This window comes from Novosphingobium acidiphilum DSM 19966 (genome assembly GCF_000429005.1).
GTDB classification, from domain to species: domain Bacteria; phylum Pseudomonadota; class Alphaproteobacteria; order Sphingomonadales; family Sphingomonadaceae; genus Novosphingobium; species Novosphingobium acidiphilum.
In genome coordinates this window covers 1-57,671 of the sequence record NZ_AUBA01000003.1, presented here as the reverse complement: position 1 = coordinate 57,671, position 57,671 = coordinate 1, and the positions used below count along the sequence as shown (strand labels likewise).

Annotated in this window: 50 protein-coding genes and 1 tRNA gene (1 of these 51 running past the window's edge); 20 read left to right on the top strand and 31 right to left on the bottom strand. The window is 65.8% G+C overall.

What is annotated here, in order from left to right; all coding sequences use genetic code 11:
* Together G404_RS0103020 and G404_RS0103015 are read right to left on the bottom strand one after the other, a co-directional pair.
* Window positions 1–166: the beginning of an SAM-dependent methyltransferase gene (locus tag G404_RS0103020; RefSeq protein WP_036520189.1), read on the bottom strand. 872 nt of this gene lie to the left of the window's left edge; the window shows 166 of its 1,038 coding nt (coding positions 1–166); it begins with the start codon at window positions 164–166; the stop codon falls past the left edge of the window.
* Window positions 163–972, bottom strand: a complete 810-nt coding sequence (locus G404_RS0103015; protein WP_028639777.1) for a DUF1295 domain-containing protein — start codon at window positions 970–972, stop codon at window positions 163–165. Before G404_RS0103015 ends, G404_RS0103020 begins: the two co-directional genes overlap by 4 nt.
* Window positions 973–1,087: 115 nt before the next feature.
* Between G404_RS0103015 and G404_RS0103010 the strand changes: the two genes are divergently transcribed.
* Genes G404_RS0103010 through G404_RS0102995 form a run of 4 tightly spaced genes read left to right on the top strand, consistent with a single transcriptional unit; the run spans window position 1,088 to window position 5,116 of the window.
* Window positions 1,088–2,440 (top strand): NAD(P)/FAD-dependent oxidoreductase, encoded by a 1,353-nt coding sequence (locus G404_RS0103010; protein WP_028639776.1) that lies wholly within the window; start codon window positions 1,088–1,090, stop codon window positions 2,438–2,440.
* The gene (locus tag G404_RS0103005; protein WP_028639775.1) at window positions 2,440–3,231 is read left to right on the top strand and encodes a DUF1365 domain-containing protein; all 792 of its coding nucleotides are present in this window, start codon (window positions 2,440–2,442) and stop codon (window positions 3,229–3,231) included. The genes G404_RS0103010 and G404_RS0103005 overlap by 1 nt, the downstream gene beginning before the upstream one ends.
* Window positions 3,228–4,454, top strand: a complete 1,227-nt coding sequence (locus G404_RS0103000) for an SAM-dependent methyltransferase (RefSeq protein WP_211230723.1) — start codon at window positions 3,228–3,230, stop codon at window positions 4,452–4,454. The genes G404_RS0103005 and G404_RS0103000 overlap by 4 nt, the downstream gene beginning before the upstream one ends.
* Window positions 4,451–5,116: a DUF6134 family protein gene (locus tag G404_RS0102995; RefSeq protein WP_028639773.1), complete on the top strand. Its 666-nt coding sequence runs from the start codon at window positions 4,451–4,453 to the stop codon at window positions 5,114–5,116. The genes G404_RS0103000 and G404_RS0102995 overlap by 4 nt, the downstream gene beginning before the upstream one ends.
* 7 nt (window positions 5,117–5,123) lie before the next feature.
* Here G404_RS0102995 and G404_RS0102990 read toward each other — a convergent pair whose 3' ends face one another.
* The 5 genes from G404_RS0102990 to G404_RS0102970 form a co-directional block, all read right to left on the bottom strand.
* A complete protein-coding gene (locus G404_RS0102990; protein WP_211230722.1) occupies window positions 5,124–5,678 on the bottom strand; it encodes a peroxiredoxin in 555 nt (184 codons plus the stop codon).
* A 72-nt stretch (window positions 5,679–5,750) separates the two neighbouring features.
* The gene (locus G404_RS0102985; protein ID WP_051280148.1) at window positions 5,751–7,244 is read right to left on the bottom strand and encodes an oligosaccharide flippase family protein; all 1,494 of its coding nucleotides are present in this window, start codon (window positions 7,242–7,244) and stop codon (window positions 5,751–5,753) included.
* Complete coding sequence (locus G404_RS17865; protein WP_051280080.1) at window positions 7,241–8,317, bottom strand: glycosyltransferase family 2 protein; 1,077 nt, start codon at window positions 8,315–8,317, stop codon at window positions 7,241–7,243. Before G404_RS17865 ends, G404_RS0102985 begins: the two co-directional genes overlap by 4 nt.
* Complete coding sequence (locus G404_RS17860; RefSeq protein ID WP_036520186.1) at window positions 8,314–10,848, bottom strand: DegT/DnrJ/EryC1/StrS family aminotransferase; 2,535 nt, start codon at window positions 10,846–10,848, stop codon at window positions 8,314–8,316. Before G404_RS17860 ends, G404_RS17865 begins: the two co-directional genes overlap by 4 nt.
* 332 nt (window positions 10,849–11,180) lie before the next feature.
* Entirely contained in the window at window positions 11,181–11,756 is a 576-nt protein-coding gene (locus G404_RS0102970) for a PEP-CTERM sorting domain-containing protein (RefSeq protein WP_028639770.1), read from the bottom strand.
* A gap of 334 nt (window positions 11,757–12,090) precedes the next feature.
* On the opposite strand from G404_RS0102970, the gene G404_RS0102965 reads away from it, so the two are divergent.
* Window positions 12,091–13,677, top strand: coding sequence for a tetratricopeptide repeat protein (locus tag G404_RS0102965; RefSeq protein ID WP_028639769.1), 1,587 nt, complete (start codon window positions 12,091–12,093; stop codon window positions 13,675–13,677).
* 7 nt (window positions 13,678–13,684) lie between these two features.
* Here G404_RS0102965 and G404_RS0102960 read toward each other — a convergent pair whose 3' ends face one another.
* The 7 genes from G404_RS0102960 to G404_RS0102930 form a co-directional block, all read right to left on the bottom strand.
* The gene (locus G404_RS0102960) at window positions 13,685–14,980 is read right to left on the bottom strand and encodes a hypothetical protein (protein ID WP_028639768.1); all 1,296 of its coding nucleotides are present in this window, start codon (window positions 14,978–14,980) and stop codon (window positions 13,685–13,687) included.
* 4 nt (window positions 14,981–14,984) lie between these two features.
* A complete protein-coding gene (locus G404_RS0102955) occupies window positions 14,985–16,355 on the bottom strand; it encodes a vanadium-dependent haloperoxidase (RefSeq protein WP_156906170.1) in 1,371 nt (456 codons plus the stop codon).
* A gap of 111 nt (window positions 16,356–16,466) precedes the next feature.
* Complete coding sequence (locus tag G404_RS0102950; RefSeq protein ID WP_028639766.1) at window positions 16,467–17,093, bottom strand: SOS response-associated peptidase; 627 nt, start codon at window positions 17,091–17,093, stop codon at window positions 16,467–16,469.
* Window positions 17,094–17,106: 13 nt separating this feature from the next.
* Entirely contained in the window at window positions 17,107–19,038 is a 1,932-nt protein-coding gene (locus G404_RS0102945; RefSeq protein ID WP_084600978.1) for an NAD(P)/FAD-dependent oxidoreductase, read from the bottom strand.
* Window positions 19,039–19,211: 173 nt separating this feature from the next.
* On the bottom strand, window positions 19,212–20,327 hold the full coding sequence (aguA, locus tag G404_RS0102940) for an agmatine deiminase (protein WP_036520184.1): 1,116 nt from the start codon (window positions 20,325–20,327) through the stop codon (window positions 19,212–19,214).
* 2 nt (window positions 20,328–20,329) lie between these two features.
* On the bottom strand, window positions 20,330–21,220 hold the full coding sequence (gene aguB / locus G404_RS0102935) for an N-carbamoylputrescine amidase (protein ID WP_028639763.1): 891 nt from the start codon (window positions 21,218–21,220) through the stop codon (window positions 20,330–20,332).
* Complete coding sequence (locus G404_RS0102930; protein ID WP_028639762.1) at window positions 21,208–22,647, bottom strand: purine-cytosine permease family protein; 1,440 nt, start codon at window positions 22,645–22,647, stop codon at window positions 21,208–21,210. The genes aguB and G404_RS0102930 overlap by 13 nt, the downstream gene beginning before the upstream one ends.
* A gap of 108 nt (window positions 22,648–22,755) precedes the next feature.
* Between G404_RS0102930 and G404_RS20280 the strand changes: the two genes are divergently transcribed.
* Together G404_RS20280 and G404_RS0102920 are read left to right on the top strand one after the other, a co-directional pair.
* Window positions 22,756–23,370 (top strand): TetR/AcrR family transcriptional regulator, encoded by a 615-nt coding sequence (locus G404_RS20280; protein ID WP_051280078.1) that lies wholly within the window; start codon window positions 22,756–22,758, stop codon window positions 23,368–23,370.
* Between the two features lie 8 nt (window positions 23,371–23,378).
* Complete coding sequence (locus tag G404_RS0102920) at window positions 23,379–23,723, top strand: hypothetical protein (RefSeq protein ID WP_028639761.1); 345 nt, start codon at window positions 23,379–23,381, stop codon at window positions 23,721–23,723.
* Here G404_RS0102920 and G404_RS0102915 read toward each other — a convergent pair.
* The 5 genes from G404_RS0102915 to gabT form a co-directional block, all read right to left on the bottom strand.
* Window positions 23,718–24,284: a hypothetical protein gene (locus tag G404_RS0102915; protein ID WP_028639760.1), complete on the bottom strand. Its 567-nt coding sequence runs from the start codon at window positions 24,282–24,284 to the stop codon at window positions 23,718–23,720. The genes G404_RS0102920 and G404_RS0102915 overlap by 6 nt on opposite strands.
* Complete coding sequence (locus G404_RS19730; RefSeq protein ID WP_051280076.1) at window positions 24,281–24,886, bottom strand: TetR/AcrR family transcriptional regulator; 606 nt, start codon at window positions 24,884–24,886, stop codon at window positions 24,281–24,283. Before G404_RS19730 ends, G404_RS0102915 begins: the two co-directional genes overlap by 4 nt.
* 4 nt (window positions 24,887–24,890) lie before the next feature.
* Window positions 24,891–25,325, bottom strand: a complete 435-nt coding sequence (locus G404_RS0102905; RefSeq protein ID WP_028639759.1) for a hypothetical protein — start codon at window positions 25,323–25,325, stop codon at window positions 24,891–24,893.
* 139 nt (window positions 25,326–25,464) lie between these two features.
* Window positions 25,465–26,940, bottom strand: a complete 1,476-nt coding sequence (locus tag G404_RS0102900) for an NAD-dependent succinate-semialdehyde dehydrogenase (protein ID WP_036520181.1) — start codon at window positions 26,938–26,940, stop codon at window positions 25,465–25,467.
* A complete protein-coding gene (gene gabT, locus G404_RS0102895; protein WP_028639757.1) occupies window positions 26,937–28,223 on the bottom strand; it encodes a 4-aminobutyrate--2-oxoglutarate transaminase in 1,287 nt (428 codons plus the stop codon). Before gabT ends, G404_RS0102900 begins: the two co-directional genes overlap by 4 nt.
* Before the next feature lie 98 nt (window positions 28,224–28,321).
* Here gabT and G404_RS17845 point away from each other — a divergent pair, with 98 nt between their 5' ends.
* The 3 genes from G404_RS17845 to G404_RS0102880 all read left to right on the top strand — a co-directional run bounded on the left by G404_RS17845 (window position 28,322) and on the right by G404_RS0102880 (window position 32,253).
* Window positions 28,322–29,266, top strand: a complete 945-nt coding sequence (locus tag G404_RS17845; RefSeq protein WP_051280074.1) for a LysR substrate-binding domain-containing protein — start codon at window positions 28,322–28,324, stop codon at window positions 29,264–29,266.
* 102 nt (window positions 29,267–29,368) lie between these two features.
* Entirely contained in the window at window positions 29,369–30,730 is a 1,362-nt protein-coding gene (aptA, locus tag G404_RS0102885) for an omega-aminotransferase AptA (protein WP_051280072.1), read from the top strand.
* An 11-nt stretch (window positions 30,731–30,741) separates the two neighbouring features.
* Window positions 30,742–32,253, top strand: a complete 1,512-nt coding sequence (locus G404_RS0102880; protein WP_028639755.1) for a CoA-acylating methylmalonate-semialdehyde dehydrogenase — start codon at window positions 30,742–30,744, stop codon at window positions 32,251–32,253.
* A 43-nt stretch (window positions 32,254–32,296) separates the two neighbouring features.
* On the opposite strand, the gene G404_RS0102875 is transcribed toward G404_RS0102880, so the two are convergent.
* From G404_RS0102875 to G404_RS0102845, 6 genes are all read right to left on the bottom strand, one after another.
* Window positions 32,297–33,322: an aspartate-semialdehyde dehydrogenase gene (locus tag G404_RS0102875; RefSeq protein WP_028639754.1), complete on the bottom strand. Its 1,026-nt coding sequence runs from the start codon at window positions 33,320–33,322 to the stop codon at window positions 32,297–32,299.
* 224 nt (window positions 33,323–33,546) lie between these two features.
* Window positions 33,547–34,473: a LysR substrate-binding domain-containing protein gene (locus tag G404_RS0102865; RefSeq protein ID WP_028639753.1), complete on the bottom strand. Its 927-nt coding sequence runs from the start codon at window positions 34,471–34,473 to the stop codon at window positions 33,547–33,549.
* A gap of 15 nt (window positions 34,474–34,488) precedes the next feature.
* Window positions 34,489–34,845, bottom strand: coding sequence for a c-type cytochrome (locus tag G404_RS0102860; protein WP_028639752.1), 357 nt, complete (start codon window positions 34,843–34,845; stop codon window positions 34,489–34,491).
* A 26-nt stretch (window positions 34,846–34,871) separates the two neighbouring features.
* Window positions 34,872–36,242 carry a glutamine synthetase family protein gene (locus tag G404_RS0102855; RefSeq protein WP_028639751.1) on the bottom strand — a complete coding sequence of 457 codons (1,371 nt, stop codon included), beginning with the start codon at window positions 36,240–36,242 and terminating at the stop codon, window positions 34,872–34,874.
* Window positions 36,243–36,295: 53 nt separating this feature from the next.
* Complete coding sequence (locus G404_RS0102850) at window positions 36,296–37,177, bottom strand: alpha/beta hydrolase family protein (RefSeq protein ID WP_028639750.1); 882 nt, start codon at window positions 37,175–37,177, stop codon at window positions 36,296–36,298.
* Between the two features lie 34 nt (window positions 37,178–37,211).
* Window positions 37,212–38,225, bottom strand: coding sequence for a YncE family protein (locus tag G404_RS0102845; protein WP_028639749.1), 1,014 nt, complete (start codon window positions 38,223–38,225; stop codon window positions 37,212–37,214).
* Window positions 38,226–38,363: 138 nt separating this feature from the next.
* Between G404_RS0102845 and G404_RS0102840 the strand changes: the two genes are divergently transcribed.
* Entirely contained in the window at window positions 38,364–38,918 is a 555-nt protein-coding gene (locus G404_RS0102840; RefSeq protein WP_028639748.1) for an HD domain-containing protein, read from the top strand.
* Here G404_RS0102840 and G404_RS17840 read toward each other — a convergent pair.
* Window positions 38,906–40,165 (bottom strand): MFS transporter, encoded by a 1,260-nt coding sequence (locus tag G404_RS17840; protein WP_036520179.1) that lies wholly within the window; start codon window positions 40,163–40,165, stop codon window positions 38,906–38,908. The two genes, G404_RS0102840 and G404_RS17840, sit on opposite strands and share 13 nt — an antisense overlap.
* A gap of 189 nt (window positions 40,166–40,354) precedes the next feature.
* On the opposite strand from G404_RS17840, the gene G404_RS0102830 reads away from it, so the two are divergent.
* The 8 genes from G404_RS0102830 (at window position 40,355) to G404_RS17835 (ending at window position 48,611) form a co-directional block, all read left to right on the top strand.
* Complete coding sequence (locus G404_RS0102830) at window positions 40,355–42,001, top strand: hypothetical protein (RefSeq protein ID WP_028639747.1); 1,647 nt, start codon at window positions 40,355–40,357, stop codon at window positions 41,999–42,001.
* A gap of 74 nt (window positions 42,002–42,075) precedes the next feature.
* Entirely contained in the window at window positions 42,076–43,713 is a 1,638-nt protein-coding gene (locus G404_RS0102825) for a hypothetical protein (RefSeq protein ID WP_156906167.1), read from the top strand.
* Window positions 43,689–44,276, top strand: a complete 588-nt coding sequence (locus G404_RS0102820) for a GtrA family protein (protein ID WP_169719677.1) — start codon at window positions 43,689–43,691, stop codon at window positions 44,274–44,276. The genes G404_RS0102825 and G404_RS0102820 overlap by 25 nt, the downstream gene beginning before the upstream one ends.
* Window positions 44,164–45,015, top strand: coding sequence for a glycosyltransferase (locus G404_RS0102815; RefSeq protein WP_051280071.1), 852 nt, complete (start codon window positions 44,164–44,166; stop codon window positions 45,013–45,015). The genes G404_RS0102820 and G404_RS0102815 overlap by 113 nt, the downstream gene beginning before the upstream one ends.
* A complete protein-coding gene (locus G404_RS0102810) occupies window positions 45,012–45,971 on the top strand; it encodes a hypothetical protein (protein WP_028639743.1) in 960 nt (319 codons plus the stop codon). Before G404_RS0102815 ends, G404_RS0102810 begins: the two co-directional genes overlap by 4 nt.
* Window positions 45,968–47,434, top strand: coding sequence for a hypothetical protein (locus tag G404_RS0102805; RefSeq protein ID WP_028639742.1), 1,467 nt, complete (start codon window positions 45,968–45,970; stop codon window positions 47,432–47,434). The genes G404_RS0102810 and G404_RS0102805 overlap by 4 nt, the downstream gene beginning before the upstream one ends.
* Entirely contained in the window at window positions 47,431–47,826 is a 396-nt protein-coding gene (locus G404_RS0102800; RefSeq protein WP_051280069.1) for an HAD family hydrolase, read from the top strand. The genes G404_RS0102805 and G404_RS0102800 overlap by 4 nt, the downstream gene beginning before the upstream one ends.
* Complete coding sequence (locus G404_RS17835) at window positions 47,823–48,611, top strand: glycosyltransferase family protein (protein ID WP_211230720.1); 789 nt, start codon at window positions 47,823–47,825, stop codon at window positions 48,609–48,611. Before G404_RS0102800 ends, G404_RS17835 begins: the two co-directional genes overlap by 4 nt.
* On the opposite strand, the gene G404_RS17830 is transcribed toward G404_RS17835, so the two are convergent.
* The 4 genes from G404_RS17830 to G404_RS0102775 form a co-directional block, all read right to left on the bottom strand.
* Window positions 48,595–50,934 (bottom strand): TonB-dependent receptor, encoded by a 2,340-nt coding sequence (locus G404_RS17830; RefSeq protein ID WP_051280065.1) that lies wholly within the window; start codon window positions 50,932–50,934, stop codon window positions 48,595–48,597. The two genes, G404_RS17835 and G404_RS17830, sit on opposite strands and share 17 nt — an antisense overlap.
* A 77-nt stretch (window positions 50,935–51,011) precedes the next feature.
* Window positions 51,012–52,697 (bottom strand): amidase, encoded by a 1,686-nt coding sequence (locus G404_RS0102785; RefSeq protein WP_211230719.1) that lies wholly within the window; start codon window positions 52,695–52,697, stop codon window positions 51,012–51,014.
* A gap of 259 nt (window positions 52,698–52,956) precedes the next feature.
* Window positions 52,957–53,032, bottom strand: a tRNA-Thr gene (locus G404_RS0102780).
* A 139-nt stretch (window positions 53,033–53,171) separates the two neighbouring features.
* Window positions 53,172–54,920, bottom strand: coding sequence for an MFS transporter (locus tag G404_RS0102775; protein ID WP_028639739.1), 1,749 nt, complete (start codon window positions 54,918–54,920; stop codon window positions 53,172–53,174).
* Window positions 54,921–55,230: 310 nt separating this feature from the next.
* Here G404_RS0102775 and acs point away from each other — a divergent pair, with 310 nt between their 5' ends.
* Window positions 55,231–57,180, top strand: a complete 1,950-nt coding sequence (acs, locus tag G404_RS0102770; protein ID WP_028639738.1) for an acetate--CoA ligase — start codon at window positions 55,231–55,233, stop codon at window positions 57,178–57,180.
* 328 nt (window positions 57,181–57,508) lie between these two features.
* Here acs and G404_RS0102765 read toward each other — a convergent pair.
* The coding region (locus G404_RS0102765; RefSeq protein ID WP_028639737.1) for an integrase core domain-containing protein at window positions 57,509–57,671 on the bottom strand (163 nt) is incomplete at its 5' end.

Sequence of the window (57,671 nt, the reverse complement as noted above, 5' to 3'; positions counted from 1 at the left end):
CATCCATGTCGCGCGCAAACCGTGCCGATGTGTCGGGCCCCCGCGCCAGGCTGCGCCGCCGTGTGCCAACCAGATAACGGATGCCGGCGCGGGTTACCCGATCGGGCAGGGGGGTGGCTTCGACCGCGCGGATCGCAGCAGGAACAAGTGCCTCGACAAGTGTCATGGTTCGGATTTTCCCAGGATCGGAATGGGCCAGAAGGCGCGAATGCGCCGCTGGGTATCGGCAAAGGCGGCGCCCCGGCTGCGCAGCATATGCGCCTCGAGCGGGGGAATGCCCGATCCGTGGACCAGCAGCACATACATCAGCACCGGACCTGCCAGCGTGATCCACATCGCCGGATCGGACGCACCCGCGCCGATCGCAATCACCGGCCAGGCCAGCCAGGCCAGCCATTCGAAGAAATAATTGGGATGGCGCGACAGGCTCCACAGCCCACGATCGCACACCCCGCCACGGTTTTCCGGACGCGCGCGATAGGCCGCCAGTTGTGCATCGGCGATGCCTTCGCCCGCCACCGCCACGATCAGCAGCCCGATCCCGGCCCAGTCGGTCCATTGCCCGAAGGGTGCCGGCGCGCGCCCGGCCGCCACGATCACCAGCGCCAGCGCCAGCGCCGCCGCCGCCTGGATCTGGGCAAACTGGAACAGGCGCCGATCGGCGTGTTGGCCCCACGACCGGCGCAACGCGGCATAGCGCGGATCATCGTGCCCGCCGCGCCCGCGCCACCAGATGTGCGTGCCAAGGCGAACCCCCCAGGCCAGCGCCAGCAGCGCAACCAGCACCTGCCGCGCTGGAACGGCACCCGCCACCGGGGCCATGGCGCCTGCCGCGCCCGCCGCCGCCGTGGCATAGGACCACACGACATCCATCATGCCCGATGATCCGGGTCGTCGCGCCAGCCACCAGGCAAACGACATTGCGACAAAAAGCCCAAAGGACAGGTACAAGGTCAGCAAGGGCAGTGTCATGGCATACCTTACGTATGTGGGGGAAAAGTGGATGCAGGACGGTGTCATTGCATCCGGCACGACTTGCGCTGCGTATCGATTGTGCGGTTATGAACAATTTTGCGGAGCGTGACAGATGCCTCTCGGTGATAACCCGGCGCCAGGACCCGCGCAAATCCCGGCGCAAAAGGTTGCGGTTATCGGCAGCGGCATTTCCGGCCTGTCGGCGGCCTGGCTGTTAAGCCGTCATCATGATGTGCAGGTGTTCGAAGCCAGCGACCGTATTGGCGGGCACAGCAACACGGTCGAGGTGCAGGGCCGGCCGGTCGACACCGGGTTCATCGTCTACAACACGGCGACCTATCCCAACCTGACCGCGCTGTTTGACCATCTGGGCGTGGCGACACGGGCCACCGACATGGGTTTTGCGGTTTCGCTGGACCAGGGCCGGCTGGAATATGCCGGGGGTAATCTGGGCGGGCTGTTTGCGCAAAAGCGCAATCTGGCCTCGCCCCGGTTCTGGCGGATGCTGTCCGACCTGGTGCGGTTCTATCGCCAGGCGCCGCGTGATCTGCCCGATCTGCACGATGTGTCGCTGGGCGATTATCTGGACCGGCTGGGGATGAGCACCGCGTTTCGCGACGATCACCTTTATCCGATGGCGGCGGCGATCTGGTCGACCCCGGTGGCGATGATCCCCGATCAACCGGCGGCCGCGTTCATCCGTTTTTGCGAAAACCATGGCCTGCTCAATCTGGGCACGCGCCCGGCGTGGCGCACCGTCGAAGGCGGCAGCCGCGCCTATGTCGAACGTCTGTCGGCCCCCTTTGCCGACGCGATCCACACCGCGACCCCGGTGCGGTCGATCCGCCGCCTGCCCCATGGCGTGGAATTGCAGACCGATGCGGGCCCGGCGCGGTTCGATGCGGTGGTCGTGGCCACCCACGCCGACCGCGCGCTGGCGCTGCTGGCCGATGCCGATGCCGATGAACGCCGCGTGCTGGGGGCCTTTGGCTATCGCCCCAATCTGGCCGTGCTGCATTCAGACACCGCGCTGATGCCGCTGCGCAGGCGCGTATGGTCGGCGTGGAACTATGCCAGCATCGGCGATACGTCCGATCCGTCGCTGTCGGTAACCTACTGGATGAACCGGCTGCAAACCTGGCTGCCCGACGATCTGCCGCTGTTTGTCACGTTGAACCCGCTGCACATGCCCGATCCGGCCAAAGTGCACGCCACGATCGCCTATGATCACCCGGTGTTCGACATGCCAGCAGGCCGCGCCCAGGGCCAGTTGTGGGATTTGCAGGGCCGCCGCCGCACGTGGTTTTGCGGCGCGCATTTCGGCGCAGGGTTTCACGAGGACGGATTGCAAGCGGGGCTGGCCGTGGCCGAAGATATCGGCGGTGTGCGCCGCCCCTGGCAGGTCGCCGACGAATCCGGGCGGATCCAGATCACGCGGCCCGCGATCCCGGCGAAGGCGGCCTGATGGCGGCGTCGGCGCTGTATGTGGGGCACGTCATGCACCATCGGCTGCGCCCGCGCGTGCACCGGCTGCGCTATCGCCTGTTTTCGCTGCTGCTTGATCTGGATGAAATCGACGATCTGGCCGGACGCCTGCGGCTGTTTTCGCGCGGGCGGTTCAACCTGATGGCATTTTATGACCGCGACCATGGCGATGGCAGCACCCGGCCCTTGCGCGCGCAGATCGATGCGCTGATGGCCGAGGCGGGCCTGCCGCATGGCGGGGCAATCCGGTTGCTGACCATGCCGCGGCTGTTCGGATTTGCCTTCAATCCGCTGTCGATGTGGTTTTGCCACGATCGTGCCGGGGCGCTGTCGGCGATCATCTACGAGGTCAACAACACCTTTGGCGAACGCCACAGCTATCTGCTGCCGGCGTCTGCCGCCGCAGGCGAGGATGTGCAGCAGGACGTGACCAAGCGGTTCCACGTTTCGCCGTTCCTGCCGATGGCGATGACCTATGCGTTTCGGGTAAAGCCGCCCGCAGACCGGTTGGCCGTGGCGATCACCGCATCTGATGCGCAAGGCCCGGTGCTGTTTGCCGTGCACAAGGCCGACCGTACCGAACTGACCGACGCAGCGCTGCTGCGTGCCGCGGTGACCCACCCGTTGCTGACGATCAAGGTCGTCATCGGCATCGGTTGGGAAGCGCTGCGCCTGTGGCTGAAACGGGTGCCGGTGCACCATCATCCCGGCACCGCGCCGCCTGAGCCGGTAACCTTTTCCCCGTCGCTTTCGAAAGGCACGATCTCTTGAGTTCTTCTGCATCGCTGACGCGCGAGACGGGCGCATCCTATCCGCTGCGCGGTGGCCCGATCATGCGCGGCGTGCGCCGCTGGCTGGCGCAACTGGACAAAGGCAGCCTGTCGCTGGTCCTGCCCGACGGGCGCGAAATCCATCACCACGGCACCCAGCCCGGACCGCATGGCCAGCTTAGCCTGCACACCTGGCGCGGCTTGCGCCGCCTGTTGTGGCGCGGCGATCTGGGCTTTGCCGAAGGCTATATCGCAGGCGACTGGACCAGCACCGATCTGGTGCGGCTGATCGCGCTGGGCGCGGTCAACCTGTCGGGGCTGGACTCGGTGATGGACGGCGGTCTGCCGGTCCGCGTGTTGCGCCGGATGGTCCATGCCCTGCGCAGCAACAGCATGCGCGGCAGCAAACGCAACATCGCCTTTCACTATGATCTGGGCAACGATTTCTACCGGCCCTGGCTGGACCAAAGCATGACCTATTCCTCTGCGCTGGCCTTTGCGAATGGCCAGACGCTGGAGGCGGCGCAGGCGCACAAGCTGGATCGCATCGCGCAACTGGTGGGCGCAGCGCCCGGGGCAAAGGTGCTGGAAATAGGCTGTGGCTGGGGCGCGTTGGCGGCGCATCTGGCGCGTGGTGGCGCGCATGTGACCGGCCTGACGCTGTCGCAGGAACAGCTGGCCTTTGCGCAAGAACGGATGGCGCATGCAGGCCTGACCGGACAGGTCGATCTGCAATTGCGCGATTATCGCGAAGAGGCCGGCACTTACGACGCGATCGTGTCGATCGAGATGCTCGAAGCGGTGGGCGAGGCGTGGTGGCCGACCTATTTCCGCCAGATCCACGATCGGCTGGCGCCCGGCGGTCGCGCGGTGTTGCAGGTGATCACCATCGCCGAAGACAGGTTTGCACATTACCGGCAGGCGCCCGATTTTATCCAGCACTATGTGTTTCCCGGCGGCATGCTGCCCACGCGCAGCATCATGGCCAGCCAGGCGCGCGGCGCGGGCCTGGCGCTGACCCACGAGGAACAGTTTGCCCCGGCCTATGCCGCCACGCTGGCCGAATGGCGGCGCCGGTTCGATGCCGCGCGCGACGGCATGGCCGCGCACGGGTTTGACGACCAGTTCTGCCGGATGTGGACGTACTACTTGTGCTATTGCGAGGCAGGCTTTGCCACCGGGCAAATCGATGTCGGGCTCTACGTGCTGGAAAAACCGGCATGATCGCGCGGCGCGCCGTGCTGGGCGGGGGGCTGGGCGGTGCCCTGGCGCTGATGCTGCCCGACGTGGCGCGCGCCGCAGTGCAGACGATGCCCGCTTTGCGCCAGCTGCGGTTTGACGTGTGGCGCGGATCGCGTCAGCTGGGCACGCACGAACTGGTGTTTCAACCCCGCCCCGATGGCTTTGTGGTCGACGTGGCCGTCGACATCGCGTTCCGCGTCGGGCCGATCACGCTGTATCGCTACAACCACCATGCGCAGGAACGCTGGGCCAATGGCCAGGTTGCCGAGCTTTCCACGCGGACCGACGACAACGGCACCGCCCACCACGTAACCGGCAGGCGCGAAAACACCGGTCTGGTGATCCAGGCCGATCGTGCCGCGCCCTATACCGCGCCGGCCGATGCCCTGCCCGCAACCCACTGGAACCACCGCGAACTCGACGGACCCTGGATCAACACGCAGTCAGGCGAACTGATCCACCCGCGCGTCACGCCCGAAGCGCCGGCCCTGGTCGAAACCGCCAATGCCGGCCGCCTGCGGGTGCATCGCTATGCGCTGTCCGGCCCGGTCACGCTGGACTTGTGGTATGACGACGCGCTGAACTGGGCGGGTCTGAGTTTCGTCAAGGGCGGCGCCGAAGTCCGCTACGCGCGCCGCGCCTGACCCGCGCTCAACGCGCGGGGTGCGCCTTGCGCCAGGCCCTGACCGCGTCCAGCGTCCTGGTCACGTGGCCATTGGGGCTGAGCGCGCTATAGGCCAGGATGATCTTGCCGTCGGGCGCGATGACAAAGCTGGTGCGGTCCGACATCGAAAACAGCGGCATCTTGACGCGATAGGCATCGATGATCGCGGTGCTGGCCACACCCACCGCAAACTTGTTGCGGCATTCGGTCACCGAAAACTTGCCCAGCTTGTCGATCGGATCGTGCGCCAGGCCGATCACGGTCGCGCCCGCGGCGGCAAATTGCGCGGTGGCGTCGGAAAAGTCGTGCGCCTCGATCGTGCAGCCGCTGGTGAACGCGGCAGGGAAGAAATAGAGCACGACCGGCCCCTTTTTCAGCGCGTCCTGCAGGCGGAACTCAAAAGGTTTGCCCGCGATCACGGCCTGCGTGATGACCGGCGGCGCGCTGGCCCCGATCGGCAGCGCGGCAAAGACCGGGGTGGTCGCAACGGTTACCGAAGCCAGCGCGATCAGCGGCGCGAAATGGCGAAAGGTCAGGGCCATGGACATATCTCCTTTGATAGGGACAATACGCCCATACCTTGCCAGTGGATGCAAGCTGTCCGCAGGGGTCGATCACGCCATGATGCGCCGCAGGGGGCGCGCGCAGACATGCTGCACCAGCCCCGCGATGTCGACGAACGCCGGGTGCGCGGTCATCCGCAGCACGATCAGCCACAGCATCCCGCCCAGCACCGCAGCACCCGCCAGCGCGCCCGCACCCACCGCATCGGGCCCCAGCCACAGGCCATAGACCAACCCCAGCGGCGCCAGCGCAGCCAGGCTGGCCAGCGCGCTTTTGCCATAGATCATGGCCAACGCACGGCGATCAAACCCGACAACCTGGTCCATCAACCGCGCATAGAGCAGCACCCAGACCACGCCATAGACCAGGCGCGAGGCACCGGCCCCGTTCAGACCCCAGTGACACCCCGCCCACAACAGCACGACCGATGCCAGTGTATCGATCACATTGCGCACGATCAGTTGCCCGCTGCGCCCCATCAGCACCGGCAGATCGCAATGCAGCGGCATCGCGCACAGCACGATTTCCAGCAGGGCCACCATCCCCAGCACCGGCGCAACCCCCGCCCAGGCCGGACCATACAGCAGCCGCACGATCGGCCGCGCTGCCAGCGCAAGGCCCGCCATGCCCGGCCAAAGCACCGCGGTATAACCCGCGACCACACGCAGATAGGCCGGCCCCAAAGGCTCACCCCGGTCGCGAATGCGGGCAAAGGCGGGAAAGAACACCTGCCCGATGGCGCCGGCGATCAGCATGCGAAACTGGTCCGACAGCCCGACCGCGCGGCTGAACAGCCCGACCGCACCCAGCGACAGAAACCGCCCCACCACCATATCGGGCATCCGGCTGCCAAGCGCCCCTGTCACCGTAATCAGGCTGAGCCGCGATCCCGAACCCAGTATCGGCGCGATCCCGTCAAAGCGCAGCGGCCACAGTGCCGTCGGCCGCATGATCTGCGCGATGATCGCGCGTACCACCGCGCTTGCCAGCGTGGCCCAGGCCAGCGACGCGGCGCCCCAGCCCCACGCAGCCAGCGCGATTGCCACCCCACCCTGCGTTACCGCGCCACCAAGACTGACCACGAAATGGCCGTGAAACCCCATCGTGCGGCTGAGCACCGCCAGCGGCATCACCGTCAACGGCATGCACAGGTAGCTGCCCGCGATGATCAGCAGGATCGGGACGAGGCCCGGCTGATGATAGACATGCGCCGCCGGCACCGCGACCAGCGCGATCACGCTGGCCAGCGCCAGCGCGAACACCACGGCAACCGTGCTGCTGCGCGACAGGTCATCGCGCGTCAGTTGCGGCAGGGCGGCCACATGGCGCGCCATGCCGAAATCCTGGATCACCGCGATCACCAGCGCCAGCGCCATCGCGATCGAGAACAGCCCCAGATCCGCCGGGCCCAGAAACCACCGCGATATCACCACCGAACTGACAAACTGGATGGCAAAACCCAGGTATTGCCCGGCCATGGCCCAGACCGCGGCACCGCGCACGCCCATGCTGGCGGACCGGGATGACGCCTGGCCGGCGGTCATCGCACGCGGCCCGTTGTCCATCGCGCCAGGGTCGCGCGCGCACGACCGATTGCCACCGATCCCAGCGCACGGCGGGCCGACGGATGGCGTGCCGGCACGCCTGCGGGCCGCGCACGCACGGCATCGTCAAGCGACACCATGCCCGCGCGCACGCTGGCGTCGGCCATGCGCCACCACATCCGGCCAAATTCGGTGGTGATCAGCGCGCTGTCATCGGGCGTCAGCGCGCGGGCGGCGCGGAATGCGTGATCGACCTGTTCCAGAATGCGGCCAAGGCGGTCAAGCGTCGGCACATCCGGCACCGCCGCTCCACCGGTAAAATGGACAAGCATCAGCCGCGCCACCGCGTCCGCATCGGCGCCGAAGTGCTGCCCGTGCATGGCGGCCAGAACCGCCCCGGCGCTTTGATCCATGCGCCGGGTGAACCGCTGCGATGCCCCGCCCGGATGAATGCGATAGGTCAGCAGCGGCTGATCGATCCGCGCCAGCATGCCCAGCTTTGCCAGGCGATGGTAGAAATCGAAATCTTCGGCATAAAGCCGACAGGTGCGTTCGAACACATCGAGCCTGCGCGCTGCATCGGCGCGAAACATCACCGATGACCAGACCAGCGGATTGCCGAACTGCATCCGCCAGGCAATCAGCGCAGGCGTGGTGCGCACCGGCGCGCGCGGCGGCCGGATTTTGTCCGATTCCAGCAGATCGACCGCGCTTGCTACCAGCACCGCATCGGGATGGGCATCCAGCCAGGCGGCCTGGATGGAAAAACGCTGCGGGTGGCACAGATCGTCCTGATCAAGCCCGACGATATAGCGGCCGCGCGCGGCGGCAAAGGCGATGTTGCGGGCGACCACCGGCCCGCCGTTGACAGGCGCGGCAATCACGCGGATGCGCGGATCAGCCAACGCCTGCAGCCGCGCCAGCGTGTCGTCGGTCGATGCGTCATCGACCACCACCAGTTCGAAATCGGGGCAATCCTGTGCCAGCACGCTGGCAATGGTGTCCTCGATCAGCCCCGCGCCATTGTACGCGGCCATGACCACGCTGATCAGGGGCACAGGCGTCGCCGTCATGCCGCAGCCCGGCGCAACTTGCGTGGCGCGGCCAAATCGATCGCCCGGTCATCCATTACCTGGTCATCCAGCACCTGGTCGACGATCATCTGGCCGACATCGTTCTGCCACAGCCACAGCCCGTTGGCCTTGCCGCGAAAGCTGGGCTCCCCCCCCAGCCGCCCCCACGGCACGAACCCGGCGGCCAGACCGATGCCGAACGCGCCCGGCACCACCGCACCATCGGCGGCCATGATCCGGCAATGGCGATCGACCATCGGCCCCGGCACATCGCCATCGCTGGCCAGCACGATCGGCGCGCCCCGGGCGTCGAACAGCGGCAAGGCGCGCGGGCGGTATCCGGTGGCCCCGATCACCAGATCGGCGCGGGCGATCTGCGCGCGCGCGGCCGCATCATCGTGCAGATCGAGCCGGAACAGCGCCAGACGCGGATCGGGCACCCGCCCGCCGATAGCCAGCGCGCGCAACAGCAATTCGCGCGATTCCAGCCGGAACCCGGCCAGGCGATAGACAAACCCGCTGACCGGGCAGATGTCGGCATCGGTGAAATCGGTAAACCCGTCGTCGCGGGCCGCCTGGGCCGAATGATAGAACGGTCGCAACGGGCGACGGTGCATGACCGTAATCGCATCCGCGCCCAGCGGCAATTCGGCCCCGGCCTTCAACAGCCGCACCACGGTCGCCAGCGCAGTGGTCGATCCGCCGATGATGGCAATGCGCGGCGCACGCACCCCGTTCAGCCGCTGCACCATCGCCTCCAGCCCGCCGCTGCGCATGACATCGTCGGCAATCACCAGGCGATCACCGGCCAGATCGCCCAGCGTGCTGCCCGCAATCGGCGCCTGCGCCACATCGGGCGCGCGCATCTGCCCGCCGGTTGCCAGCACGATGTGGCGCGACACCACGTCATAGGCATCGCCATGATGCGGCTTCACCGTTGTCGCCCACAGCCCCTCGGGCGTCTGGCGCGCGGCAATCGCATCGTGGCCGGTCAGCACCGCACCGCCGTGGTCGGTCACGATATCGGCCAGGCGCTGCCCCGTTACCGCCAGCAGATCGCCCGCCACTGTCAACGGCGCGCCCAATGCGCCGACATGCTGCGCCATTGCCGTTGCCGCCGGATGGTCGGCCAGCGCCGCCAGGCGCGCCTCGGGATTGTCCTTGATTGCGCTCAGAAAGGTTTCCGCGGTGGTGTCCGAACGGATCGCATAGTCGCCCAATCGGCCCGCCCCCAGCGTGGCCGCGCGTTCGACCACGGCCAGACCGCCGGCGGCGAGTGCGCCCAGCCGCCCCTGCTTGGCCGCCGCCGTCAGCAGCGCGGTACCCGCAGGCCCCCCACCGATCACCAGTGTCGAATGAACCGGCCGGCGCGGCCGCGCAACCGCATCCGCCGTGCCTGCCAGCGCAGCAATCACATGGCGCAAGGCTGCGGCCACCAACCGCACATCGGCCGCAGTCATCGCATCGGTGATCGGCAGCGACACGATCCGCCGCGCGACATCATCGGCAACCGGCGTCGCCTCGATCTGCGCGGTGCGCCGGAAAAACGGCTGTTGTCCCAGATGCGGGCTGAAATAGGTACCCGCGCCCACGCCCAGTTCGGCCAGCATCGCGATGATCCGCGCGCGCTGCGAGGCGAGATGTTCGGGCAGCAGCAGCGACCAGAACTGGAAACATTGCCGGCCGCCGTCTGCCGCCTGGATCGCGAATTCGGGCAGTTGCGCACGATAGCATGCACCCAGCGCCGCACGGTGTGCGGCAACCGTGTCGATTTCGTTCAGCTTGGCCCCCGCGAGCAGCCCCGACACTTCGGACAATTTCGCATTCAGGCCGGGCATGTCGGCGCTGCGCGCATCGCCGAATCCGAAATTGGCCATCCGCCGCAACGTGTCGATCAGCGCGGTATCGCCGCTATGCACCAGCCCGCCTTCGGCGGTGGCAAAGGTCTTGGTGGCGTGCATCGAATAGACCACCGCCAGCGACGCGCCCGCGCCGAAATTCATGCCCCTGCCATCGATCGAACCCAGCGAGGCGGCAGCATCGATGACCACGGTCACATCGTGACGGCGCGCCAGCCATTGATAGCGTTCGAGATCGAGGCTGCGCCCGAATGTGGCATAAGGTACAAGCGCGGCGATGCGCCCGGCATGGCGGCGCAGCAGCGCCTCTTCGATGGCGGGGTCGCTGGCCCAGGTCTGGGCATCGATATCGTGGATCAGCGGGATCAGCCCGGCCCACACCGCCGCCTGCGCCGTGGCGGCAAAGGTCAGCGCCGGCACACAGGCAAAATAGCCGCGGTTGGCACGATCGCCGATGCCGTGGCGCAGCGCCAGCATCAGGCCAGCGGTGGCGTTCGACACCGCCAGGCATGCGCCGCGTCCGCCAAACAGCCGATCGGTCACATCGCGTTCGAACTGGCGCACGACCGGGCCGCCGTTGCTGTAGATCTGGCGCGTCTCGATTGCGCGCAGGGCATTGCCCATCGTGCTCAGACGCGCTGGATTGGGTTGGATCAGGGGTAGATGGACCATCGTGGCAAGGACCTGCAGATCGGGGTTGGCACGCTGCCAAACTAACACCGGTCTGTCAGGTTAACCGTCGTGATGTTGCGGTTTTGATCCTTACGATGGTTAAATTCGGTTTGATTTCAAAGATTCCAGACCGGACTGTCCGGATAAAGTACACCCCTTGCGGGAAAGATTGCCAAACGCGGCGTCGCCGCGCGGCTCAGCAGGCGGCAATGCCAGCCTTGGCCGATTGCGAATCACGCGCCGGTCATACCGAAACGCCCGGCCACCGCTGATCGGTGGCCGGGCGCATGGCGATGGCGGATGCCATCGGCAATCGCGAAGGCGATCTGTGGTCAGGCGGTCGCGGTGGCAATGCGGCGACGGAACACCAGGCCGATCACGCCCAGACCCATCAACCCGATCATGCCGGGTTCGGGCACGGCAGTACCGCCCGAGCTGGAAGAACTGGAGATATTGCCGACAACGTCACCCAGCATCTGACACGAAGGACACGATGGGGCCAGCCATTCACCCCAAAGATTGATCGATGTGCCCATGAACGTCACCATGTCCTGGTGGCCGGTCTGATCGAGCGTATAGGTATTGCCCTGATAGCTGATCGTGCTGCCCGGCAGGATCGTGACGTTGTACATGTCCATCGGCATCGCGCCGCCGGTAAAGCTCGAAAAATTGCCATTGAAACTGACATTGACATCGTTGCCAACCAGCGAGCCGTTGCCCGTTGCCGTATCCACCGTCAACGTGGCGCTGAACGGTGCCTGACCGGGGGCCGGGCCGACATTGGCAATGGTCAGACCCGGGCTGCCGCTTTCGGTGTAGCTATACACATCGGCATAGGCGTTCGAACCGGCGGCAAATGCACAGGCAGCAGCAGCGCCGACCCACAGCATGCGATAAAGATTGCTCATTGAACGGGCTCCGAACCTGGTGATTTGCTGAATCCTTTGTTAGCCATCGGATAGCCTGAATCGGGAAACAACTGCAATGGCGTTAACCTTGCCATGCTGTCTCAAATTCGCACATTGGCGTGCGGTCGACGCCGCCGGCCAGGCAGAACCCGGGTCATGTGATCGGAAAAACGATGCCAGGCCAAATTCGATTCTGTTTCATTTCTGTGAAAATACTTAAAAAGGTTGCACAGAACTGTGCCGTGGCAATCGCGGCATCTGCGGATCGGCCCGGCAACGGGTGTGGTGTTGCAGATTTGCACTTCTGTAACGAATGGCAGTTATGTCGCAATCCATGACCGGCCATCTTCATCACCGCCATCATGCCCGCAACAGGTTCCGATCGGCATGCGCAACCGTGGTGCTGGGGCTGACTGCGGCCTGTTCGACACAACACGCACCGCAGGCCGGATATCAGGCGGCGGCCGATGCCGTCGCGCGCAACGATTATCGCACCGCCGATACGATCCTGGCACAGACGCTGCAGACCGAGCAGCAGGACAACCGCGTGCTGTTCCTGGCGGGTAAAGTCGCTCTTGAACAAGGGGATGCGCAACGCGCGGCGGGCCTGTTGGAAAAACTGGCACAGCGCGACGCGATGGCCAGGCCGCCGGTCTATACCGACCAGGTGCGGCCCCTGCTGGCAAAGGCGCAGCTGGCGCTCAACAACCTGCCCGGCGCATTGCATACGCTGGGCAACGCCTATTTGTCCGACCCCGTTTCGTGCGCGGTCGAAGTGCGCGTGCTGTCGGCGGCGGGCGAATATCGCCATGCCATCGAAGTGCTCGATGCAGGGCTCAAGGCGTTTCCCCAGGCGGTCGATCTGCAAGTGCTCGACGGCATCCGTGCGCAAACGCTGGGCCAGACCGATCGGGCAGATGCGATTGCCGCGCGCTTGCTGAAAAGCGATCCCGACACCATCGAAGTGCTGATCTTTGCCGGGCGCCTGGCCATGGCAGAGCGCCGGATGGCCGATGCCAAGCGGATTTTCAGCCATGTCCACGATCTGCGTCCCGATCACCACGGTGCGCTGCTTGCGCTCGCCAGCATTGCGCGCGATGCCGGCGATATGGCGGCCGAACAGCACTGGGTCGATCTGGCGCGTCGCACAGGCAGCAGCGATCCGGCAACGGCGTCGTTTGCGGCGGAACTGGCGCTGGCAGCCGGTCACGCCGACGAAGCCGACCGGATTCTTGCGCACGTCGACGACGTGGGCGCGGCCAATGCGCCCTTGCGCATGCTCAAGGGCCTGATCAATGCCCAGCTCGACCGGCGTGATATCGCGATCGAGCAGTTGACGAATTACCTGGCACACGGCGGGCAGGACAGCCGCGCCCGGCTGGCGCTGGCCGTCATGCTGACCAGGCAGGGCGACAAGGTGCGCGCCTGGCAGGCGCTCAAACCGCTCGCCGACGAAGCCAATGCCGCACAGGCACCCTTGCAACTGGCGGCCGCCCTGGCCGCTGCCAACCACGATCCTGCCGCGCCCACATATGCCGCGCGTGCCAATGCGCTCGCCCACGATGACCATCGCGACCTGGCCGCCGCCAATGACGCGATCAACGCGGCCGACTGGCACCGTGCCGATGCGATCTACACCCGGCTGCTCGGCACGATGCAGGGCAATCGCGTCGTGCTGCTGAACAATGACGCCTATGTCAAAATCAATCTGGGCGATGCCAATGGCGCGGTCGCGCTGGCCCGGCAGGCCGCAGCCCTGGCGCCCAACGACCCCACCGTGCTCGATACGCTGGGCTGGGCGCTGTTCAAGGCCGGCGGCGCCAATGCCGAAGCGGCGTCGGTGCTGGCCCGGGCCGCCACCATGCAGCCCGGCAACCCGACGATCCGCGCGCATCTGCTGGCTGTGCGATCGCCCGGCTGACAGACCTTCAGAAGCTGTATCTGACCGAACCGGTCACGCTCTTGGTGTTGGGCACCAGCACGGTGATGCCGTTGCGCACGACATTGGCATCGCTGTAATTCAGCCCCAGATTGGCCGAGAGCCCTCGCGCCATGGCATAGAGCACGCCGACCGATCCCGCCACTTCGGGTGAACCGTCGATCTGCCCGTAATGCCCCTCGGCTGACAGGCCAAGCGTGCCGATCTTGGTCCGCGCACCGCTCGACACGAACCAGCGGTGCAGATCAAGCCCGCGCCCGGTCATCGTCTCGTAACCAAGCCCCAGATCGTAGATCGAGCTGCCATAGGTCAGATCGCCGACCACACCGGCTGCATCGGAGTGCAAGGTGCCCAGTCGGTCGGCAAGCTGGACTTCACTCTCGCGAAACCGCGCCGAAAAGCGCCAGTCATGATCGAATATCGGGCGATGATAGACCCCGCCAAGTTCGAAATCGCCATTCTGATCAACCACTGCCGAGGTGTTGACCGGGCCGAACCGCACCTGATAGCCGCCGCCCCAGCGCGACAGCTGACCCAGGAAATCATCATACCCCAGCACCGTTTCGCCATAGCCGGGGCGACGCCGCGTATCGTTGCGCACCAGATTGCCGACCTGGCCCACAAACAGCGTGCCCCAGCTCGACCGCACATAGCCGGTCACCGCATCGTTGAAATACGGGTGCCCGCCCGAATAGGTGTTGCAATAGGCGGCGCAGACCGAATTGTAGAGGCCGGGCCCGCTGGTGAACTGCGCAAAATAGACCGCGCCCAGCGTCCAGCGATTGGCCAGCCGCTGCGAAATATCGACCTGGCCATTGGCGGCAAATCCGGGATCATCGCCCGACACGACATAGGCGCGTTGAAAATTGTGCTGCCAGGCCAGGTCCGCGACCCCGCTGACCACCACAGTCGCCTGGCCCACCGCGAACGCCAGCGGTTCATCAAGCGTATCGAGATTGCCATAGCCGAGCAGCGGCCTGGCACCGTGGGCGGCGGGCGGCGGCACACTGTCGCTGCTCGCCAGGGCGGTTTCGGCGAAATTGGCAGCATTGGCGTTGGCCGCCACGGCGATCGGGTTGCCGGCAGGCATCCTGCCGTTATCGATGATGGCACGCACGACCGCGCCGCGCACCGGCGGCGCCGTGTCCGACCCCGCAGTCACGGTGGTATCGGCGGCATCGAGATCGCCATAGGGCAGGATCAACGCGGCCGCATGGACAGGGCCGGTCCAGGCGATGGCCCATGCACCGAACACGATCGGAAAAAGGGCGCGGTGTCTGGCCATGGCGTTACCCCCGCGCCTTGAAATATGTGGCCGTGATATGATCGGCCAGCGCATAGCCCAGCTTGGTCGATGCCTGATGGTCGCGCAGCCAGTGGACGCCGCCATAGATCCGGCTCATGCCGTTTTCTTCGGACAGTTGCGATAGCGAGGTGAAATGGCGCGTCTTGCCGCGCAGCACCGGCCAGATCACCTGATCGGGGGCCTGATGGCTGAACGATACCGCATCGCCGCCCAGCACATGCGCCAGCGTTCGCGTCGCCGCCGATCCCAGCGCGGAATGCCCGGCGATATAGCTGGGGAAATTCGGGGTGTTGATCACCGTTTTCCATTTGGGGTCTGGCACCACGCGCGGATCGGGATTGGCAAATTGGCGCGCCCGCACGCGAATGGCGGTCTCTGGCCGCAGGATGTCAAAGCTGTATTTGTTGTACCAGGCCACGATCGATGCGTCGCACTGCCCCATCCCGATCAGCGCATAGGCACGCGCCTTTTCCAGAAAGCCAAAGCCGCGCATGGCCAGCAGTTGCATGGCAATCTGCGCCAGATGTCCGCTGGTGGTCGCCCCCCAGGGACCATCTTCCCAGAAAATGGCGATTTGCGTCTGATCGGCGGTGCGAATGGTGCTGTCGCCCGCGCCAAGCGTGTGCAGCAGATGAAATTCCTCGGCAAATTCGGGGCTGCGCGGATCATAGAACGGGTCCGCGCGCCAGGCTTTGACGTTCTGGATCGACCATGGCTTGATCTTGCCCTGCCCGGCATTCAGCCCGCGGGCATAATCATCGAAAGCCGGCCCCGGATGGGTGGCATAGTGCTCGCCCGTCGGCAGCCATTGCAGGACATCGCCACGGCGGGGCCAGTTGTGGAAATAATAGGGCAGCTTGCTCGAACCCGACCCGTCGAACGTGCGCATCTTGACAAAATGCAGCCCGACCTTGCGCCCCCATTCGGCCCCGAGCGATTTGGCCGCACCATCGGTAAACCGCGTCATGAAGGCCAGGCGTTGCATGGTCAGCGGGGTCAGCAGCACTTCCGAAGCCACGGTGGCAAATGCCGCGCCATACGCCACTTCCGGATCCGCGCCCCGGGGCGCCGGACCAAGCCCGAAATTGTCCTCGAAGCGGCCGGATACCGCATTGGCCGCGACAAACCCGGCGATTGTCGGCCCGGCCAGGCAATAGGCCACGCGTGGTGGCGACAGCATCGAATCGCGGGCCTGCTGCACCAGCACATCGATCCAGAATGTCGCCGAATCAAAATCGCGTGCTGCGACGACCTGGCCGGCATAGGAGCCGGTTTTGCCAAAGGGCACCGCACAGCCGCTCAGGCACAACGAACCCAGCCCGGCACCGGCGCGTAAAAAGCTTCTGCGGTTCACCCTGATCCAGCCCTGATTGCCCGGTCGCTGACCAGCACCTTAGGGCAATGCGGTTAAGACCGGGTTTACCCCGACCTGACCGGCCCTTGCGCATGCGACCGACAGGCCCGGTCAATCGAACAATCGCGCCTGTTCCGCGCCGGTCCCCGACCACCGCTGCCGTGTACGATCGACCGTCAGGGCATCGTTCCAGGTGCGGCACAGGCCGAACGCGGCATCGCTATCGCTGCCAAGCCAGATCGGCCAATCGTGCGCGCGCACGATCACCGGCATGCGGTCATGCACCTGTGCCATCTGCGCGCAGGCATCGACCATGACCATGGCATAGGCATCGCCCCAGGCATCGGTCGGGCGCCACAGCCCGGCCACGGCAAATGGCGCGTCGCCGGGCAGAGCATACCAGGTGCGGGTCATCCGCCCCGCCGCCCCTTCCGCCTCGGCCCAGGCGCTGACCGGGATCAGGCAGCGGCGCGCGGCAAAGCTGGCTTTCCAGAATGCGGTGTGCAGTTTGTCATCGCGCGCATTGGTCACCGCCTTGGGCTTGAGCGGCTGGCCGCCCCGCCCTTTGAGCAGCAGCGGAAACCCCCAGATCATCGTGCGCACCACGCCGTCTGCCACCACCAGCCCGGGAGTGCCGGGATAGACCTCGTCCCCCCGGTTGGCTTCGATCCCGGCCACCGCATCGAACAATTGCGCTATCGCGGCGGTGCCGGCGTGCAGGCGATAAAGATTGCACATGCGCAGGCGCCGGTCAGGTCAGCCCGCGCGCGATCAGCAGTTCGCCGACCGCGCGGTGGGCCATGTCGATGGCGGCATTGGTAAAGGCCTGCGCCGCCGCATCCGAATTGGCGATCGTGATCCGCCCCCATGGTTGCCGCCCGATCACATGCGGGCGTTCGCGTTCGGGCAGATCGGGATCGCCCAGCGTGTCATAGGTATAGGCATACCCGTGCGGCCAGCGGTTCACCGTGATAGCCAGGATGTCGCGGTTGTGGTCAAAGCCATGCGGCCCCAGCATTGCCTGCAACTGGTCGCGCACCGCGCGTTCGCTGACGTCCCACGGGGTGTTCAGCATGTCGGCACGCCCGGCGCGGTGCTGGTCGCGGCGCGGCGCGCCCGGCGCATTGGGATTGCGGATCATCTTGACCACCACCGGATCGTCCACGCTGGCAGGCCCGGCATAGGCGCCGATGCTGATCGCCGGTTCGAGCATGGCGGTGGTGTGATACCCAAACGGCGCATGGATCTGGCGCACGCCCGCCGCCTGCCACGCACGGGCATTGCGCAGAACCACGCTGGTATATTGCATCGGCACCTTGCTGGCATAGCGCAGGGCTTCGCGCTGATGTTCGGGCAATTCGGGCGCGATGAACGGGATGATGGCGTTGAAACAGGCCGGAACAACGCCCGCGGCGGTGACGCTGGCGCGGGTGCCGTCGGGGCGGGCATAGACCACGCGCACCGCCTGTTCGAGCGTTGTCGGCACCGTGCCGTGGCTGGCATCGGTCAGATGTTCGACGCGCACGACAATGCTCGACAGGCGGATGCGGGTCGGGTTGGTCGGCAGGTCAAGCTGTGTGTAATCGGCGCGCGCGGCCACCACGCTGTCCATGTCGTGCGCATCGGGGATGGCGTGGGGCACCAGCAGCCCCACCAGCAGCCGCGCGATCGAGGCATTGCCGTCGGGAAAATGAAAATTGTCGCTTTCCGCCTCGATCGCCTCGGCAATCTGCATCCCGGCAAAGCCTGGCGCATGGCCGCGCATCGCGGTCCACGCCGGGCACGTGTCGACGCGCATGTTGTTGCGATAGCCCTGGCCTGCGAAAAACCGCAGCGCCTCATTCCCCAGCCCCACGTGCCGGGTCAGAAAATCCTGATAACTCATGTTTTTCAACGCATCGGCGCGCGCCTGCGGGGTAAGCCCCGGCAACCAGTCGCGCGGATCGGTGTAAAGCCGCACCAGTTCGGCGCGCGCACCACCCGACAGCGGCGCTTGTGCAAAGAATGTCTGCCATGGCGCCTTGCGATAACCGGCGACCAGCCGGTCCGCGCCGAAATGCGCCTTGTCAAACCAGACGCCCGCCCCCATCCCGGCAAACACCGTGGCCGACCGGTCGTAGCGCGCCTGTGTGGCTGGATCGATGCCCAGTTCGGGCAGCAGGCCCCTGGCGACATAGCTGTAGGGAAACGGCGTTTCGATGCTCATCGTCCCGCCGTACGAAACGATCGTTCGGCCGTTGACATGAAATTCGTTGCGCTTGGCATGGCCGCCGAAATCATCGTGGTTGTCGAGGATCAGGATGCGCTGCGCCTGGCCCAGCGCAGCCCGCCAGAAATGCGCTGCGGACAATCCGGAAATGCCGCCACCCACAACCACCAGATCATAGTGTTCGCCGCTGTCCAACGCGCTGACCGGTCCGGCAAAACCGCCATCGCGCGCGTCGTGCGCTGCCTCGAAACTGCCCGGATATTGCCCGCGCAGGCCCGCGCGCGCCGGGGGGTACAGCGCCGCATCGGGCGCGGCTGACACAGCGGGCGCCGCGCGTGCCGGTTCGGCCCCGATCAATCCCAGAATGGTGCCTGCCCCAACCCCGCCCAGGAAATCGCGCCGCGCCACATGCGTTTGCCCTGCCGCACCGGCAGCAGCGCCATCCGACAGATCGGATCGGGTGTCTTGGGTCATGGTCAATCCCGAAAAAGCAGGGGCCTGGTCACGCAGGCCGACAATGCACGATCCGGACCGCCTTGCCCATAGCCGGGCACGGTGTCGCTTTTCAAAGGATGACCGCGGCGCCGGCACCCCCCGATGCCGACGCCGCGATCCTCAACAGCAAGGCCCCATGCGCCCCACGGGCTTTACGCCCCGCGCGCGGTCGGCTGCTGTTGAGTCACGCAATGGATGTTGCCGCCGCCCAGCAGAATGTCGCGGGATGGCAGCATGACAATCTCATGCGTGGGAAACAGACCTGTCAGGATCGCCTCGGCCGCCGCATCGGTCGGCACACCAAAGGCGGGCGCGATCACCGCGCCGTTGACGATCAGGAAATTGACATAGCTCGCCGCCAGCCGATCGCCCGCGGTGGCGGACAGGCGGGGATTGGTGCGATCAAGCCCGCCCGCCTCTTCGGCGGTAAGGAACATCGGGGTCGGCATCGGCATGCGTTCGACGCGGATCGGGCGTCCTTGTGCATCGCAGGCGGCCAGCAACCGCGCCTCTGCCGCGCGCGAGACGGCGTAGTGCGGATCGGCCGGGTCATCGCACCAGGCCAGCAGCACCACGCCGGGCGCGACAAAGCATGCCAGATTGTCGACATGGCCACCAGTAATGTCATCGGGCACGCCATCGGCCAGCCAGATGACCCGGCTTGCCCCCAGGTAATCGCACAGGCAGGCCTCGGCATCGGCGCGGGTCAGCCCGGGATTGCGATTGGCATTAAGCAGGCAGGCCTCGGTGGTCAGGATCGTGCCCTGGCCATCGACGTGGATTGCGCCGCCTTCGGTCACCAGCGGCGCGCGAAAATGCCGCGCACGTTCCAGATCGCACATCTTGGCCGCGACCGCATCGTCGGCATCCCACGGGAAATACAGCCCGTCGGTCAGCCCGCCCCAGCCGTTGAACTGCCAGTCGATCGCGCCCAGCCGGCCGTGGTCGTCGATCACGAATGTCGCGCCAGTGTCGCGCAGCCAGGCATCGTTGGTGGTCATTTCCACCACGCGCACCGCCGGATCGAGCTGCCGCACGGCATTGCCCCATTGCCCGGCAGAGGCCAGCATTGTCACCGGTGCAAACCGGGCAATCGTGTTGGCCAGCCGCGCAAATGCGGCCTGCGCCGGCTTTGCCCCCAGCCGCCAGGTGTCGGGCCGTTCGGGCCACGCCATCCAGCACCCTGCCTGCGGTTCCCATTCGGCGGGCATGCGAAAGCCGGCTGCGCGCGGGGTCTCGCACGGCGCAATCAGGGTGTGGGCGGCCATGGTCATGCGCCTGCCACGTGGCGATGCACGCCATCAAGCGTCAGCAGCGGGCCGTACAATTCGGGCCGCCGGTCACGAAATGTGCCCCAGAACGCGCGGTGTTGCGCAATCGCGTCCAGATCGAACGCGGCGGTCAGCACGCCGGGTGCATCACGCCCGGCATCGCACAGCTTGTCGCCGGTCTGGTCGGCGATGAACGAGCGCCCGAAAAAGGTCATTTCGGAGCCTTCCTGCCCGGCTTCGGTCCCGATGCGGTTCGATGCCACCAGCGGCATGACATTGGCGCCGGCCTGCCCCTGCATCGTGCGCTGCCAATGGCCCGAACAATCAAGTTCGGGCAGGCTCGGCTCGGTGCCGATGGCGGTGGGAAACAGCAGCACTTCGGCCCCCATCAACGCCATCGCGCGATGCGTTTCGGGAAACCACTGGTCCCAGCAGATGCCCACGCCGATCACCGCATGCGCGGTGCGCCACACCCGGAACCCGGTGTCGCCGGGCGAGAAATAGAACTTTTCCGAATAGCCCGGCGAATCCGGAATATGCGATTTGCGATACGTGCCCAGCACCGCGCCATCGGCGTCGATCACCGCCACGGTGTTGAACACGTTCTGCCCGGCGCGTTCAAACACCGAAACCGGCAGCACCACGCCCAGTTCGCGCGCCACGCCCTGAAAATGGCGCACCGCCGGATTGTCCGCGACCGGGCGCGCCAGATCGAGAAAACGGCTCAGCCTGTCCTGACAGAAATAGGGCGTTTCAAACAGTTCGGGCAGCAGGATGATCTGCGCGCCTTGTGCCGCCGCCTGGCGCACCAGCGCGTCGGCCTGCGCGATATTGGCCGCGTGATCCCACGAACAGGCCATCTGCGTGGCCGCAAGCGTTACCGTGCGCATGACAAATCTCCCCCAAGGCGTGCCCGCATCAGCAGGGCATAGATCGCGCCGGCCACCAGCGGCCCGGCCAGGCACGACAAATCGGTGCCGCCAAAGCGTTCCGCGATCGGCCCGGTCCACAATTTGCTGACGATTGCCGCCAGCGCGGCGGTGGTGCCGGCCAGTTGCGCGACCACGCCTGCAACATTGATCCCGTGCCAGTACCAATACGGGCTGCCGGGCGTTTCATCGCCCAGCCCGGCACCGTCATAGCGATTGCGCCGCAGCACCAGATCGGTGGCATAGATTGCCATGCCCGGCCCCAGCACCGCCACCGACAGAGCCAGGAAATCCTGCAGCGCGGTCAGGAAATCGCTGACAAACAGCGCATAGACCGTGCCCGAAAACGCCAGCACGCCATCGGCCAGCACGGTCAGCGACCGCCGCAGCCTGACGCCTGCCGCCTGCAACGAAATGCCCGAACTGTAGGCGGTCATGATGTTGTTGGTGATCGAGCTCATCGCGATGAACGCCAGGAACACCGGCGTCAGCCATCCGGGCAACAGCGTGGTCAGCCCGGCTTGCGGATCGGCCATGTTCGCCGCCGTTGCCGCAAGCGCGCCCAGCAGACCCAGCAGGATCGCCGGCACGAACCCGCCCAGCGCGGTCCACAGCGCCACCGCGCGAATGCTCGATCGGGCCGGCAGATAGCGGGCGAAATCGGCCGATGATGTCCACGAAATCGGGTTCGAGGCGATCACCACCGACGCGGTAATGACCATGCCCAGACCCGCCATGCCGTGTAGCACATGCGCCGGATGCCACGCCCAGTCGACCCGTGGCAGGATCGCGGCGGCCAGCGCCGCCATGCACAGCGCCAGCACCGCAGTGAACGGCTGGGCGCAGCGCACCATCGTGGCATGGCCATAGATACTGACGGTCAAAGTCAGCGCGGCGGTGGCGAGCACCACGCCCAGCCGGACCGGCATCGCGGGATCAAGGCCCGCCCAGACCAGCAGCTGGCACGTGGCAAGCGATCCGACCGACAGGTTGATCGCGCCATAGCCGACGCACACGCCCCACCCCGACACCACGACATTGACCCGGTTGGCGCGCACCCCGAACAAGGCGCGCATTACCACATAGCTGGGCCGCCCCGACGCCGGGCCGCTGGCCGCGATCAGCCCGACGACAAACCACCACAGATTGCCCAGCACGATCGCAACGGCCGCCTGCGCCAAAGTCAGCCCCATGCCCGTCACCACCGCGCCCAGAACGACATAAAGATAGGTGACGTTGGACGAGGCCCACAGCATCAGCAGTTCGCGCGGGCGCCCGTGGCGTTCCGCATCGGGAATCCAGTCGATCCCGCGCACTTCGACCTGGCCGAAGGTATCGCCGCCGATCAGCGGCGTTTCGTCAGGCAGGGGATGCACGGCGCTGGCCATCGCAGACGGTTCGACCTTTGCAAAAACACTATTGACCGGGTGGACAACAAAACCGTTACTCATTATTGGTCACTTGATCAATTGTTTTCTGGCAGGACCCTTCCGACCATGGCGACCATGCTCAAGCCGGTGCGCAGGCGGCTGAAACCGGACGAACGCCGCGCCGCGATCCTGAGCGCTGCCGGCGATGTGCTGCTGCACGACGGTATCGGTGCCTTGACCTTGCGCCACCTGGCGCAGCGGCTGGGCGTGGCGCCCGGACTGGTGAACCACTATTTCCCCGAGATCGAGGCATTGGCTGCCGAAGCCTTTGCGATGATCGCCGAAGCCGAAGTCATCACGCTGTTCGCCGCCGCCACGGCCATGGCAACACCCGTGGCGCAAGTTGCCCGGCTGGTGGCCGACCTGCTCGATCCCCAGCGCCGCGCGGTCAGCCTGCTGTGGCTCGACGCGTGGCAGGCCAGCCGCAACCGCGCGCAATTGCGCGCGGCGGTGATCGTCGCGATGGACCTGTGGCAGGACCAGTTGTGCGCACTGATCGCGCGGGGCGGCTTTGCCGCGCCCGATCCGGCCGTATCGGCCACCCGCATCCTGGCGCTGATCGACGGGTTGAGCATCCAGGCGGTGATCGACGCGCCCGATGCCCCCGGCCATGCCGTTGCGCGCGGCATGGTGATCGAAGGTGTGCAACGCGAACTGGGCATCGTGCTCGATCTGGTCTAGACACGATCATGGCCAAAGCTGATCGTCTCGAACGCCTCGACACCCGCCGCATCGATCTTGAGGCGGATTACAAAGCCGCGCTGATCGAGGCGCTGAAAGTGACCGCGTCGGGCAAATGGGGCCTGTTCGATCACAAGCCCGACCGCCTTGCGCGCGCCGGGGCCGCCCCGGTCATCGCCCATCTGACCGAACTGGGCGATACGATCGACGCCGCGCGCGAAGCCTTGTTCATGGAGCCCTTTGCGCTCCACCACGAATTCCTTGCGGCGCGCGGCCCGGTCAGCGCGCAGGCGGTGGGCGAACCGAAGCAGGCTCAGGCCTGGCTGGCGCGCGCCGATCTGGCTGGCTTATGATCCAGGTACGACAAACCTGATTGCAAACCCGACCAATGCGACGGGCAACGGCACGATTGCGCAAATCCATTTAAGCCGCGTGCAGGCTGGTGCCAAAGTCAAAAAACCGGGCGATAGCCGGGGATAGCTGCCCGCCATGCGGAAATGGCACAGGTTCTCGGCCAGATCGAACAGCCATGACGGCAACGCCACCAGCGCAAGCCACGACCATGCCGATGGTGGCGGATAGGCGATCAGCAACAGCGACGCCAGGGCCAGCGCGGCTGTCGCGCCAGGAAACCAGAAATCCATGGTCAGGTAGAAACGGCGATAGGCCGCACGCCCGTCGGGACCCAGCGCGGCGAAAAATGCGCGTGCAATGGCCGGCGTATAGCCTGGAAAATACTCATCGAGCACTTTGTGCGGCAGATCGGCCGGTGTCTGCGCAAAGATCGGCGCCTTTGCGCGCGGAACCAGGTATCCAAACAGAACGCCGCTGCACAGGGCCAGGGCGGCGAACCCTGGCCAGGTTCCAAGCAGGCCAACCGCGCCCGCCATGATGCGATCAAGGCCGCTGGTCATGCGGGTTGGTCCAGCATGTCGGCGATGGCGGCAACGGCCATGTCTCCCGGATCAACCGCGGCCAGGCCCTCGCCCCGAGCGACCGCATGCATCAGCAGGCCCGAACCGAGCAGCTGCGCCATGCACGCTTGCGCGATGGCGTGCGCGCGGGCCAGCGCCGGGGGATCGTGGTCACACGCGTCGGACAGCACCAGCCCGATGATATGCTGCTGCCACGCCATCAGCGGCATCGCCACGAGACGGGCCACATCGGCATCGCGTCGGGCGCGCACCATGATTTCGTTCAGGACGACGAATGTTGCCGGCGATGTCTGCATCAAAGCGATGCTCGATTGCATGTGCCGTGACAGCTTGGCCCGGGGCGTGCCGGGGGCCTCGATGGCAACCGCAACCGATCTGAATTGTGCAGTGAACTGTTCGACCACCGCTTTGACCAGCGCCACCTTGGACGGAAAATGGTGCACCAGCGTCGCGTTATTGATCCCGACATCGCGGGCCACATCGCCCAGGCGAAATCCTTCAAATCCGACCGCATAAAGGCGGTCGATCGCCGCCGAGACAATCTGCGCCTTGCGATCGGTTCCGGACAGTCGCGTGGTCATCGGGTCAGGCCGGCTTTGCGATCATCAGCCACAGGATCAGCAGCCAGATCAGCGGACTGGCCAGAGCCAGCCACAGCGCGCCCGGTTCGCGAAGCACGATGAACACGCCGTCACCCGGCGCGGCGAGCAGGCGCTTTATCCATCGATTTTCCGGGATGGCGCCTCCAATCCCGGCAACCGAGATCAGCACCAACGAACCGGCAAGCCAAGTTTGCGCAAGGCCCGCGTTCAAGGCAAGCACGATGCCGATCGCAACGCCCGCGGTTACCGCGATCCCGCCGATCGTGAAAACGCCCGCATATGCGCGCAAAACCGTTCTGGCAGTTTCGGCATCGCGCACGCCTGCCAGAACGAAGCGCACGATCAGCCGCCCCATCGGCGAGGCGCCAAACGCCACCATCATCAATCCGATATGCGTCCAGACCAGAACCGTGTGCATGGCATGTCACCCGTGATCGCCGTGTGTCGCGTGCATCCTAGCATAGGTCCCGGATTAGTCAACCAACTGGTTGGTTGACTAATCCGGGGCAAAAACCCCGGAACCGGCCGGCGGTTCCGGGGGCCGGAAAAAACGCACATCACACCGCGATGCAGGCCAGCTTGATCTCCAGATAATCGTCGAGACCCAGGTGCGATCCTTCGCGCCCCAGGCCCGATTCCTTGACCCCGCCAAAGGGTGCGGCCTCGGTCGAAATCAGCCCGGTGTTGATCCCGACCATGCCGTATTCCAGCGATTCCATCAGGCGCCACTGGCGCGCGGCGTTGGCGGTGTAGACATAGCTGGCCAGGCCTGCGCGCGTGTCGTTGGCCAGATCGACGGCTTCGGCCTCGTTGGAAAATCGGATCAGGCCGGCCAGCGGTCCAAACGTTTCTTCGCGCACCAGCAGCGCGTCGGGACGCACATCGACCAGCACGGTCGGCTGATAGAACCGGTCGCCTGCCGCATGCGGCGCGCCGCCGGTCAGCACGCGCGCACCGTGCGCCACCGCATCGGCGACATGCGCCGCAACTTTGGCCACCGCGCGTCCGTCGATCAGCGGGCCCTGTTCGGTCGGACCGGCCAGGCCCGGCCCGACGCGATAGGCCGCCACCCGATCGGCCAGTTTTTGCGCGAACACGTCATAGACCGCGTCGTGGACATAAAGCCGGTTGGCGCAGACGCAGGTCTGCCCGGTGTTGCGGAATTTCGAAACCAGCGCGCCCTCGACCGCGGCATCGATATCGGCGTCTTCAAACACGATGAACGGCGCGTTGCCGCCCAGTTCCAGGCTGACGCGTTTGACCGTGCCGGCGCATTGCGCGGCCAGCAGCTTGCCCACCGGGGTTGACCCGGTAAAGGTGAATTTGGCGACGCGCGGATCGCCGGTCAAAACGCCGCCGATGCCCTTGGCCTCGCCCGTGATGACGCTGAACACGCCTGCGGGCACGCCCGCCTCTTGCGCCAGCACCGCCAGCGCCAGCGCCGAAAACGGTGTCAGCTCGGACGGTTTTACCACGAACGTGCACCCCACGGCCAACGCGGGACCGGCCTTGCGCGTGATCATCGCCAGCGGGAAATTCCACGGCGTGATCGCACCGACCACGCCCACCGGCTGCCGCGTCACGACCAGCCGGCGGTCGGCCATATGCGGGGTCAGCACTTCGCCGCGGACCCGGCGCGCCTCTTCGGCAAACCATTCAAGGAACGCCGCCGCATAGGCGACTTCGCCTTTGGCCTCGGCCAGCGGCTTGCCCTGTTCGGCGGTCATGATCAGCGCCAGATCGTCGGCATGGGCATGCATCAGATCGGACCAGCGGCGCAGCACCGCGCCGCGCTCTTTGCCGGTCTTTGCCTTCCACGCGGCAAACGCATTCCTGGCCGCGCCCACCGCCTCGTCCGTTTCGGCCGCGCCGAAATCGGGCACATGGCCGATCACTTCGCCGGTGGCGGGATTGTCGACCGCGATCGTGCGGTCACCCGTGCGCCAGGCCCCGGCAACAAACGCGGCTTCGCGCCACAGATCGGGGCGCGCAAGATCGGGGCGGGATTTCACCAGCGTGGCAGGGGCGTTCATGCATCGACCTTTCCGGAGACTTTGGCGAGCGAGGCTTCGACGATGTCGAGCCCTTCGTCAATCAGGTCATCCGATGCGGTCAACGGCACCAGGATGCGGATCGTTTCGCCCTTGGTTCCGCACGACAGCAGGATCAGCCCGGCTTCGAGCGCGGCCCCGGTCACCGCCCTGGCAGCGGCGCCATCGGTTTCGCCCGCGGCATTGGTGACATCAAAGCCGATCATCGCGCCCAGTCCGCGCAGATTGGCCACCGGCAGCCCGGCCGCGGCAAAAGCGTTGATCCGGCGGCGCAGACGTTCGCCGATCGCGGTGGCGCGGTCGAGCAGGCCTTCTTCCTCGATCACGTCGAGCACCGCGAGCGCCGCCGCGCATCCGATCGGTGATCCGCCATACGTCCCGCCAAGCCCGCCCGGATCGAGCGCATCCATCAGTTGCGCCCGGCCGATCAGGCCAGACAGCGGAAAGCCGCCAGCCAACGACTTGGCAACGCAGACCAGATCGGGCTCTACCCCGCTGTGTTCGATGCCGAACAGTTTGCCGGTGCGCGCAAACCCGGCCTGGACTTCATCGGCGATCAGCAGAAAGCCATGGCTGTCGGCCAATGCGCGCAGGGCTTCCAGGAATTCGGTGGGCGCGACATGGAACCCGCCTTCGCCCTGCACCGGCTCGATAATCACCGCGGCCACGCGTTCGGGCTCGACATCGGCGGCAAACAGGTACTGGATCGCGGCCAGGCTTTTTTCCACGGTGTTGCCGTCGATTCCGGTGGGGAACGGGGCGTGGTACACTTCGGGCGGCATCGGCCCGACCTTGCGCTTGTAGGGGGTGACTTTGCCGGTCATCGCGCTGGCCAGCAGCGTGCGGCCATGGAACGCACCGGTGAACGCGATCACCGCCGAACGGCCGGTGGCGGCACGCGCGATCTTGACCGCGTTTTCGGTCGCTTCGGCGCCGGTGGTCAGCAGGATCGTCTTGGCCTCACCCGAAAACGGCGCGCGCGCATTCAGCTTTTCAGCCAGCTCGATATAGCTTTCATAAGGCGCCACCTGAAACGCGGTATGCGTAAACCGGCCCAGCTGGTCTTCGACCGCGGCGATTACGCGCGGGTGCCGATGGCCGGTGTTGAGCACCGCGATCCCGCCGGCAAAATCGACATAGCGCCGTCCTTCGACATCCCACAGTTCGGCATTGTCGGCCCGCGCGGCATAGACCGCGGTGGACGAGGCAAGGCCGCGCGGAACGGCGCGGTCACGGCGGGCGGCAAGCGAGGCGTTGTCGGTCATGCGCAAAAACTCCGAGAGGCGAACCGGCGACACCATGACACCACCCCCTTGCGCCGATAAGCCGACAAATGGTAGCAATCTGGTGACCAGGAGTTACCATGTCGGACCGTCCGCACTTGCCCCCCTTTGCCGCCTTGCGCGCGTTCGAGGCGTTTGGCCGCCACGGCAAAGTGCGCCGCACGGCGGTGGCATTGGGGGTCAGCCACGCCATCATCAGCCGGCATCTGTCGGCGCTGGAGGACTGGCTTGGCACGATGCTGGTCGATCGGGTGCATGGCGGGCTGACGCCGGCGGGCGCGGATTACCACGCGCTGATCGGCCCCGCGTTCGATCAGTTGTGCAGCGCGACCGAGCGCATTCGCGGCGATGCCGGGGCGCGGCTGCACGTCTGGTCGATGCCGGGGCTGGCCTATCACTGGCTAACCAGCCGCTTGCCCGATTTCGGGCGGCGTCATCCCGGGCTTGCGGTCACGCTGCGCCCGTCCGACGCCGCGCCCGATCTGGCCCGGCACGAGGCTGATGCCGATCTGCGCTGGTGGCGCGATACCGATTATGCGGCCAGCGAACACACCGGCATCGTCCGCATGCCGATGATCCGTCCGCGCGTGTTTCCGGTGGCGCGGCCCGATGCACCGTGGCTGACCGATCGGGCGATCGGCCGACCCGCCGATCTGTTGACCCTGCCGCTGCTGCACGAAGATGACGATATCGAATGGCGGGTGTGGTTCGCCGCGCACGATCTGGGCGCGGCCAGCCTGCCACCGCCGGTGGCCCGGTTGTGGCAGGCGCACATGACCCTGGTGGCCGCACGCGAAGGGCAGGGCGTTGCGCTGACCAATGCGTTTCTGGCCGGAGAAGACCTGGCCGCCGGGCGCGTGGTCGAACTTGGTGCCGGCAACGCGGCGTTTCGCGCGGTGTCGCTGGGCGCCTATTACCTGACCACGCCGCGCGACAGCGGCCAGACCCGCCCGATGCGCCAGTTTGCCGCCTGGTTGCGCGATATGGTGGCCGAAGCGCCGGGCACTTGGCAGGCCGATCGGTAGTGGTGCACAAAAAACACCACTGGCGTGTCCATTGCCACTTTTGATTGTTGCCTTTTCGCCGCATCAGGCGGTGTCTGCAGCACAACCGATAATGAGGCATCCATGGCCACGCTTGCCAAGCTTGATATCCGAAGCCCCGAAGAGCTGATTTCTGCCGCCGGCGACGTCGACCTGTCGCATTTCTGGATGCCGTTCACCAACAACCGCCATTTCAAGGCCAATCCGCGGCTGTTCGCCTCGGCCCGGGACATGCATTATGTCACCACTGATGGTCTGCGCCTGCTCGATGCGACGGCCGGGCTGTGGTGTGTCAACGCAGGCCATGGCCGCGCACCGATTGTGGCCGCGATTGCCGAGGCGGCGCAAACGCTCGATTTCGCGCCGACATTCCAGTTGGGGCACCCCACCGCGTTTCAGGCCGCCAGCGCGGTGGCCAAGCTTATGCCCGAGGGGCTGGACCGGATCTTCTTTACCGATTCGGGCGGCGAAAGCGCCGACACCGCGCTGAAAATCGCGCTCGCCTATCACCATGCGCGCGGAGAGGGCACGCGGTTCCGCCTGATCGGACGCCAGCGCGGGTACCACGGCACCAATTTCGGCGGCATGTCGGTTGGCGGGATCGGCGGCAACCGCAGGCGCCATGTCAGCCAGGTGTGGGGGGTGGATCACCTGGCGCATACGCATGGCGATGCAGTGCGGTTCCAGCGCGGCATGCAGCCGTCGAACGGCAATCTGGCCGACGAACTGGAAGAACTGGTCGCGCTGCACGGGCCCGAAACGATCGCGGCGGTCATCATCGAGCCGGTGGCGGGTTCAACCGGCGTGCTGGTGCCGCCGCAGGGCTATCTGCAACGGCTGCGCGATATCACCCGCAAATACGGCATTCTTTTGATTTTTGACGAAGTGATCACCGGCTTCGGGCGGCTGGGCACGGCGACCGCGGCCGAATATTTCGGCGTAACCCCCGATATCATCACGCTGGCCAAAGGGCTGACCAACGGCGCGGTGCCGATGGGCGCGGTGGCGGTGGATCGGGCGGTGTATGACGCGGTGGTGGATTCGTCGCCTGCGGGGATCGAATTCTTCCACGGCTATACCTATTCGGGCCATCCGCTGGCCGCGGCAGCGGCATTGGCGACGATGACACTGTACGAGGACGAAGGCGTGTTTGCCCATGCCGCCGGGCTTGCCAGGACATGGGAAGACGCCGCCCATGGCCTGCGCGATGCGCCGCACGTGATCGACATCCGCAATCTGGGTCTGGTCGCCGGGATCGAACTGGCCCCGCGCGACGGCGCGCCCGGCGCGCGCGCAATGGACGTATTTCATCGCGCCTTCGACGCAGGGCTGTTGATCCGCGTCACCGGGGACATTATCGCGCTGTCACCCCCGCTGATCGTGTCACAGGCCCAGATCCACCAGATATTCGACACATTGGCGCAGGTCCTGCACCAGACCGCCTGAGGAACCCATTGATGACCATTGTTGAGCATTATTTCGCCGGCTCTGCGCGTGCCCGCACGCCCGACGGCGATCGCCTGTCGCCGGTGTACAACCCGTCAACCGGCGAAGTGGCGCGCCAGGTGCGGCTGGCCAGCGTCGGCGATGTCGCCGCCGCGGTTGCCGCCGCCAAAGAGGCGCAACCGGCATGGGCAGCGATGAACCCGCAACGGCGCGCACGCGTGCTGTTCAAGTTCAAGGACCTGATCGAACAGCATATCGACAGCCTGGCCGAACTGCTGTCGAGCGAACACGGCAAGACGGTGCCCGACGCCAGGGGCGATATCCAGCGCGGGCTCGACGTGGTCGAATTCTGCTGCGCCGTGCCGCATCTGCAAAAAGGTGAATACACCCACGGCGCCGGTCCGGGCATCGATGTCTATTCGTTGCGCGCGCCGCTGGGCGTGTGCGTCGGGATTACCCCGTTCAATTTTCCGGCCATGATCCCGCTGTGGATGCTGGCCCCCGCGCTGGCCACGGGCAACGCCTTCATCCTGAAACCTTCGGAACGCGATCCCAGCGTGCCGGTGCGGCTGGCCGAACTGCTGGCCGAGGCGGGGCTGCCCGACGGGGTGTTCCAGGTCGTGCACGGCGACAAGGTTTCGGTCGATGCGTTGCTTGACCATCCCGATGTCAAGGCGGTCAGCTTTGTCGGATCGTCCGACATCGCCCAGGCGGTCTATGCGCGCGGCACGGCCAATGGCAAACGGATCCAGGCGATGGGCGGGGCCAAGAACCACGGCATCGTGCTGCCCGACGCCGATTTCGACCAGGCGGTCGAGGATATCCTGGGCGCGGCGTATGGATCGGCGGGCGAACGCTGCATGGCGCTGCCGGTGGTCGTGCCGGTGGGCGAAGCCACCGCCGAAGAACTGCGCCGTCGCCTGGTGGCCGGCATCGCCAAGCTGCGCGTCGGCGTGTCGAACGACCGCGACGCCGATTTCGGCCCGGTGGTCAGCGCCCAGCACAAGGCCAAGATCCTGTCGTACATCGACGCCGGGGTCGAAGAGGGCGCCGAACTGGTGGTCGATGGCCGCAACTTCACGCTGCAGGGCCACGAAAACGGCTTTTTCGTAGGCCCCACGCTGTTTGACCGGGTCAAGCCCAAGATGCGCTCGTACCAGGACGAGATCTTTGGCCCCGTGCTGCAGATCGTGCGCGCCGCCGCGCTGGACGAAGCGATCGCGCTGGCCAGCCAGCACCAGTACGGCAATGGCGTGGCGCTGTTCACGCGCGATGGCGGTGCTGCCCGACGTTTTGTCGAAACGGTCGAAGTGGGCATGGTCGGGATCAACGTGCCGATCCCCGTACCGGTCGCCTATCACAGCTTTGGCGGGTGGAAACGCAGCGCCTTTGGCGATCACAACCAGTACGGCACCGAAAGCATCCGCTTTTTCACCAAGACCAAAGTCGTCACCCAGCGCTGGCCCGATGCAGGCGGCGCCGTCGCCTCGGGCAGCGCGTTCGTCATTCCGACGATGGCCTGAACAAAACGGGGGGCGCCGTTCGCAGCACACGGCGCCCCTTGTTTCAGCCCAGCAGCACTTCGGCGATCTGCACCGCGTTGAGCGCGGCGCCTTTGCGCAGATTGTCGCCCACCACGAACAGCGCCAGCCCGTGTTCGACCGTGGGATCAGGCCGAACGCGGCCGACGAACACCGGGTCCTGCCCGGTGGCCTCGATCGGGTTGGGCACATCGCTGATTACCACCCCGGGCGCCTGGGCCAGCAGCTCCAACGCGCGCGCCGGGCTGATGGGCCGCGCGAATTCGGCGTTGATCGACAGCGAATGCCCGGTGAACACCGGCACGCGCACGCACGTGCCCGATACCGGCAGGTCGGCAAGGCCCAGGATCTTGCGCGTTTCATCGCGCAGCTTCAGCTCTTCCTCGGTATAGCCATCCTCGGCCAGCACATAGTTCAGCGGCACGACATTGTGCGCGATCGGTACCGCCCACTTTTCGGCCGCCGGCAGATGCCCGTGCCCGCCGGTCGCCAGATCGCGTGCCCGGCCGCCGACGTGATCGATCTGCCGTGCCAGCACATCGATCCCGGCAAGCCCGCCGCCCGACACCGCCTGATAGGTTGACACCACCAGCCGCGTCAGCCCCGCTTCGTCATGCAGCGGACGCAGCACCGGCATGGCCGCCATCGTCGTGCAGTTGGGATTGGCAATGATCCCCAGCGGCAGATCGGCAAGCGCCTGCGGGTTCACCTCGGCGACCACCAGCGGCACGCGCGGGTCCGACCGCCAGGCCGAACTGTTGTCGATCACGATCGCGCCCGCCGCCGCGGCCTTTGGCGCAAGCGCGCGCGAGGTCGATCCGCCGGCGGAAAACAGCACCAGGTCCAGGCCTGCGAAATCGGCCGTTTCGGCGTCCTCGACGGTCACGCCATCGATCTCCCGCCCGGCCGATCGCGCCGAGGCAAACAGGCGCAGGCTGGCCATCGGAAAATCGCGCTCGGCCAGGATCTCGCGGATCATCGTGCCGACCAGTCCGGTCGCGCCGACAATGCCGACATGCAGCCGTTGGGCGGGGGCAAATCTGGAAACCATGCGGTGTTCTCCTGTCTGTTGCAGGGATCAGCGCGGGGTCATGTGTCTGTTGGTAAACCCCGCTGCATCCGTTGCGGGGTTGGTGTTCGGTCGGGCTGCGGTCAGATCACGCATGCCCCCGACACCAACCGCGCATGGGCGGCGGGTTTCGGGGTGATGGTAATGATCGGCTTGACGAACATACGCGTGCCCATAGGGGCAAACGTGGCGGGACGCAATCGGGCTTATTCGCCCGCGCGCTGGCGCAAAAAGGTGCGCAGGCGGGCGATTGCTGGGCTGCTCCAGCGATCGGCGCGCGCGACGAACCAGTAACTGCCGATCGCCACGGTCTGCGTGCCCGGCACCGCAACCGCGACCAGCGCGCCACTGGCCAGATCGCGTTCGACCAGAAACCGGTTGGCCAGCGCCAGCCCGCGCCCCTGGCGCGCCGCGGCCACCGCCAGATGTGCATGCCACAACAGCGGCCCGCCCAGCATGTGCCCGGTCGGCGTCACGCCATTGTGCGCCAGCCAGGCGCGCCACTGTTCGTGGTGTTCCTCGTGCAGCAATGGCGCCGACAGCAGATCGGCAGCGCATGTCAGATCAAGCGAGGCGGCCAGTTGCGGGCTGGCGACGATCATCAAGGGCGGACGCGCCAGCTCGAGTGTCTGCAGCCCCGGGCCGCCCGGACGCGGCGGCCAGTCATCGCCATAGAACCGGATATCGGCATCGGCCTGGAACTGGGCAAGATTGGCACAGGCATCGGTGGGGCGCAGTTCCACGGCAAAGCCCGGATCGCTGCGTTCGAAATCGGCCAATTGGTCCGACAGCCATTGCGTGGCCAGACCGGGCACCGCCCACAGCCGCACCGCATCGCTTGTGCCCGTTGCCATCGCATCGCGCGTGGCCGCGGCCAGATCGTGGATCGCGGCAGAAACCCGTGCATGATACGCGCGCCCGGCTTCGGTCAGGGCCACCCGTCCACCACCGCGATCGACCAGCGGCACACCCAGCCAGTCTTCCAGCGCGCGCACATGGCGGCTGACCACCGTATGATCGAGCCCCAGTTCCTGGCCGGCGCGACGTATCCCGCCGACCCGGCCAAGCACTTCAAACGCGCGCAGTGCGGCAAAGGGCGGCAGGCCCAGCGCGGTCACCCCGGCCCCCGGCACCTTGCCGCCAGGCGCTTATTTCAGCGTTGCAAGATAGGCGACCAGGTTCGCGCGCTGGGTGTCGTTGGTCACCGCGATCACCATGCGCGTGCCCGGCACAAGCTTGCCCGGTGCCTTCAGAAACGTGTTCAGCGTTGCCGGGTCCCAGGTCAGCTTGGACGCCTTGAGCGCGGCCGAATAGGAAAACTGGGTGGATGCCGCCTTGCGACCGACCACCCCGTACAGATTGGGAGCGGCCACGCCGACGGCACCGGGCTTGTAGGCGTGGCATGCGGTGCACTGGGTAAACACGGCCTTGCCCGCGGTGGCGTCCTGCGCACTGGCGGCAACGGGCGCCAGCAGGGCGATGGCGGCAAAAGCGTACATCTTCATGAGACAAGGACTCCGTGTCGGTGGGTTTAAAGCAGCGTTAGATACGTATCATACTCGAAGCGATCGATATGCGCGATGAACGCTGCACGATCCTGGCGCTTGCACGCAACAACAATGGCGCGCAGCCGTTGCCCGAAGATCTGCGCGACCGTGTCCGATCCGGCAAAGCGGTCGATGGCTGCACCCCATTCCACCGGCAGGCGGACGCCGGTGCCGGGATCGAGCGGGCTTTGCGGGGGCGGCGGCATCTGCCCCGCCTCGATCCCCTGCAACATCGCGCCGAGCATGGCGCCCATCGCCAGATAGGCATTGGCATCGGCGCCCGAAATACGGTGTTCGATCCGCGTCGCTTGGCCGCCCACCCCCAGCTTTGCGCCATCGATCACGCGGATCGCGGCAGACCGGTCATCGTGCCCCCACCCGGCCGACACCGGCGCATGCGCGTCGGGGCGGAACCGGCGGAACGAATTGGCGTTGGGGGCAAAGGCCAGCATGGTGTCGGGCATGGCCGCAACCAGCCCTGCCACCGCATGGAACAGCAGCGGCGCGGGCGCGCCTGTGGCCGGATCGGCCATCACATTGGTGCCACAGGCATCGTTCACGCTGGCATGAATATGCATGCCGCTGCCCGAAGCGTCGCCATAAGGTTTGGCCATGAACGTTGCGCCAAACCCGTGTTTTTGGGCCAGGCCGCGCACGATCCGCCGCATCAGCATGGCGTCGTCGGCCATCGCCAGCGCATCGGCGCGGTGCAGGATGTTCAGCTCGAACTGGCCCGGGCCCGCCTCGCTGATCACGCCGTCGGCGGCGATACCGATCGCCCGGGCGGCCTGCAGGATCGCGTCGATCAGCGGCTGGTGCGCGGCCAGCGCGCTGGTCGACAAAGTATCGTTGCGCCGCCAGCTGGCTGCCCCTGCGCCATCGGGCGGCACCGGCACCCCGTCGATCAGGCGATAGAGATAGAACTCCAGTTCGACCGCAACCACCGGGGTCAGGCCGCGCGCGGCATAACGCGCCACGATCGCGGCAAGCGCCGCGCGCGGATCGGCCTCGGCCGCATCGCCCGCGTTGTTGCGCATTGTCAGGAATGCCTGCGCCACCCGCCCATCGAGCCACGGGATTGCAGCAAAGCGCCCGGCGACGGGATAGCCTGTGCCATCGGGATCGCCGGTGCCGAAGGCAAGCCCCGCCTCCATCACGTCGCAGCCCCAGGCGTCCTGCGCAAACACCGACAGCGGGATCGGCAGCCCCTTGGCATCGAGCGCCAGCGCCTTGTCGCGCGCCAGCCATTTGCCTTTCGCCGCACCCGCAATGTCGAAAACAAAGGCTTCGACGCCATCGATTTCGGGATGCGCGGCCAGAAATGCCGTCAGCGAGGCCTGCTGTTCATGGGACATGTGTGATCACATATGCCATGCCCCCCGGGCTGTCCAGACAGGCGCGGCGCGGATCAGGGCCGGGGAAATGTCGCGTGCAGCCACGTCAGCACCGCCGCTGCCAGCGCCGTGCGATGATCGTTGAAGCTGTGGTCGGTGGTCATGTGAATGACCTGGGCGGGCCGGGCACCGCCCGCCGCGGCGGCGGCGGCCGTGCCGGTGGCCGCAAGGCCGTCGTCCGACGTGATCACCAGCACCGGGCGTGGCGCGATTTGCGCGGCGCGCGCCGACCATTGCCAATCGGAAACATGGGTCTGCGCCTCGGCCACCAGCGCAGCCAGAGGCGCATTGGTATAGCTGGCATCGTCGGAAAATTCCGCCCTTGCGGCCGGGTTGGCATTGGCAGCCAGCGTCGCCTGCACCATGTCCGCCGCCGAAATCAGCACATACCCCGACACCTGCCGGTCATCGCCCAGCATGACCGTGGCAAACCCGCCCATGCTGTGCCCCAGCACGACAATCCTTTGCGGATCGACGCCGTGCGCCACACCCTCGGGCGAACGCAGCCACGCCAGCGCGGCATGGGCATCTTCGACCACATGGCCATAGCTGAACTGGCCCGGCGCACCCCACACCCCGCGATAATGGATCGCGAGCACGTTCCAGCCATCGCGCTGCAACACCCGCGCCAGATCGAGATTGAGTTCGGTACCCGGAAAGCCGTGGAGCAGCAGGATCGTGGGATGCGCGCCGGCACCCGCCGCCACGAACAGCCGTGCCGGGATCATAAGGCCTGCAGAAGGATACCGGATCTGCACCAGCTGGGCAGGATGCGCGGCGTCGCGTGGCGCATCGGTACCGATCGCGCGCAAACCGGTGCTGTCCTGGGCAAACGCAGGACCTGCCGCCAGCATCAAGCCGGCGGCAAGCAGAGTGGACAAACTGTTGGCGCGCATCGCTGATTCTCCCCCGTCAAGGACGGGCAGAGTATCAGCCCTTTGGCGCGACCACCACCACGACAAAGCTGCCCGGCTTGGCCTGCGGGCGCTGCCCCGCGGCGGCGGGCAGGTACGATGCTGCGGGCAGATAGATCCTGCCCGTGCGCGGATCGAGCGCGCCGGTGCGCGCGCCGACCTGGGTTGGAATGGTGGCGACCACGGCATAGTGCGCCGGATCGGCGGTCGAAATTGCGGTCAGATTGCCATCGCGGCCAGCCGGCACAAACACCAGATTGCGCGTCGGATCGGCGATGACGGCATCGGGGCCCTTGCCCACGGGCAGGGTCTGCACCAGCTTGCCACTGGCGGCATCGACAACGGTCGCAACTCCGTTGGCGCAGGCCGACATCACCCGCGTGCCACCCGACTGCATGGCCAGGCCGGTCGGCCCGTCACAGCCGGTCAGGGGAATGGTCCGCATCAGCGTGCCCGCCACCAGATCGACTTCAGCCAGGGCATTGGATTCTTCCAGATTGATGAACGCATGGCCCTTGCCATCGCTGTCGCCGGCTTCAAGCCCGCCCGCCACAGTGATCGTGCGGACAATCGCGTGGGTTGCCGGATCGATCAGCACCACGGCGTTGCTGCCGGGGTTCATCACCACGATCAGGCCGGTCGTGGCATCCTGATAGGCGTAATCGGGCTTTTTGCCGGTGGCGACTTGCGCGATCTGCGCGCCGGTCGCGGCATCGAGGAACCGCGTCGTGCCGCTGGTGCCATCGGTTTCGACCAGGGTTGCGCCCTTGTCGATCGGCAGGACTTCGTGCGACCGTTGCGCCGGGGCAAGGTGGTCGGTCACTTTGCCGGTGGCCAGATCGACCGCCATCACCGCATCGGCGCGCGCGACGTACAATTGCCCGCGCACCGGATCGACCGAGGCATAATCCCAGCTGCCATCGGCGCCGGGAATACGCGCAACCACGCTGTAATCGGCAGGAGCGGCCCGAGCCGGCCCCGCCAGACCGGCAGCGGCAAGAGCGACAAGCGATATCAGACGAATACGCATGCAAATGTCCTTGGGCAACGGGTTGGAATCTGGGTCAGTGGCTAATGCCCGCAGGACGCTTCGTCAAAGCGTCTGACGGGCATGTCACAATGTGCGGCAACAGTCGCGCCGCTGCCCCGGCTGCGGTATGGCGGCACCATGACCGACCCCCGCTTTGACACGATTGCCGCGCTGATCACCCGGTTTGGCGCACAGCGTTATGGCGAGGACGTGACCCAGATCGACCACGTCCTGCAATGCGGCCGGTTGGCGATCGAAGCGGGCGAGGACGATGCGGTGATCGTGGCGGCGCTGCTGCACGATATCGGCCAGTTCATCGATGATGCGGGCGCCATGGCCGAAACCGTAGCGCACGACGCGCAGCACGAGGCGCTTGGCGCGCAATTCCTGTCGCGCTGGTTCGGGCCCGAGGTGACCGAGCCGGTACGGCTGCATGTCGCAGCCAAACGCTATCTCTGCGCCACCGTGCCCGGCTATGCCGAGGCACTGTCGGGCGCATCAAAGCTGAGCCTGACGTTGCAGGGCGGGGCAATGGCGGCGCCGGAAATCGCCGATTTCGCGGCGAACCCCTGGTTTGAACAGGCCGTCCGCCTGCGCCATTACGACGATGCCGGCAAACGCGTGGGCTGGATCGTGCCAGATCTGGCCAGCCACCACGACCGCATCGTGGGCGCGATGCGTCAGGCCGGCTGAAGCCGGTAACGCGGGCCAGACGCGATCTGCGCGATCAGCAGTCCGGCGGCGACCACCCCGAATATCCCGGCAATCACGAACGCCGGATTGTAGCTGCCGAATTCCTGCCGCACGAGCCCTGCGCCAAACGCGGCGGTGGCCGCGCCAAGCTGGTGCCCGACATTGACCCAGCCGAACACCACCGGCGCCTCGCGCGCGCCAAAGGTGCGCGTGGCCAGCGCCACCGTCGGCGGCACCGTGGCAATCCAGTCGAGCCCGTAGAACACCGCAAACACCGCCAGGCTGGCCGTACCGAAATTGCAGAACGGCAGCACGATCAGAGAAATTCCGCGCAACCCGTAATAGGCCACCAGCAGGCGACGCGGATCATACCGGTCGGTCAGCCAGCCCGACGCCGTCGTGCCCACCAGATCGAACAGCCCCATCGTCGACAACAATCCGGCCGCTGCCACCGGTGCAATGCCGTGGTCGCCACAAAACGCGATCAGATGCGTGCCAACCAGGCCATTGGTGGTCAGCCCGCAGACGAAAAACGTGCCGAACAGCATCCAGAACATCGGCACGCGCACGGCACGGCCCAACGCCGAAAACGCAAAGGCCAGCGCATCACGCGCCGCCACGGGCGCGGGTGCCGCCGGTGCATGATCCTCGCCAAAGCGGCGCGCACCGACATCGCCGGGGTGTTCGGGCACCAGCCACAGCACCAGCGGCACCAGCACCAGACACACCGCACCGACCAGGCGCACCACCGGCAACCAGGCGCCGGTACTGGTCAGCCAGGCCAGCACCGGCAGAAAGATCAGCGATCCGGTTGCCGTACTGGCCGACAGCACCCCCATCGCCAGCCCCTGCCGTTTGGCAAACCAGCGCGCGACGACCGCAGCACCCAGCACACTGGCCACCGCACCGCTGCCCAGCCCCGACAGCACGCCCCAGGTCAGCAGATAATGCCAGCTTTGGCTCATGAACTGGCTGGCCAGCGTGGCCAGGCCCATCAGCAACAGCCCGCTGGCCATCGTGCGCCGGATGCCGAACGACATCATCAACGCCGCGGCAAACGGACCGACCAGGCCATAAAGCACGATGCCCACCGCCGATGTTGCCGAAATCGTCGCCCGGTCCCAGCCGAAATGCAGCGAAAGCGGCACCATCAGCACCGACGGCGCCGACCGCACACCCGCAGAAACCAGCAGGGCAAAGAACGTGACCGCCAGGACTGCGATCGCGCGCTGGCGCAGAAATGTCAACCGGGCAAACTCCTTCGACGGGCGCTCAGGCGGCAAAGTCGCGCCGCCTTGTACACTTGCGATCCCCAAACACGGCCCGCGCCTAGACCAAAAACCCCGATTTGCGAAGGCCGTGATACCCACCTTCGTTGGATCGTCGCAGCCCGGCCATTGACGCCCCGGGACGCGCCGAATACCCCGACACGGCTTATGCACAAACCCCTGGCAACCCGCCCGGCCAAGGCCTGGCACCCGGCGCTTGGCGACATCGGCGCCGGCGGCGGCACCCTGCTGGCGCTGGTGGCGGTCGCCGGCGCGCTGGTGGTGCGCGGCGGGGTCTATTTCAGCCAGTGGGTGCCCGATGTGTTCATCCCGCTGGAAGGCGTGCTGCATATCCGCGCGGGCCAATGGCCGCACCGCGATTTCGTCACCCCGGTGGGCAGCCTGTGGTACCTGATCCATGCGCTGCTGGCGCAGATCGTGCCGCTGTCGGCGCGCCTGCTGGTCGGGGCCAATCTGCTGGTCGCGCTGGTTGCAGGCGGCGCGGCGCTGATCGTGTGTGTTGGCAAAATGCCGCGCGCGCTCGCCATGCTGTGCGCATTCCATGCGGGAATGGTCGCGCTGTCGCCGCGTCAGATTGGCGAAGGCATCTCGCATATATCCAACAACGCCAGTTACAACCGCCATTGCTGGGCGTTGATCGGCGTAATCGCGCTGGCAGCACTGCTGCCCGCGCCCGGGCGCCGCCGCGCAGCGATCGATGGTGCGGTTGCCGGGCTGCTGATCGCGGCGTGTTTCTATATCAAGATCACCTATGCAGCAGCGGGCATCGGCTTTCTGGGGCTGGCGCTGATCACCGCGCGCGGGTTTGCGGGCTGGCGCTTTGCCGGGGTGGCCGGCGCGGTCGCGGGGGTGGTGATCGCGGTGGCGGGCCTGGTGACCGGCGATCTGCCCGGATACCTGGCCGATATGCGCACGGCGGTCAGCGTACTGCCCGACAGCAGCCGCCTGTTTGAAAGTTCGCTGCTGCTGATCCATGCGCTGCCCAGCCTGATGCTGGTCGTGCTGGTGGCGGTGGTGGCAGGGGCACGGCCCGACCGCGCGACCACCCTTGCCAGTCCAGGGTTGTGGGCAGGATTGCTGACGGCGCTCGCGGGGATCGTGATCGGCATCCAGAACCATCCGGAACCGGAAAATCCGCTGCTGCCGCTGGCGCTGCTGATTGCGTGGATCGCAACCCGTGCGCGATCGGACGGACCATGGCGGTTTGGCGCCCGGCCTGGCCTGTTTGCCATCGGCGCGGCGCTGGTGCTGTCGCTGTCGGTCGACCTGCTGGCGGTGGGCTGGACGATGGTTGCGCCAATCGATACCGGCGCATCGACGCGCTGGATGGCGCAAACGCAGATCACCGATCTGCGTATCGGCAGCGGCTTTACCGGACCCGACCTGCCGCTTCGCGCCGAAATCCCGCAAAGCGATGCGCAGATCCTGACGCGCTGGGACGAAGCGATGGCAATGCTGCGCCCGCATCTGGGCACGCGCCACGATGCGATCGTGCTGCCGTTCATCTGGGACAACCCCTTTCCGATGATGCTGGGCCTGCCGCCGGTGCGGCACGAAGTGGCTTGGTGGGACGTCACCCGCACGTTCAACGACAGGCGCAAACCCGATCCGCGTCTGTTGCTTGGGCCTGTGGATTTCGTGCTGGTATCGCGCGATTATGCCAACCCGAGGACGGGCGAGGCGATGTGGGATGCCTATGGCTCTACAGTAACGCGTGATTTCCGCGTGGTCGACCATGCCCCCCATTGGGACCTGTGGGCGCGCAAGGACTGCGCCATCCGCCGGTTTTGCTGATGGCCGATGCATAACGCCAAATTTACGACAAGGCCTGTAGGGCTGTGCCTCCACCCCGAGAATGGCACCACCCCATGAATTCTGCTCACTCCGATGCTCTGCACCCATCGCGCTGGCCTGACCGGGCGCTGGTGGCGCTGGTCGTGGCGGTATTGCTGGGCATTGCCGGCGTGCTGATGGCACCGGGCGGGGTGTTTTTCAGCCAGTGGTCGCAGGATCTGTTCATCCCGATGGAAGGGGTGCTGCACTTGCGCGCCGGACAATGGCCGCATCGCGATTTTCAGACCCCGGTGGGCAGCGCGTGGTACGTCATCAACGCAATGCCGGGCCTGATCATGCCGATTTCGGCGCGCGCGATGGTGGCCGCCAATCTGATCGTGGCGCTGGCAGCGGCGTGCGCCGCGCTGGCCGTGTGCCTGGGACGGATGCCGCGCTGGCTGGCCGGGCTGTGCGCGGTCTATATCGGGCTGGTCGCGCTGTCGCCGCGCCAGATCGGCGAAAGCTTTGCGCACGTGTCGAACAATGCCAGCTACAACCGGTATTGCTGGGCGCTGATCGGTGTCATCGCGCTGGCGGCGATGCTGCCCGCGCCGGGGCGGCGCCGCGAAGCGATCGACGGCGTGATCGCCGGAGTGCTGATTGCGGCATGCTTTTACATCAAGGTGACGTATGCGGCCGCCGGGATCGGATTTCTGGGGCTGTCGCTGATCACGGCGCGCGGCTTTGCGGGCTGGCGCTTTGCCATGGTGGCAGGGCTGGTGGCGCTGGGCACGATCCTTGGCGCGGGCCTGCTGACAGGCGACTTGCCCGGCTATTTTGCCGATATGCACACCGCTGTCGTGGTGCTGCCCGATGCCGCCCGCCCCGATGCCGCGCAATTCCTGTTGCGCCAGGGGATGCCGGGCCTGGTGTTCGCGGTCCTGCTGGCGCTGATTGCGGGCGCACGGACGCAGCGGCTGCTCAATCCATTTGGTGCTGGCCTGTGGGCAGGGCTGTTGACCGCGGCAGCCGGCATCGCGATCAGCCTGCAAAACCATCCGGAACCGGAAAACCCGCTGCTGGCTGTGGGCCTGCTGATCGGCTGGCTGGTGACGCGCACCCACGAACCTGCCCCGTTCCGGTTCCCCGAGGCGCTGGGACTGATCGCGGTGGCGATCGGATTCGTGGCCCCGATGACCGCCGATCTGGCCGCGGTGCGCCAGACTGTGGTGGCGCCGGTGGATGCAGGGCCTGCCACGCGCTGGCTGGCCCAGACGCATGTACCCGATTTGCGCATCGGCACGGTCTATACCGCGGCCAAAGTGCCCCCCGGCAATCCGATTCCGGTGACCGATCTGCAGATCCTGGCCAGTTGGGACGAAGCGGTACGCCTGCTGCGGCCGCACCTGCATGGCCGGCACGATGCCGTGGTGCTGCCGTTTACCTGGTCCAACCCGTTCCCCCTGTTGCTTGATCTGCCGCCGGTGCGGCACGAAGTGGCGTGGTGGGACCCGGTGCGCACGTTCAACCCCGCGCATCGCCCCGATCCGGCGCTGTTGCTGGGTCCGGTCGATTTCCTGGTGATCCCGCACGACCGGATACCCGATGATCCCACGACGGTGATGTGGGCCAGCTATGGCGCGCAAGTGCAGCGCGACTTTTACCCTGTCGCGCACAGCGCGTACTGGGACCTGTGGGCGCGCAAGTCGTGCGCGGTGCGATCGCTGTGTTGAACGTGCGCGCCTGGATCGAACATTTTCGCCAGCGGTTCGGCGCGTTTGCCGTGCTGTCGGGCACAGGCTTCCTGCTTGATTTTGCGACCTACACCACGCTTGCGCAGCTGCACGTGCGGTTGTTCGCGGCCAATCTGGCAGGCGCGGCGGTGGGCATGGGCACGGTGTTTGTCGGATCACAGCTGGCGGTGTTTCGCGACAGCCGGGCGTCGCTGCCCGTGGCAACCGGGCTTTATGCGATGTGGAGCATGGTTGCCGTGCTGTTCGCTTCGGTCCTGATCGATGCGGTGGGCGGGCTGCTGCACACTTCTGCCATGGCGTCGCTGCTGGTGGCGGGATTGGCCCTATTGCCGGTGCAGGTGCCGGTTAACCTGGCGATCAGTACAAGTGCCAAGATTGTTGTAACTCCGTTAACTATCCTTTTAAACTTTTGCGCGATGACCCTTATCAATGGCCACCGCACCCTCCCCCAGCCCGTGCCCAACGGCAAAGATCAGGATCCTGATCTTTGTGCCGATGTACAATTGCGCAAGGCAGATCGGCCGGGTCGTCAGCCAATGTGAAAAGGCCTGTGCCGCGGGCGTGGATCTTGCGGTGCTGCTGATCGACAACCGGTCGCGCGACGATACGCTTGTGGCCGCCCGCACCGCGCTGGCAACGGCGGCCTTGCCCGAAGCCTGGCTGTTGCAGAACAACGACAATTACGGCCTGGGCGGATCGCACAAAGTGGCGTTCGGCTTTGCCCGCGATCACGGGTTCGACCACGTGATCGTGCTGCACGGCGATGATCAGGGATCGTTGGCCGATATCGTGCCGCTGCTGGTGGCCGGCGAACATGTGCTGGTCGATGCCCTGCTGGGCGCGCGGTTTCAGCCGGGCGCGCGGCTTCAGGGCTATTCGCTGCTGCGCACGGTGGCCAACCGGGTGTTCAATCTGGTGTTTTCCGCGGTCGCCGGACGGCGGCTGTACGATCTGGGTTCGGGGCTGAACCTGTTTCGCACCGCGATCTTCGATGATGACTGGCACTTGCGCTATGCCGACGATCTGACGTTCAATTATTACCTGATTCTGGGGCTGGTCCATCACCGGCGCACGCTGCGCTTTTTTCCGATCACCTGGCGCGAAGACGATCAGGTGTCGAATGCAAAGCTGACCAGCCAGGGCCAGCGCATGCTGCGCCTGCTGGCCGGGCGGGTGGGTTCGCCACGCGCCTTTTTCGCAGGCGAACACCGCAGCGTGGTGCGCGATGCCTATCCCGCCACGCTGGTCTGGCACAGTGCGATGGCCGAGGCCGCGGCATGACCTGCCCGCCGCAGCGGCGCGGCATCGCGCTGGCCACCGGGCTTGCCTTTGTGGTCATGGCCGCGCGCACCGCGATCGGCATCCGTAGCGCGATCGGCGTGCTGCCCGCATCCAGTCTGTGCCTGCTGCTGCTGACCGGTGGCGGCCTTTATCTCGCATCGCATGGCTTGCGCGCGGTGCGGCTGGCGGTGATCGCGGTGCCGCTGCTCGACCTGACGTTGCGCAAAGCGATCATGCTGCATCTGTTTGTAGCACCCTGGTCGTTGATCATGCCGCTGAAGCTGGATGAACTGGTGCGGGTCAACGAACTGTCGGTCGCGGGCGGGTCCTGGCCGCGCGCGGTGATGACGCTGCTGATCGATCGCACGATGGATGCGGTTTTGCTGCTGGGGCTGATCCTGGTGCTGCATGCAGGCGGCATCGGCGGCAATGCGCTGCTGGCGGTGATGCTGGGGGCGGCATTGCTGGTCATCTGCGCCACGTTCCTGGGCCTGCCGATCGTGCTTGAACTGGTGCAGCGCCATGTCTTTGCCCACCATTACCACGCGCATGCGGCGCGCGTGCTGCACGTGACCGATACCGTGCGCCGCCTGCTGATCCGCGGGCGGACCACGATTGTCACCACCGCGCCGTTCCTGGTGCTGTCCAGCCTGTGCATCGCCGCGCTGGAACTGGCCGCCGCCGCCACGGCGCTGCGCCTGACCGGCACCGCACCGGGCGCGCTGAGCACGATCAACCTGCTGTTGCGCCGCACCAACGACAGCTGGCGGATGATCGTGTTCAACCAGCCGGTCGACCCCGAAGTCGCGCTGCTGACGCTGGCGTTCCTTGTTCCGCTGCTGATCAGCTGGCTGCTGGTGGCGCTGCCCTATCTCGACAGCCGCACACCATCGCGCCGGCTTGCCATGCGCCGCGACAATGGCGCGCCTGCCGCCTTTGCCGCACGAGAGGCGTGACCGCCATGCTGATCCTCTATGACGATACCAGCCCCGCCCCGGTGGCCATCCGCCAGATCATCGGGGTCGAACGTTTTGCCGATCTGCTGCGCCAGCGGCGGCGACTGGCCGAAATCATCGAACAGATCGCGCTGATGGACGAAGGCCGCCGGTTTGTGCGCATGTCCGACGCGGCCAGCCGCGCCGCCGGGATCGACATGCTGGAACGCAGTTCGCCCGACGATCGCATATTCCGCCTGCCCAGCAGCCTGGTGCCGGGCAAGCTGGATATCTTTGCGCGCACGCTGCAAAAGCTGCCCTATGCGCTTGACCGCACCATCTTTGGCGGGCGCTTCGATGACGAGGCGGCAGCACTGCTGTCGCGCGAAGACGCGCTCAGCCTGCTGCGGATCACCGATCCGGGCGAACGGCGCAGTTTCTTTTCCGGTCTGTCCGCGCATGCGATGCATGTCGGCAACGACATGGGCCTGATCGATCTGCGCAATGTCGATGCATTCCTGGGATACATGACCGGGGCCACCGAAACGCGCCATTTCAACCAGATGGCGCAAGCCAGCGGCGTGATGCGCAAAACCTCGGCCGACATTGCCAAGATGCGCGGCGAATACCGCTATTTCCACGTGGTGCCGGAACCGATGAAGCGGTTTCTGCTGCCCACGTTCGATTACGCCGAAACGGCCGACAGCGCGTCCTATGCCATGGAAAAGCTGTCGGTGCCCGATGCCGCGATCCAGATGGTGCACCACGCCTTTGACGAAGCCAGCTTTGGCACGCTGCTCGAGGCGTTTTTCGCGTTTGTTGCCGCGCGCGGGCACAATACCGTGGGCCGATCGGTGGCGCGCGAAGCCGCGCGGACCGAAATCCTGGACAAGATGCACGCCCGGCTCGATATGTTTGCCGCGACCGAACAGGGCCTGCGCGTCGATGCGCTGATGACCGCGGGCGGTCCGCATGGCGGGCTGACCGCGATGCGGCACCGCGCCACCGCGCTGATCGAAGCGGCCATCGCGGATGACACTTCGGACACGCTGGCCATCGGCCATGGCGATCCGTGTTTGTCCAATATCCTGTTCCACCGCGATATCGGCCTGTTCCGCCTGATCGATCCGCGCGGCGCGCAAACACTGGATGCGGCCTGGATGCACCCGTTGTACGACCTGGCCAAGTTCAGCCATTCGATCCTGGGCGGGTATGATTTCATCAACAACGGCCTGTTCGAATGCCAGCTCGACACCGGCCTGGGCCTGTCGCTGAAACTGGAACGCGGCGGTCCGCCCGAATGGGCGCAGGCTGCATTCCTGCATGCGCTGGCACAGTCCGGCACCTCGGCGCGGGTGGTGCGCGCCTATGAACTGTCGCTGTTCCTGTCGATGTTGCCGCTGCACCGCGACAATCCGCGCAAGCTGCCGGCGTTCTGCCTGACCGCATGCGCGATCATCGACGAACTGGAACACAGCGCATGATCCGCAGCGAAAAGGTGCTGGTGGTCGATGTCGACGGCACGCTGTGCCCGGCCAAACCCGAAGGCACAGCGTATGGCGATCTGCCCGCTGATCCGGCGATGAAGGCGCGGCTGGCCCAGCTTGCCGATCAGGGCTGGCACATCGTGCTGTTTTCATCGCGCGGGATGCGCACGCACAACGGGGATGAAGCCGCGATCCTGACCCATGTCCTGCCGCCAATGGTCGAATGGCTGGATCGCAACGCCATCCCCTATCACGAAGTGCGCCTGGCCAAGCCATGGCCCGGGCACGACGGGTTCTATGTCGATGATCGGGCGGTGCGCCCGCGCGAATTTCTGACCCTGTCGCTTGAACAACTGGCCGAACGCTGCGCTGCGGACTGTATTTCATGACCACCGGCACACTAGCCATCACGATGGCCGGGTTTGGCCGCCGCTTTGCGCAGGCCGGACATACCCGCCCCAAATACGAATTGCCGGCACTTGATCGCCCGCTGTTCGATTGGTCGATGGCGGGTCTGGCCGGGTTTCTGGATGCCGGGTGGTCGTTGCGGCTGGCCGCGCGCAGCGGCGAAGGCGCGCGCGAATTCATCGCGGCGCGCGCGCACGTGCGCCAGTTGCGGGTCGATGCGATCATCGAACTGGACCAGCCGACCGACGGCCAGGCCACGACCGCTCTGCATCTGGCGCAGACCGCGCCACAGCATCTGCCGTTTGCGGTGTTCAATATCGACACCTTCATCGCCCCGGGCGCGCTGAGGCCCGATGCCATTCCCGCCGATGCAGCCGGCTGGGTGCCCTGTTGCGACGCGCCCGGCGATGGCTGGTCGTTTGCGCGGGTGGACGAACATGGCCGGATTGTCGAACTGCGCGAAAAACAGCGCATCGCGCCCCATGCCACGATCGGATTTTACTGGTTTGCCTCGGCCGCGCTGTATTGCGATCTGTACCGGCGCTTTTTTGCCGATGCTGCGGCGATGGAACAGGGCGAACGCTATATCGCGCCGATGTACAATGCGCTGATCGCGTCGGGTCAGCCGGTGCATATCGCGCATGTGCCGTTTGACGCGGTGGGCGCGCTTGGCACGCCTGCGCAAGTGGCCGCATTTCAGGCCGATCCGCCCCCCGCCGCGCGTGCGCTGGCAGGGGGCGAAACCATGGTCAGTACGCGACCTTGACGTTCACGCCGAACGTGCGCGGCTGATTGGTGGCCACGCGGATCAGCGACGGGATGGTATAGGCAAACCCCGTCGTGTTGATGCCCAGCTGGGCATGGGTGTTGGTCAGGTTGTCGGCAAACAGCGCCGCGGTAATCTTGCCGTTCATCAGCGCGATCCGTGCGCTGACAATGTCATAGGCGGGCAGCGTGCCATACGTATAGTCGATGTCGGTGGTCTTGCCGACGTAGGAATTCGACACCCGCGCCATCAGGTTCCACGTGGCATTGACCGGCGTGGTATAGGTCAGCGCGGTGTTTTCGGTGAACTTGGGCACGTTGAGCAGCGGCAGCCCCGCCACGACCAGCGGGTCCTGCGCCTGCAATGCCGGATCGGCGGTCTTGATCGCCGAATGGGTGTACGTGCCGCTGAATGAAAACAGCAGATTGCGCGTGATCTGCGCGGTGATTTCGACTTCGGGGCCATAGGCCTCTGCCGAACCGGCATTGGCGGTCAACGGATAGCCGCAGGCCTGGTTGACCGACTGCTGCACGTTGGACCAGGTGATATAATAGACATCGGCATTGACCGACACGCGGTTGCCAAAAAACTTTGCCTTTTCACCCAGTTCGTAGTTCCAGATGCTGTCGGGCCCATAGGTTTCGGCATTCAGCGTGCATGGCGGATTGGGTATCTGCTGGTTGATCCCGCCGGGGCGAAAGCCCTTTGACGCGGTGGCATAGACCGTCAGATCGTGCGCGTGTTCATACGACAGCGTGACTTTGGGATTGATCCCGGTGTTCGACGTGGAAAACGTGCTGAGATAGGGCGTTTCATTGCCCGACAGCGCCAGCAGGCCGGTGGTTTCCTCGTTCGCGGTGCTTTCAAACTTGTACCAGCGCGCGCCGGCGGTCAGTTTCCAGCCCCCGCCAAAGCTGTAGGTGCCTTCGCCGAACAGGCCATATTGCTTGATGCGATAGGGATTGTTCGCCTGGTACAACACGCCGTCGGGGTTGGCCGCCAACGCACCGGGGATCGTTGCAACGAACTGCGGCAGGTTGTTGCTTTCGGCAAAGATCGATTCAAAATGGCTGTAGAACGCGCCCACGGTCCAGCGCAGCGGCCCGGCACCCTTTGACACCAGCCGCAATTCTTCGCTGAACTGGTGGGTGGTGTCGGTTTCGTTGAACGGGCTGGTGTAATACTGGCTGGTGGCATAGCCATACAGCGGCAGCAGGCTGTACAGCGCCTCGGCGGTGTCCTGCGTCTGGCTTTCGGTGCGGGTATAATAGGCCGTGGCGCTGGTCAGATCGGCAAAGCCAAGATCATAAGTCGCGGTCAGGCCATATAGCTGAAACGTGTCGCGGATCGGTTCGCGCGCGTTGTCGGGCTGAAAGTGATAACCCGGCAAGCCCGGGGGTGCGTCGTATTCATCATACCCGCCCATGTTGATCTGCTGATAGATCGCCAGCCCGCTGATCGTCAGGCGATCGCTGGGCCTGGCCAGCACTTCGGCGCGCGCGCCCTGCAGGTGTTCCCAGTTGATCCGCGGGGTTTCGCTGGCGATCGCGCCGCCCAGCACATTGCCGCGATCGCAGCCGGGCCAGCCGCTGCCGGCGCAATAGCCACCCGGATTGACCGGCGCCGGAAAGTCGGGTTCGACCACGCGCGTGATCCACCCGTCGCGGTACTTGTCGGTCGCCACCACGCGGATCGCCAGCATGTCCTGCACGATCGGCAGATTGACCATCAGATTGCCGCCGCCGTTCACGCCGCCGCCCTTGGTGGTGGACACCGATGCATCGATCGAACCCTGCACCGTGGTCAGGTTGGGCTGGTTGGTCACCAGCTTGACCGTGCCGCCCATCGAGCCCGAACCATAAAGCGTGCCCTGCGGGCCGCGCAGCACTTCCACCCGGTTAAGGTCGTACAGATCGGGATCGATCACCACTTTGCCCGCCAGCGAAGCCGCCGGCGCGGTCAGCGAATAATCGTCGAGATAAAAGCCGACGGTGGGCGAAGCCCCCCCCGATGACGACAGCCCGCGCATTTCCAGCTCGGTCTGCCCGGGGCCGGCGGTGCGCATCGACAGCCCGGGCACCGCCATGACAATGCCGGCCACGCCGGTCACGCCCTGGTTAAGCAGCTGATCGCCCGACAGCGCGGTGATGCTGATCGGCGTATCCTGCACGGTGGACGACCGCTTTTCGGCGGTCACGACGATTTCGGTGGCCGCGGGCGCTGCCGCATCGGCAGGCTGGCCCTGGGCATGGGCCGATCCGGCCGCGCCCAGGATCAGCGCAAGGACCGAACTGGTATACAAACTGCGCGTGGCAAAGTTCATGGCGAACTCCCTGTTCTGGTTGTTTTGGCAATGCCGCCTGGCGCGCGGGCCCCTCGCCCACGCGCCAGGCGGGGGTATCAGTGGGCGTCGGGCAACAGGCCCTGTTCGACCAGCACCGGCGGATGGCGGTGGTGTGTCGCCTGTTCGAAGGCAAAGGCATAGCCCAGCAGATCGCCGTCGTGGAACGGACGCCCGGCAATTTCCAGGCCGAACGGCAACCCGCTGTCATAAAACCCGCCCGGCACGACCACCGCGGGCACGCCCAGCATGTTGACCCAGCTGGTGGCCGAATGCGGCCCGTCGCTAAGCCCGCCATTTTGCGGCATCGTTTCGTCCACCGGCGGCATCTGGATCGCCGGATAGACATACCCGTCCAGATGCAGCCGCTCCATCGTGTCGAGATAGGTCTTCATGACCTTTGCGAGCGGGTCCCACAGATTGGCATTGGCATCGGGATCGGTTTCGACCAGCCGCTGGCGGATCTTGACGTCGCCGGCCAGAAATTCCGAATTGTTGGGCTGGGTGCCGATGATCGCCGCACCCAGCGGCGCGCCCATCACGCGTTCGTATTCGCCGCTGGAATGGTATTGCGCGGGGCCGAAATTGGCCAGGAACAGGTCGGTCCCTTCGCGCACATAGGGATATGTCGCAATGCGCACCGCATCGTAGGCAAAGCTGGCGGGCAACACGCTGTCATCCACCACCACGGTGGCACCCGCCGCGCGCAGATCGTCGATCGCCTTCATGAACGCGGCGCGGGTGCGCGGATCAAGCGGGATCGCGGCATTGGCAGCGGCCTTTTGCGCGGCGCCTTCGGGCACGATCGCGGGAATGCCGTGGAACGGAATGCCCAGCCCCTGCAGGATGAACGCGGGCACGCCAAACCGTTTGCCCTTCAACGCATCGGCCTTGAGATAGGCGGTATAGGGCGCGCCTTGCGCCCTTTGCGCCGATCCTTTGGTAACCGGATCAAGCGGATCTTCGCCCGCCATCACCCCCAGCGCAATTGCCGCATCGGTCACGTTGCGCGCGATCGGGCCGGTGTTGTCCAGCAACCAGTCGAGCGGGGCGATCCCCGCGATCGACACCAGCCCACGCGTGGGGAACACGCCGACCAACGCGCTGGTGCCCGCGGGCATGCGGATCGAATTGCCGGTGTCGGTGCCATTGCCCAGCATCGCCAGGTTCGACGTGACCGCGGTAACCGTGCCGCCCGAAGACCCGCCCGGCGAAAACCGCACGTCATAGGCATTGCCGGTGCGCCCGAACGAGCTTGACCGGTTGGTATCGGCATCGGCGAAATCGGGCATGTTGGTATGCCCGATGATGATCGCGCCCGCCGCCTTCAGCCGCGCCACCACCGTTGCATCGCGCGGGGCCACCAGTTCGTGGCCGGGCACGGTATACCCCTCCCACCCGTCGGTGGTGATTTTGCCGGCAATGCTGGTGTTGGCCTTGATCACGATCGGCACGCCCCACAGCGCGCCGTGGCTGGCGGTCGGGCCGCCGGCCGCATCCTGCCGATCGGCCAGCGCGCGCGCCTCGTCGGCAAAGACCTGTTCCACCGGATGATAGATCGGATTGTACCGCGCGATCCGCGCCAGATACCAGTCAACCACCTGCCGCACGGTATAGGTATGATGATCATACAGCGCATGCAGCTGCGGGATCGACACCTCGATCAGATCGGCATCGATCGCCGCCTTTGCCGGGGCAGCGGGCGCCGCCAGCGCACACGAAGACCACGCGATCAGCCCCGCCACCGAAGCCCGCGCGACCAACCTGCCCCATTTCACCATATGCAAACCCCCATGCGCGCCACGCCGGGCGATCCCGACCGGCCGCCACACACCGACACAAGCCGCCACCGGACAGGCAAGGCCCGGCCCGAACCGACGCCGTCTCTTATGCAGCATAACGATATTTGCCAAAGTCCTTTTGGGGCAGTGGGCTTTGGGGTGGGCTCGTCCAACCGCGACAATGCGCCCGGGGCAAAGGGGTGCGCAAGACGGATGGAAAAAATGGTGCCGCTTAGAGGATTCGAACCTCTGACCCCATCATTACGAATGATGTGCTCTACCGACTGAGCTAAAGCGGCGCGCCCTTGGGCGGGATGGGTGCCCTTAACGGGAGGTGGGCGGGGTTGCAATGGGGTTTGTGGCCCAATTCGCCGGCCGCATATGCAAATGGGCGGGATTGTTGCCAATCCCGCCCATTGCCGTGTCGTGCGCCCGGGGTCAGCCGTCGATCGGGCGGCGGTATGTTTCGGGCAGGAACAGCGCGCCGATCACCGCGGTGCCGGCCGCCACCACCACCGGGTACCACAGGCCATAGAAGATATCGCCATTGGCCGCGACCATGGCAAAGCTGATCGCCGGCAGCAGCCCGCCGAGCCAGCCATTGCCGATGTGATAGGGCAACGACATCGCCGAATACCGGATGCGGCTGGGGAACAGTTCAACCAGCAGCGCGGCGATCGGGCCATAGACCATGGTTACCAGCAGCACGAGGTAGAACAGGATCGCGATCACCAGCGGGATGTTGATCCGGGCCGGATCGGCCTTGGCCGGATAGCCCACGTTGGCCAGCGCGCCTTTGACTGCGGGCTTGGCCTCGACCGCGGGCTTGCCGCCTTCGGCAGGCTTGGCGGCGGTGGCGGCCTTGCCCACCACCGATGCGGTAAAGCCGGCAATCGCGGCCTTTTTGGCATCGCCGCTGACTTTGGCCGGATCGGGTGCAACAAAGGTGGTCTGGCCGATGGTGATCGAGGCGATCGTGCCGGCAGGGGCGTTGACGTTGGTATAGTTCACGCCCGATTTGGCGAGCATGGCCTTGATGATGTCGCAGCTGGTGGTGTCATACGATTTGCCGCCCACCGGATCGAACTGCGAATTGCATTCGGCCGGATTGGCGGTGACGGTGACGGGTGCATTGCTTTGCGCGGCGGCCAGGGCGGGGTTTGCCGCGGCGGTCAGCATGTGGAACGCGGGGAACAGCGTGGCCGCCGCCAGCACGCAGCCGGCGATGATCACCGGTTTGCGCCCGATGCGGTCGGACAGCGCGCCAAACACCAGATAGAACGGGCTGGCCAGAACCAGCGCCGCGGCCAGCAGCATGTTGGCGGTCAGGCCATCAAGCTTCAGCATCTTTTCAAGGAACGTCATCACGTAAAGCTGGCAGCCGTAGAAAATCACCGCCTGGCCCGCGATCGCGCCAAAGAACGCGATGATCACCACTTTCAGATTGACCCATTGGCCGAATGCTTCGGTCAGGGGTGCCTTTGACCCGGTGCCTTCGGCCTTCATCTTCTGGAACACCGGCGATTCGTGCAGTTTCAGGCGCAGCCATAGGCCCAGCACCAGGAACAGGCCCGACAGCAGATAGGGAATGCGCCAGCCCCAGGCCGAAAACGCCGCTTCGCCCACGCCCGTGATCGGTGAACGCACCATGATCACGATCAGCAACGCCATGGCCAGGCCCGCGGTGGCGGTGATCTGGATCCAGCTGGTGTAAAGCCCGCGTTTGGTGCTGGGGGCGTGTTCGGCCACATAGCTGGCCGCGCCGCCATATTCGCCGCCCAGCGCCAGGCCCTGCATCATGCGCAGGCCCACCAGCATGGCAGGCGCGGCCACGCCCGCAGTCTTGTACGTGGGCAGACAGCCGACCAGGAATGTGGAAATCCCCATGACCGACAGCGTGACGATAAAGGTATAACGCCGGCCGACCAGATCCCCGATACGGCCGAACACCAGCGCGCCGAACGGGCGCACGATAAAGCCCGACGCAAACACCAGCAGCGCCATGATATAGGCGGTGGTGGGGTTCAGCCCGGTCAGGAACTGCGAAGCGATAATCGCCGTCAGCAGGCCATACAGATAGAAATCGTACCATTCGAACACCGTGCCAAGCGAACTGGCGGTGATCACCAGCCGTTCGCTGTTGGTCACGGTGTGGTGTTTGGGTAGCTGGTCGAACGTTGTCGCCATGACATACTCTCCTAGAGCCCCGGCGCGCATCCCGGGGCGCATTTCCTCAGGTGATTGTACCCTCTGCGACGCCAAAGGGCTCGGTCTTTGCCGGATTGTAATGCCATGCGCATGGGGGATTGGCGCAAGCCCGGCCAGCCCGACCAAGGTCGAGGGTCAGGCTTGCCCAAGGGCCCGGGCGCCAACGCGCGATCGCAATCGCCTTGCGCCGCGCGCGCGATGGACCATACTCGGATAAGACCATGGTCCAGATGCGCAAAGCCGATGCATATGCGGTAAAGCGGCACGAATTGGTAAGAGGAGCCTGATTATGGGCGATGTTGTATATCCGGTGCCGGCCGAATGGGCCGCATCCGCGTTGATCGATGAAGAACGCTATTTCGCGATGTATCGCCGCTCGGTCGACGCGCCCGAGGCGTTCTGGCGCGACGAGGCGCAGCGGATCGACTGGATCACGCCTTTTACCAAAGTCCGGAACACATCGTTTCACGAGGCCGATTTCGGCATTCGCTGGTTTGAGGATGGCACGCTCAACCTGTCGGCCAATTGCCTTGACCGGCACCTGGCGACGCGCGGGGATACGGTGGCGATCCTGTGGGAACCCGACAGCCCGGACGAACCCGAGCGCCGCATCACCTATGCCCAGCTCCACGCCGATGTCTGCCGCTTTGCCAATCTGCTGAAGGCGCGCGGGGTTGCGCGTGGCGATCGGGTGACGATCTATCTGCCGATGGTGCCCGAAGCCGCGGTGGCAATGCTCGCCTGCGCGCGGATCGGCGCGATCCATTCGATCGTGTTTGCGGGATTTTCGCCCGATGCACTGGCCGGGCGGATCATCGATTGCGACAGCCGCATCGTGCTGACATCCGATGAAGGGCTGCGCGGCGGGCGCAAAGTGCCGCTGAAGGCCAATGTCGACGAGGCGCTGAAACAGTGCCCCGATGTCTCGACGGTGATCGTGCTGCAACGCACCGGCGCCGCCGTGCCGATGGTCGCGGGCCGCGATATCGACTGGAACAGCGGCGTGGCCGAACAATCGGCCGATTGCGCGCCTGCCGAAATGCGCGCCGAAGACCCGCTGTTCATCCTCTATACCTCGGGCTCTACCGGCAAGCCCAAGGGCGTGCTGCACACCACCGGCGGCTATGCCGTATGGGCGTCGATCACGCACGAATACGTGTTCGATTATCGCCCGGGGCAGATCTATTGGTGCGCCGCCGATATCGGCTGGGTCACCGGGCATTCGTACGTGGTCTATGGTCCGCTGATGAACGGCGCGACCACGGTGATGTTCGAAGGCGTGCCCAACTGGCCCGATCCAAGCCGGTTCTGGCAGGTGGTCGACAAATACGGCGTCGAAATCTTCTATGGCGCGCCGACCGCGCTGCGCGCGCTGATGCGCGAAGGCGATGACTGGGTCAAAAAGACCGACCGGTCTTCGCTGCGCCTGCTCGGATCGGTCGGCGAACCGATCAATCCCGAAGCGTGGGAATGGTATCACAAGGTCGTGGGCGACAGCCGTTGCCCGATTGTCGACACCTGGTGGCAGACCGAAACCGGCGGCGCAATGATCACCCCGCTGCCTGGCGCCACCCCGCTGAAACCCGGATCGGCAAGCAGGCCGTTCTTTGGCGTCAAACCCGCGCTGGTCGACAACGACGGCCATTTTCTTGACGGTGCGGCCGATGGTTGCCTGGTCATCACCGACAGCTGGCCGGGCCAGATGCGCGGGGTGTGGGGCGATCAGGAACGGTTTTTCCAGACCTATTTCACCACGTTCAAGGGGCTCTATTTCACCGGCGACGGGTGTCGCCGGGATGCCGACGGGTACCATTGGATCACCGGGCGCATCGATGACGTGATCAACGTGTCGGGCCATCGCATGGGCACCGCCGAAATCGAAAGCGCGCTGGTCGCGCATCACCACGTGGCCGAAGCCGCAGTGGTGGGCATGCCGCACGCGATCAAGGGCCAGGGCATCTATGCCTTTGTCACCTGCAACGCCGAAGTCGAACCTGACGATGCGCTGCGCAAGGAACTGATCGCGTGGGTGCGGCACGAAATCGGGCCGATCGCCACCCCCGATGTGATCCAGTTTGCCCCCGGCCTGCCAAAAACCCGATCGGGCAAGATCATGCGGCGGATCCTGCGCAAGATCGGCGAAAATGACCTGTCGAACCTGGGTGACACATCGACATTGGCCGATCCGTCGGTGGTCGACAATCTGGTTGCCAACCGGCCGCAACTGGCCGGCGTCTGATCGGTGCAACGGGTGGCATGGCCCCGGCGCCATGCCACCGGCGTGCATCGCCCCGCCCTTGGCCATTGCAGGCGCCACAATTTTGGCGCAAGGAACCGTGCGGAACTGGCCCCCCACCAGTGCAGCCTGGACGCGCGCCATGCGCGGTGCATGCTGACGGTCGGTCGAAGGGAGAAGCCGTGGGTAGAGCTGGCTCGGTTTGTCTGCACAGGGATCGGCAACGGATAAGTGGATCGTCTGCCGGTTGCTTTCTTGAATTGCCGATATGGGCTTTCATGGAGGGAGGGCGCAGCCCGACCGGAATGAAGGCCCATATCGGCGGCCAATTTCATGCTGCCACTTTCACGGGCAGGTTGTCAAAATACGCTTGATTGGGCGTCTTCGCCCCAAGGCTCGAATGTGGCCTGCGGGCATTGTAGAAATTCAGATACCGACCGATCTGAGTCCTCGCTTCGCTGACTGCACCATAGGCGTGCAGATAAACCTCCTCG

What these genes read in the sequence shown, in the direction of transcription:
- G404_RS0102930 (WP_028639762.1), bottom strand. Translation starts at nt 22,647, where the DNA reads ATGGCCAGCGCCGTGCATCCCCTGCCTGACGAAACGCCGCTGATCGGC.
- G404_RS0102915 (WP_028639760.1), bottom strand. Translation starts at nt 24,284, where the DNA reads ATGACCAGCGGCCTTGATCGCATCATGGCGGGCGCGGTTGGCCTGCTT.
- aguB (WP_028639763.1), bottom strand. Translation starts at nt 21,220, where the DNA reads ATGCGCACGGTAACGCTTGCGGCCACGCAGATGGCCTGTTCGTGGGAT.
- G404_RS0102825 (WP_156906167.1), top strand. Translation starts at nt 42,076, where the DNA reads ATGAATTCTGCTCACTCCGATGCTCTGCACCCATCGCGCTGGCCTGAC.
- G404_RS0103015 (WP_028639777.1), bottom strand. Translation starts at nt 972, where the DNA reads ATGACACTGCCCTTGCTGACCTTGTACCTGTCCTTTGGGCTTTTTGTC.
- G404_RS0102965 (WP_028639769.1), top strand. Translation starts at nt 12,091, where the DNA reads ATGACCGGCCATCTTCATCACCGCCATCATGCCCGCAACAGGTTCCGA.
- aguA (WP_036520184.1), bottom strand. Translation starts at nt 20,327, where the DNA reads ATGGCCGCCCACACCCTGATTGCGCCGTGCGAGACCCCGCGCGCAGCC.
- G404_RS0102855 (WP_028639751.1), bottom strand. Translation starts at nt 36,242, where the DNA reads ATGTCCCATGAACAGCAGGCCTCGCTGACGGCATTTCTGGCCGCGCAT.
- G404_RS0102900 (WP_036520181.1), bottom strand. Translation starts at nt 26,940, where the DNA reads ATGAACGCCCCTGCCACGCTGGTGAAATCCCGCCCCGATCTTGCGCGC.
- G404_RS0102775 (WP_028639739.1), bottom strand. Translation starts at nt 54,920, where the DNA reads ATGGCGACAACGTTCGACCAGCTACCCAAACACCACACCGTGACCAAC.
- G404_RS0102920 (WP_028639761.1), top strand. Translation starts at nt 23,379, where the DNA reads ATGGCCAAAGCTGATCGTCTCGAACGCCTCGACACCCGCCGCATCGAT.
- G404_RS0102970 (WP_028639770.1), bottom strand. Translation starts at nt 11,756, where the DNA reads ATGAGCAATCTTTATCGCATGCTGTGGGTCGGCGCTGCTGCTGCCTGT.
- G404_RS0102845 (WP_028639749.1), bottom strand. Translation starts at nt 38,225, where the DNA reads ATGCGTATTCGTCTGATATCGCTTGTCGCTCTTGCCGCTGCCGGTCTG.
- G404_RS0102985 (WP_051280148.1), bottom strand. Translation starts at nt 7,244, where the DNA reads ATGACCGCCGGCCAGGCGTCATCCCGGTCCGCCAGCATGGGCGTGCGC.
- G404_RS0102945 (WP_084600978.1), bottom strand. Translation starts at nt 19,038, where the DNA reads ATGACCCAAGACACCCGATCCGATCTGTCGGATGGCGCTGCTGCCGGT.
- G404_RS0102850 (WP_028639750.1), bottom strand. Translation starts at nt 37,177, where the DNA reads ATGCGCGCCAACAGTTTGTCCACTCTGCTTGCCGCCGGCTTGATGCTG.
- aptA (WP_051280072.1), top strand. Translation starts at nt 29,369, where the DNA reads ATGGCCACGCTTGCCAAGCTTGATATCCGAAGCCCCGAAGAGCTGATT.
- G404_RS17835 (WP_211230720.1), top strand. Translation starts at nt 47,823, where the DNA reads ATGACCACCGGCACACTAGCCATCACGATGGCCGGGTTTGGCCGCCGC.
- G404_RS0102880 (WP_028639755.1), top strand. Translation starts at nt 30,742, where the DNA reads ATGACCATTGTTGAGCATTATTTCGCCGGCTCTGCGCGTGCCCGCACG.
- G404_RS0102830 (WP_028639747.1), top strand. Translation starts at nt 40,355, where the DNA reads ATGCACAAACCCCTGGCAACCCGCCCGGCCAAGGCCTGGCACCCGGCG.
- G404_RS0102905 (WP_028639759.1), bottom strand. Translation starts at nt 25,325, where the DNA reads ATGCACACGGTTCTGGTCTGGACGCATATCGGATTGATGATGGTGGCG.
- G404_RS17865 (WP_051280080.1), bottom strand. Translation starts at nt 8,317, where the DNA reads ATGACGGCGACGCCTGTGCCCCTGATCAGCGTGGTCATGGCCGCGTAC.
- G404_RS0102815 (WP_051280071.1), top strand. Translation starts at nt 44,164, where the DNA reads ATGGCCACCGCACCCTCCCCCAGCCCGTGCCCAACGGCAAAGATCAGG.
- G404_RS0103010 (WP_028639776.1), top strand. Translation starts at nt 1,088, where the DNA reads ATGCCTCTCGGTGATAACCCGGCGCCAGGACCCGCGCAAATCCCGGCG.
- G404_RS17860 (WP_036520186.1), bottom strand. Translation starts at nt 10,848, where the DNA reads ATGGTCCATCTACCCCTGATCCAACCCAATCCAGCGCGTCTGAGCACG.
- acs (WP_028639738.1), top strand. Translation starts at nt 55,231, where the DNA reads ATGGGCGATGTTGTATATCCGGTGCCGGCCGAATGGGCCGCATCCGCG.
- G404_RS0102840 (WP_028639748.1), top strand. Translation starts at nt 38,364, where the DNA reads ATGACCGACCCCCGCTTTGACACGATTGCCGCGCTGATCACCCGGTTT.
- G404_RS0102810 (WP_028639743.1), top strand. Translation starts at nt 45,012, where the DNA reads ATGACCTGCCCGCCGCAGCGGCGCGGCATCGCGCTGGCCACCGGGCTT.
- G404_RS0102800 (WP_051280069.1), top strand. Translation starts at nt 47,431, where the DNA reads ATGATCCGCAGCGAAAAGGTGCTGGTGGTCGATGTCGACGGCACGCTG.
- G404_RS20280 (WP_051280078.1), top strand. Translation starts at nt 22,756, where the DNA reads ATGGCGACCATGCTCAAGCCGGTGCGCAGGCGGCTGAAACCGGACGAA.
- G404_RS0102860 (WP_028639752.1), bottom strand. Translation starts at nt 34,845, where the DNA reads ATGAAGATGTACGCTTTTGCCGCCATCGCCCTGCTGGCGCCCGTTGCC.
- G404_RS0103005 (WP_028639775.1), top strand. Translation starts at nt 2,440, where the DNA reads ATGGCGGCGTCGGCGCTGTATGTGGGGCACGTCATGCACCATCGGCTG.
- G404_RS0102875 (WP_028639754.1), bottom strand. Translation starts at nt 33,322, where the DNA reads ATGGTTTCCAGATTTGCCCCCGCCCAACGGCTGCATGTCGGCATTGTC.
- G404_RS0102960 (WP_028639768.1), bottom strand. Translation starts at nt 14,980, where the DNA reads ATGGCCAGACACCGCGCCCTTTTTCCGATCGTGTTCGGTGCATGGGCC.
- G404_RS17830 (WP_051280065.1), bottom strand. Translation starts at nt 50,934, where the DNA reads ATGAACTTTGCCACGCGCAGTTTGTATACCAGTTCGGTCCTTGCGCTG.
- G404_RS17845 (WP_051280074.1), top strand. Translation starts at nt 28,322, where the DNA reads ATGTCGGACCGTCCGCACTTGCCCCCCTTTGCCGCCTTGCGCGCGTTC.
- G404_RS0102990 (WP_211230722.1), bottom strand. Translation starts at nt 5,678, where the DNA reads ATGGCCCTGACCTTTCGCCATTTCGCGCCGCTGATCGCGCTGGCTTCG.
- G404_RS0102950 (WP_028639766.1), bottom strand. Translation starts at nt 17,093, where the DNA reads ATGTGCAATCTTTATCGCCTGCACGCCGGCACCGCCGCGATAGCGCAA.
- gabT (WP_028639757.1), bottom strand. Translation starts at nt 28,223, where the DNA reads ATGACCGACAACGCCTCGCTTGCCGCCCGCCGTGACCGCGCCGTTCCG.
- G404_RS19730 (WP_051280076.1), bottom strand. Translation starts at nt 24,886, where the DNA reads ATGACCACGCGACTGTCCGGAACCGATCGCAAGGCGCAGATTGTCTCG.
- G404_RS0102995 (WP_028639773.1), top strand. Translation starts at nt 4,451, where the DNA reads ATGATCGCGCGGCGCGCCGTGCTGGGCGGGGGGCTGGGCGGTGCCCTG.